Annotated in this window: 35 protein-coding genes, 7 tRNA genes and 1 other RNA gene (1 of these 43 running past the window's edge); 11 read left to right on the forward strand and 32 right to left on the reverse strand. The window is 47.1% G+C overall.

Features of this window, described 5'->3' with window-relative positions:
• Positions 1 to 846, forward strand: the 3' portion of a protein-coding gene (locus DXD04_RS09180; RefSeq protein WP_117672801.1) for an MFS transporter. Its footprint begins 438 nt before the window's first position; the window shows 846 of its 1,284 coding nt (coding positions 439-1,284); its start codon lies off the left edge, out of view; it ends in the stop codon at positions 844 to 846.
• An 85-nt stretch (positions 847 to 931) separates the two neighbouring features.
• Positions 932 to 2,086: a galactokinase gene (gene galK / locus DXD04_RS09185; protein WP_117672803.1), complete on the forward strand. Its 1,155-nt coding sequence runs from the start codon at positions 932 to 934 to the stop codon at positions 2,084 to 2,086.
• 72 nt (positions 2,087 to 2,158) lie between these two features.
• Here the strand turns inward: galK and DXD04_RS09190 are convergent, their stop codons facing one another.
• Positions 2,159 to 3,328 carry a DUF3843 family protein gene (locus DXD04_RS09190; protein WP_117672805.1) on the reverse strand — a complete coding sequence of 390 codons (1,170 nt, stop codon included), beginning with the start codon at positions 3,326 to 3,328 and terminating at the stop codon, positions 2,159 to 2,161.
• A gap of 22 nt (positions 3,329 to 3,350) precedes the next feature.
• Positions 3,351 to 4,526 (reverse strand): MFS transporter, encoded by a 1,176-nt coding sequence (locus DXD04_RS09195; protein ID WP_117672807.1) that lies wholly within the window; start codon positions 4,524 to 4,526, stop codon positions 3,351 to 3,353.
• A 418-nt stretch (positions 4,527 to 4,944) separates the two neighbouring features.
• Between DXD04_RS09195 and DXD04_RS09200 the strand changes: the two genes are divergently transcribed.
• The 3 genes from DXD04_RS09200 to DXD04_RS09210 all read left to right on the forward strand — a co-directional run bounded on the left by DXD04_RS09200 (position 4,945) and on the right by DXD04_RS09210 (position 10,207).
• Complete coding sequence (locus DXD04_RS09200; RefSeq protein WP_117672809.1) at positions 4,945 to 8,145, forward strand: TonB-dependent receptor; 3,201 nt, start codon at positions 4,945 to 4,947, stop codon at positions 8,143 to 8,145.
• Between the two features lie 93 nt (positions 8,146 to 8,238).
• Positions 8,239 to 9,426, forward strand: a complete 1,188-nt coding sequence (locus DXD04_RS09205) for an alkaline phosphatase family protein (RefSeq protein WP_117672811.1) — start codon at positions 8,239 to 8,241, stop codon at positions 9,424 to 9,426.
• Between the two features lie 220 nt (positions 9,427 to 9,646).
• Positions 9,647 to 10,207: a hypothetical protein gene (locus tag DXD04_RS09210; protein WP_147330758.1), complete on the forward strand. Its 561-nt coding sequence runs from the start codon at positions 9,647 to 9,649 to the stop codon at positions 10,205 to 10,207.
• A gap of 112 nt (positions 10,208 to 10,319) precedes the next feature.
• Here DXD04_RS09210 and DXD04_RS09215 read toward each other — a convergent pair whose 3' ends face one another.
• The 9 genes from DXD04_RS09215 to rlmN form a co-directional block, all read right to left on the reverse strand.
• The gene (locus DXD04_RS09215) at positions 10,320 to 11,525 is read right to left on the reverse strand and encodes a sugar MFS transporter (protein ID WP_117672861.1); all 1,206 of its coding nucleotides are present in this window, start codon (positions 11,523 to 11,525) and stop codon (positions 10,320 to 10,322) included.
• Positions 11,526 to 11,538: 13 nt separating this feature from the next.
• The gene (locus DXD04_RS09220; RefSeq protein WP_117672815.1) at positions 11,539 to 12,261 is read right to left on the reverse strand and encodes an HAD family hydrolase; all 723 of its coding nucleotides are present in this window, start codon (positions 12,259 to 12,261) and stop codon (positions 11,539 to 11,541) included.
• Positions 12,254 to 13,261, reverse strand: a complete 1,008-nt coding sequence (locus tag DXD04_RS09225) for a lysylphosphatidylglycerol synthase transmembrane domain-containing protein (protein ID WP_117672817.1) — start codon at positions 13,259 to 13,261, stop codon at positions 12,254 to 12,256. Before DXD04_RS09225 ends, DXD04_RS09220 begins: the two co-directional genes overlap by 8 nt.
• Complete coding sequence (locus tag DXD04_RS09230) at positions 13,261 to 14,208, reverse strand: CDP-alcohol phosphatidyltransferase family protein (RefSeq protein ID WP_117672819.1); 948 nt, start codon at positions 14,206 to 14,208, stop codon at positions 13,261 to 13,263. Before DXD04_RS09230 ends, DXD04_RS09225 begins: the two co-directional genes overlap by 1 nt.
• Positions 14,208 to 15,074: an ATP-grasp domain-containing protein gene (locus DXD04_RS09235; RefSeq protein ID WP_117672821.1), complete on the reverse strand. Its 867-nt coding sequence runs from the start codon at positions 15,072 to 15,074 to the stop codon at positions 14,208 to 14,210. Before DXD04_RS09235 ends, DXD04_RS09230 begins: the two co-directional genes overlap by 1 nt.
• Before the next feature lie 62 nt (positions 15,075 to 15,136).
• Positions 15,137 to 15,844, reverse strand: a complete 708-nt coding sequence (locus tag DXD04_RS09240) for a nucleotidyltransferase family protein (RefSeq protein WP_007561769.1) — start codon at positions 15,842 to 15,844, stop codon at positions 15,137 to 15,139.
• Position 15,845: 1 nt separating this feature from the next.
• Positions 15,846 to 16,940: a 4-hydroxythreonine-4-phosphate dehydrogenase PdxA gene (gene pdxA / locus DXD04_RS09245; RefSeq protein WP_117672823.1), complete on the reverse strand. Its 1,095-nt coding sequence runs from the start codon at positions 16,938 to 16,940 to the stop codon at positions 15,846 to 15,848.
• A gap of 2 nt (positions 16,941 to 16,942) precedes the next feature.
• On the reverse strand, positions 16,943 to 18,007 hold the full coding sequence (locus tag DXD04_RS09250; protein WP_117672825.1) for a DUF4837 family protein: 1,065 nt from the start codon (positions 18,005 to 18,007) through the stop codon (positions 16,943 to 16,945).
• A gap of 13 nt (positions 18,008 to 18,020) precedes the next feature.
• On the reverse strand, positions 18,021 to 19,076 hold the full coding sequence (gene rlmN, locus DXD04_RS09255) for a dual-specificity RNA methyltransferase RlmN (protein ID WP_117672827.1): 1,056 nt from the start codon (positions 19,074 to 19,076) through the stop codon (positions 18,021 to 18,023).
• Positions 19,077 to 19,322: 246 nt separating this feature from the next.
• Here rlmN and DXD04_RS09260 point away from each other — a divergent pair, with 246 nt between their 5' ends.
• The 3 genes from DXD04_RS09260 to DXD04_RS09270 are packed head-to-tail and all read left to right on the forward strand — an operon-like array spanning position 19,323 to position 24,352.
• Positions 19,323 to 21,755, forward strand: a complete 2,433-nt coding sequence (locus tag DXD04_RS09260; protein WP_117672829.1) for a DUF4922 domain-containing protein — start codon at positions 19,323 to 19,325, stop codon at positions 21,753 to 21,755.
• Positions 21,756 to 21,760: 5 nt separating this feature from the next.
• Positions 21,761 to 23,071, forward strand: coding sequence for a SpoIID/LytB domain-containing protein (locus tag DXD04_RS09265; RefSeq protein ID WP_117672831.1), 1,311 nt, complete (start codon positions 21,761 to 21,763; stop codon positions 23,069 to 23,071).
• Positions 23,072 to 23,083: 12 nt separating this feature from the next.
• Complete coding sequence (locus DXD04_RS09270; protein WP_117672833.1) at positions 23,084 to 24,352, forward strand: MFS transporter; 1,269 nt, start codon at positions 23,084 to 23,086, stop codon at positions 24,350 to 24,352.
• 22 nt (positions 24,353 to 24,374) lie between these two features.
• Here the strand turns inward: DXD04_RS09270 and DXD04_RS09275 are convergent, their stop codons facing one another.
• The 7 genes from DXD04_RS09275 to DXD04_RS09305 form a co-directional block, all read right to left on the reverse strand.
• A complete protein-coding gene (locus DXD04_RS09275) occupies positions 24,375 to 25,271 on the reverse strand; it encodes a LysR family transcriptional regulator (protein ID WP_117672835.1) in 897 nt (298 codons plus the stop codon).
• A 13-nt stretch (positions 25,272 to 25,284) separates the two neighbouring features.
• Entirely contained in the window at positions 25,285 to 25,866 is a 582-nt protein-coding gene (locus tag DXD04_RS09280) for a DUF6621 family protein (protein ID WP_117672837.1), read from the reverse strand.
• Between the two features lie 302 nt (positions 25,867 to 26,168).
• Positions 26,169 to 27,275, reverse strand: a complete 1,107-nt coding sequence (locus tag DXD04_RS09285) for a helix-turn-helix domain-containing protein (RefSeq protein ID WP_117672863.1) — start codon at positions 27,273 to 27,275, stop codon at positions 26,169 to 26,171.
• 134 nt (positions 27,276 to 27,409) lie between these two features.
• Positions 27,410 to 29,098: an energy-dependent translational throttle protein EttA gene (ettA, locus tag DXD04_RS09290; RefSeq protein WP_022053055.1), complete on the reverse strand. Its 1,689-nt coding sequence runs from the start codon at positions 29,096 to 29,098 to the stop codon at positions 27,410 to 27,412.
• 19 nt (positions 29,099 to 29,117) lie between these two features.
• Positions 29,118 to 30,239, reverse strand: coding sequence for an MFS transporter (locus tag DXD04_RS09295; protein WP_117672839.1), 1,122 nt, complete (start codon positions 30,237 to 30,239; stop codon positions 29,118 to 29,120).
• Between the two features lie 107 nt (positions 30,240 to 30,346).
• A complete protein-coding gene (gene panB / locus DXD04_RS09300; protein WP_022053053.1) occupies positions 30,347 to 31,168 on the reverse strand; it encodes a 3-methyl-2-oxobutanoate hydroxymethyltransferase in 822 nt (273 codons plus the stop codon).
• Between the two features lie 63 nt (positions 31,169 to 31,231).
• Positions 31,232 to 31,879: an HAD family hydrolase gene (locus DXD04_RS09305; RefSeq protein WP_117672841.1), complete on the reverse strand. Its 648-nt coding sequence runs from the start codon at positions 31,877 to 31,879 to the stop codon at positions 31,232 to 31,234.
• Between the two features lie 87 nt (positions 31,880 to 31,966).
• Here DXD04_RS09305 and DXD04_RS09310 point away from each other — a divergent pair, with 87 nt between their 5' ends.
• Positions 31,967 to 33,328: an MATE family efflux transporter gene (locus tag DXD04_RS09310; protein WP_022053051.1), complete on the forward strand. Its 1,362-nt coding sequence runs from the start codon at positions 31,967 to 31,969 to the stop codon at positions 33,326 to 33,328.
• Here DXD04_RS09310 and DXD04_RS09315 read toward each other — a convergent pair.
• The 5 genes from DXD04_RS09315 to DXD04_RS09335 form a co-directional block, all read right to left on the reverse strand.
• Positions 33,325 to 34,587: an Nramp family divalent metal transporter gene (locus DXD04_RS09315; protein WP_117672843.1), complete on the reverse strand. Its 1,263-nt coding sequence runs from the start codon at positions 34,585 to 34,587 to the stop codon at positions 33,325 to 33,327. The genes DXD04_RS09310 and DXD04_RS09315 overlap by 4 nt on opposite strands.
• 77 nt (positions 34,588 to 34,664) lie before the next feature.
• Positions 34,665 to 35,945 carry a clostripain-related cysteine peptidase gene (locus tag DXD04_RS09320; RefSeq protein WP_117672865.1) on the reverse strand — a complete coding sequence of 427 codons (1,281 nt, stop codon included), beginning with the start codon at positions 35,943 to 35,945 and terminating at the stop codon, positions 34,665 to 34,667.
• A gap of 5 nt (positions 35,946 to 35,950) precedes the next feature.
• A complete protein-coding gene (locus DXD04_RS09325) occupies positions 35,951 to 36,358 on the reverse strand; it encodes a hypothetical protein (RefSeq protein ID WP_022053048.1) in 408 nt (135 codons plus the stop codon).
• Between the two features lie 167 nt (positions 36,359 to 36,525).
• The gene (locus DXD04_RS09330) at positions 36,526 to 37,386 is read right to left on the reverse strand and encodes a sigma-70 family RNA polymerase sigma factor (RefSeq protein WP_007561648.1); all 861 of its coding nucleotides are present in this window, start codon (positions 37,384 to 37,386) and stop codon (positions 36,526 to 36,528) included.
• A 266-nt stretch (positions 37,387 to 37,652) separates the two neighbouring features.
• Positions 37,653 to 39,149, reverse strand: a complete 1,497-nt coding sequence (locus DXD04_RS09335) for a trypsin-like peptidase domain-containing protein (RefSeq protein ID WP_117672845.1) — start codon at positions 39,147 to 39,149, stop codon at positions 37,653 to 37,655.
• A 304-nt stretch (positions 39,150 to 39,453) separates the two neighbouring features.
• On the opposite strand from DXD04_RS09335, the gene rnpB reads away from it, so the two are divergent.
• Both rnpB and DXD04_RS09345 read left to right on the forward strand, forming a co-directional pair.
• An RNA gene (gene rnpB / locus DXD04_RS09340) (RNase P RNA component class A) lies at positions 39,454 to 39,816 on the forward strand.
• 23 nt (positions 39,817 to 39,839) lie between these two features.
• On the forward strand, positions 39,840 to 41,156 hold the full coding sequence (locus DXD04_RS09345) for a YihY/virulence factor BrkB family protein (protein WP_117672847.1): 1,317 nt from the start codon (positions 39,840 to 39,842) through the stop codon (positions 41,154 to 41,156).
• 69 nt (positions 41,157 to 41,225) lie between these two features.
• On the opposite strand, the gene DXD04_RS09350 is transcribed toward DXD04_RS09345, so the two are convergent.
• The 9 genes from DXD04_RS09350 to DXD04_RS09390 form a co-directional block, all read right to left on the reverse strand.
• Entirely contained in the window at positions 41,226 to 41,831 is a 606-nt protein-coding gene (locus DXD04_RS09350) for a riboflavin synthase (protein WP_007561645.1), read from the reverse strand.
• Positions 41,832 to 41,861: 30 nt separating this feature from the next.
• Complete coding sequence (locus tag DXD04_RS09355; RefSeq protein ID WP_007561644.1) at positions 41,862 to 42,077, reverse strand: hypothetical protein; 216 nt, start codon at positions 42,075 to 42,077, stop codon at positions 41,862 to 41,864.
• Between the two features lie 134 nt (positions 42,078 to 42,211).
• Positions 42,212 to 42,284: transfer RNA gene (locus DXD04_RS09360), tRNA-Gly, on the reverse strand.
• 21 nt (positions 42,285 to 42,305) lie between these two features.
• Positions 42,306 to 42,378, reverse strand: a tRNA-Gly gene (locus DXD04_RS09365).
• Between the two features lie 21 nt (positions 42,379 to 42,399).
• Positions 42,400 to 42,472 (reverse strand) — tRNA-Gly (locus tag DXD04_RS09370).
• 21 nt (positions 42,473 to 42,493) lie between these two features.
• A tRNA-Gly gene (locus tag DXD04_RS09375) sits at positions 42,494 to 42,566 on the reverse strand.
• Between the two features lie 8 nt (positions 42,567 to 42,574).
• Positions 42,575 to 42,658 (reverse strand) — tRNA-Leu (locus DXD04_RS09380).
• A 28-nt stretch (positions 42,659 to 42,686) separates the two neighbouring features.
• Positions 42,687 to 42,770, reverse strand: a tRNA-Leu gene (locus DXD04_RS09385).
• 31 nt (positions 42,771 to 42,801) lie between these two features.
• A tRNA-Gly gene (locus DXD04_RS09390) sits at positions 42,802 to 42,877 on the reverse strand.
• Positions 42,878 to 43,198: the final 321 nt, after the last annotated feature.

The raw sequence follows: 43,198 nt of genomic DNA on the forward strand, positions 1-43,198 counted from the left end.
TCTTTGTCAGCTACTATCGTTCCGGTATTGGTAGGTTACCTGATGGGTGCCAACGTAGAAGAACGTACTATCGCTAAGGCTTTGCCGGCACTTTACATTGCCATGGCTATCTTCGCCATCGCGTTTCTGGTACTTTTCTTCATGGCTATCCCTGAACCAAGTTTGTCTAAGGCAAACAAGAGCAAAGGCGAACACAGCCCGTTGTCTTTCCGTCACTTCAAGCTGGGAACCATCGCCATCTTCGTTTACGTAGGTATTGAAGTAGGTGTTCCTCACTTTGCAAACCTGTTTATGACTGCACAAGTAAATGAAGGCGGTCTGGGTATCGATCCGGCTATTGCAGGTTCTATCGTAGGTACTTACTGGTTCCTGATGCTTATCGGTCGTCTGATTGGTGCTTCACTCGGTGCTCAGTTCAGCAGTAAGGCCATGTTGACCGTAGCTTCTATTCTCGGATTGGTTTTGATCGGTATTGCCTTCGTAACTCCGTTGAGCAGCGTAGTCAACATGCCGGTATTCAAAAGCGGAGCTAGTCTGTCATTCGGATTGGAAGCAGTTCCTGTCAGCGTAATGTGTATGGCACTCTGCGGACTCTGTACTTCAATCATGTGGGGTGGTATCTTCAACCTGGCTGTAGAAGGACTGGGTAAATACACAGAAGCAGCTTCTGGAATCTTCATGGTAATGGTTTGCGGTGGTGGATTGCTTCCGCTGTTACAAGGTGGAGTAGCCGACTCAGCAGGTTACCTGAACAGCTTTATCGTAATTGCAGCCGCATTGGCATACTTGTTGTTCTATGCGTTGATCGGATGCAAGAATGTAAACAAAGACATTCCGACTGAATAATAAAACACAAGGATGAAGGATGGACTCATTCTTCATCCTTTCTTGTTTATATACCAGAATTTATTAACCTTTAATTTTTATCATTATGGACATAGAATTTGTAAGAAGCCGCTTTATCAAGCATTTCGACGGTACAACAGGCTCAGTATATACTTCTCCGGGACGAATCAACCTGATTGGTGAGCACACTGACTACAACGGAGGTTTTGTATTCCCAGGAGCTGTAGACAAAGGTATGGTGGCTGAAATCAAACCGAACGGAAAAGATAAAGTTTGCGCTTATTCTATCGACTTGAAAGACTATGTAGAATTCGGATTGAATGAAGAAGATGCTCCGAAAGCAAGCTGGGCACGTTATATCTTTGGTGTTTGCCGTGAAATGATCAAACGCGGAGTTGACGTAAAAGGCTTTAATACTGCATTTGCAGGTGATGTACCTCTGGGTGCAGGTATGTCTTCTTCTGCTGCATTGGAATCTACATACGCATACGCATTGAACGATTTGTTCGGCGACAACAAAATTGATAAATTCGAACTGGCTAAAGTAGGTCAGGCTACAGAACACAACTACTGCGGAGTTAATTGCGGTATCATGGACCAGTTTGCTTCTGTATTCGGTAAAGAAGGTCACCTGATTCGTCTGGACTGCCGTTCACTGGAATACCAGTACTTCCCGTTCAGACCGGACGGATACCGTTTGGTATTGGTTGACTCTGTAGTAAAACATGAACTGGCATCTTCTGCATACAACAAACGCCGTCAGAGCTGCGAAGCTGTTGTAGCTGCTATCAAAAAGAACCACCCGACTGTAGAATTCCTGAGAGACTGCACAATGGATATGCTGAACGAAGTAAAAGCTGAAGTTTCTGAAGAAGACTACATGCGTGCTGAATACGTAATCGAAGAAATCCAACGCGTGCTCGACGTATGCGACGCATTGGAAAAAGGCGACTACGAAACAGTGGGACAGAAAATGTATGAAACTCACCATGGTATGAGCAAACTGTATGAAGTAAGCTGCGAAGAGCTCGACTTCCTGAACGATATTGCTTTTGACTGTGGAGTTACTGGTTCACGCGTAATGGGTGGTGGATTCGGTGGATGTACCATCAACCTGGTTAAGAATGAATTGTACGAAACATTCATTTCTACTGCAAAAGAACGCTTCAAAGAAAAATTCGGTCGCAGCCCGAAAGTATACGATGTAGTTATCAGCGACGGTTCACACAAGGTTTGCTAATTCTATATCCATTAATATAAAAAAAGCACGAATTTCGGTTCGTGCTTTTTTTATGATATATACTCGACAAAATCAATCGCCGCGATAATAATACAGTAATGAATGCCGCGCAATAAAGTCCGCATTCAGTTTCACCAGCATCTTCTCTCCTACTTCAGGCAATTCTGCATCTGGCAGCAAGTTTTTCTCAATGCAATAATGCAACAAGTCCGGCGGACAAAGCATCTCTTCCGTCAACATCCGGAATGCATTTTGCGATGCCTCTTCCTGATCATAATAAGGATTTTCCGTGTCGGCGATGTATTCACACACATCCTTCGCCAGCAAAAGCCCTTTCTGCTCATCCACCATCAATACAAAGTTCCGGCAACTCTTCATCTGCGGCAAGGTATGATTCTCATCATCCGGCCACTGCAGAATCTCTACCAGGAAGCGCTTCAGTGAATCATAACCGTTGAGATAAATAATCTTCCGTCCGCCAGTCCACAAGGTAAAGAGACGATAAATCTCCGCATTCTTCTGCAAAACAGTTTCCGGCATTTCCTTTTCCTCCTGATACAGACGAGGAACCGATTTCCAGCACTTTGCCTGCTTACCAGCCAACAACTCAATCCATTCGTGAAGGAACAACGCCAAAGGACCCGTAGGGATAATAAAACGGTCATCCGGTGCCACCCGTTCAATGTAAGGCAACATAGAAGGCTCCGTAAGGTAAGTGTGCCCGAAAAGCCATGACAATTTCCGGTCAGCCTCTTTTTCATCTGCATAGCCGGCAAAATAATCCTTCAGCAACTCATTCTCCGGAGCCACCTCATAAGCTTCCTCCAGTAAAGGCAGAAAAGCCTGTGCCTGCTTTAAGATTGAGGTATCCAGCGGATTTACATACCCACGCGAGTAAGGAGCCTTTTGCCATGTATTCCAGATAATGAAACGTACGTCCTCCAGGTTTACCTCTCCCTTTATATAATCTTTTCCCGTGGGATAGAATGGAAGACACCTGCCATACAAACGGGAATGAGCAGTGGTAAATCCCTGCCACAATCCCAGGCCGGAAATGATGTCTTCCAGATAAGCTGCCACATACAAACTTAAATACTTGCGAAACGTCTCAGGCAATTCCTCCAAATGACAAGCCGCATAAAGTTTGTTGGCCAATTCCACAAAAAACGTATCTGAAGAACAAACTGTCGTATACGGATGAATAGCCAGCCAGTCGTTCAAATAAATCACATTCTTTTTCATATATATTCGTTCATTTGAATAATCAGTTTCGAGTAAAAAGCGTCACAAGCAGTGAAATCAGTGTCAGACCGATTCCTACACAGACCACTCCGGTCCAGCCCCAAGCGTGCCAGAAAGTACCGGCTAGAAAAGTTCCCAGTGAACCACCCACAAAATAAGTCGTCATAAAGATGGTATTCACGCGGTTGGTCGCCTTGGGAGCCTGCGACAACGCACAGGTTTGATTACCTATCTGCACACATTGCATACCGATATCTATCACGATAATTCCCACGATAAAGCCTAAATAAGAATTCTGGAATATAAACATGATTATCCAGGCTGCAATGATGAGCGAACAACCAACAAAAGTGAAAAACCGCACTCCAAACTTATGTACCAGACTCCCAACAAAAGAGGCCGTCAGTGCACCGGCCACCCCACACAATCCCAGCATACCGATGATATTGTTTCCTGCATAAAACGGTTCCCCACTCAACTTAAAGGCCAAACATGCCCATAACGCCAGGAAACTACCAAAACAAAGTCCGGCCCGTGCAGATACCAGACGGATGGTCGAATTGTCCCTGTACAACGTAAAAAGCGATTTCATCAGTCCTTTGTACGTACCCCTGAAATTTAGCGGCATATCCGGCAACACCCGAACTACCACAAAAATACAAAGCAACATGATGACGGCTACAATATAATACATCGTACGCCAGCCCCAGTATTCGCCTACAAAACCGCTGATTACCCGTGAACCCAAAATTCCGGTCAGCAGACCGCTGACCATCATCCCCACATTGCGTGCTTTATTCTGTGGCAGTGAGAACTGTGCAGCAATCGGAATGAAAATCTGTGGCATGACCGAACAAATCCCTGTCACCAGCGAAGCCAGCAAGATATAAAATACATTCACAGACATGGCTATACTGCAAGTCGCCACCGACAACAAGAGAAAATTAATAACAATGATATTCTTCCGCTTGTACAAATCCCCCAAAGGAATAATAAACAACAATCCCAGCGCATACCCAATCTGTGTGGTCATAGGTATCAGATTGGCTGTAAACTCCGAGATACCCAAATCCTCACTGATACGGTTCAGCAACGGCTGATTATAATACAGATTCGCCACTGAAAGTCCTGATATAATGGCCAGTATCCACAGTAACGAAGCCGGAATTCCTTTATTCTCTTCCAATTTTTGTTTCATATTGATAAACTCTTACTTTCATTTTGCAAAAATAGACAAAAAAACAAATGTCCATAATAAAGTCAACCACAAAGCAAAATGAAAATAAATTCAGGATTCATACAATAACCTTGTCAGATTCTTCTTTCATCAGTTCTCAAATTACAAACTTATTACATATTACCTGAATTATATAACTCACACAAAATCAAGAAAAAAGAAGTCTGTCGTTCTATATTCCCTATCCGACAGGAAAATAAAAAAGTTAATTATCGACTGCCTAATTTGTTAAATCGTCCACTCTCTAATTATTCGTTGAAAAGATTTTTTAACTTTGCAACAGAAAAAGCAAGTAATACAAAAAGATTCAACGAACTTAACTACAAAGTATTAAGCGAATTAAAACGCGAAAATAGATTTACAATTTAATTAAAATTTTATGGTACATCATTCCAAATTCCTGTTTTCCGCATTAGTCGTTTCAGCCATGGCTGTTGGCGCAAATGCTCAGGTAACAACTTCTGCTATCAGCGGAAAAGTTTTAGATGAAACCAAAGCCCCGGTTATCGGTGCTACAGTGGTAGCTATCCACGAACCGTCAGGAACTCTCTACGGTGCAGTAACAAACGTAGACGGACGTTACACCATCCAAGGTATGCGTACCGGTGGTCCCTACAAAATTGAAATCTCATACGTAGGTTACAACAAAACTGCATTTACAGGTATTTCACTCGAACTGGGTAACACACTCAGCCTGAATGCCGAAATGAAACCAAGTTCAGAACTGTTGGACGAAGTAGTAGTCGTAGCCGATGCAAAAGCGAATGCCGGAGCTGCACACAACTTCTCTACACAGAAAATCGAAAACACTCCGACAGTCGACCGTAACGTGTACGACATCGTGAAGAACATGCCGATGGCCATGACTTCAAAGAACGGAGGTATCACATTCGCCGGTTCAAACAACCGTTACAACAGCTTCCAGATTGACGGTACAGTAAGTAACGACGTATTTGGTTTGTCAGCATCCGGAACTAACGGTGGCCAGACAGGTGCCAACCCGATTTCTATGGATGCTATCCAGGAAATTCAGGTAGTCGTTGCTCCTTTCGATGTACGTCAGAGCGGATTTACTGGAGGTGGTATCAATGCCATCACCAAGCAGGGTACTAACACCACTCACGGTTCGGCTTACACTTACTTCAACAACCAGAACATGTATGGTAAATACAGTGCCGTACGCGGTTATGAGAAGTCTCCACTCACCCAGCAGTACACTCGTACTTACGGTGGAACATTGGGCGGTGCCATCGTAAAAGACAAATTGTTCTATTTTGTAAGTGCAGAAGCGAAGAAAGAATCTTATCCTTCAAGTATTTACCCGGGATATACTGACAGCTATATCACCAATGATGTAGCCAAACAGATTGCTGACCAATATGCTAAACTAACAGGTATTCAGGAAAACTATGGACAGCGCGATATTGAAAGTAAATCATTTGGGCTGTTAGCTCGTATTGACTGGAACATCAACCAGAACCACAAATTAGCTCTGCGTTACCAACACAACAACTCATACGATGACAACTACGGAGTGGGATCCACTTCATACACTTTCGTAAACAGTGGCTACCGTATGAACAATAAAACAAATTCTATCGTAGCAGAGTTGAACTCTCACTTGGGACAGAATTTGTACAATGAATTCCGTGCTTCAGCCAGCTTCATTCGTGACCACCGTGACGTAGCTTACCAAGGTCCTACAGTCCAGATTGAAGACATTTTAGGTGGTGACCAAAAAACAGCCATTACCGCTAACATCGGTACAGAGTATTCTTCTGGTGCCAACTACTTGGATCAAGACATTTATACATTCGAAGATAACCTTTCTTGGTATTTAGGTAACCATACACTGACATTCGGTACACACAACGAAATATACCGCATGAAGAATCTGTTTATCCAAGCTGTAAATGGTTCTTGGTATTATGCTGACTTACAACGATTCCTGGATGATCAGCCTTATAAATTCTCTTACAAATACACGGACCCAGAATTAACGGGAGGCGACACACAATGGGCTCCTGCCATGAAATCTGGCCAGTTTGGTTTCTATGCACAAGATAAATGGGATATCAGCAACAACTTCAACCTGACGTATGGTTTGCGTATTGATATTCCGGTAGTATTTAATAATCCGACTGAGAACCCTACATTTAATGAATATGCTGCACAAAAAGGTTTTGGCGTTCGTGTAGGAGAAAACCCAAGTGCAAAAGTCCTGTTCTCACCGCGCGTAGGATTCCGTTGGTATACCAATGACTCACATAAGACTTTATTGCGTGGTGGTATAGGTATCTTTACAGGTCGCGTACCATTTGTATGGTTGTCAAATGCATTCAACAATACAGGTATGGAAAGCAAAGGTACCACTATCGAACCCAAAGATGGTAAAAATCATACCCACACAGCTCCTTCTTTAGGACAGTATGCCAACAATCCTATGGCTGGAGCAAATTCTGGAAGCGGTTATTTCAGCCCGGATATCGTAACTGTATCTAAAGACTTCAAATATCCGCAAGTATTCCGCGCTAACCTTGCCTTGGAACAGAGACTGCCGGGTGATATCAAAATGACATTGGAAGGTATCTATTCAAAAACCATGAATAACGTATTCTTTGAGAACTTGGCACTGACAAATAACGGTGAAAAAGTATATGCAATCCCTGGAGTGGAGGCATCAGTCGCTCCATATTATACTAAAGGACAAAGCGATTATTATAGCATCATCAACCTGAGAAATACTAATAAAGGATATACATATGCTTTATCGGCATTGCTGGAAAAACATTTCAACTTTGGTTTGGACATGTCTGCATCTTACACCTTTGGACATGCAAAATCAGTAAACGATGGAACAAGTTCAGTAGCTTACTCTAACTGGAAATACAACTACTCTGTAGATACCAATTCTCAGAATGAGCTTGGCTTCTCTAAATTCGATATTCCTCATCGTGTAATGGTTCAGGCATCTTATAATAGTCCTAAATACTGGAATGGATGGACAAGCACCACAATTGCTGTTATTTATAATGGATTCTCAGGAAGCCGCTACAGCCTGACAATGAACGAAAAACAGGACTTTAACGGTGACGGCCAAAAGGGTAACTCTTTGCTTTACATACCAACTGATGAAGAGTTAAACAAAATGACCTTCATTGATAATATTGATGAAGAAACAGGCAAGGTTATCATGACTGCTGCACAGAGCCGTGAAGCTTTCAAGCAATGGATTGAAAACGACAGTTATGCAAAGAACCACAGAGGTCAGTATGCAGAACGTAATTCAAACCTGAGCAAATGGGAACATGAAATTGATTTACACTTGGCTCAGACTATCTACAATATTCAGGGTATGGGCAAACTGGAATTTACATTCGACATCATCAACTTTGCCAATATGCTGAACAAGAAATGGGGTGCAAGCTATGAATCTGCTTACAACCTTTCTCCACTGACTCTTAAGGAATTTGCTGCTGATAAAACGACTCCATTGTATTACTACAACAATGCCGAAATCAAGAAGAGCGACATCAGCTCACGCTGGCACTGCCAGGTGGGTGTAAGACTGACTTTCTAATGAAAGACTAACCCTTTACATAAAAGGTGTATTGCCCACAAAAGAACGGCAATACACCTTTCTTTTTATCATCCTCTAACAATAACCAGACTTATGAAAAAACTTATCTCGCTGTGTATGATGTGGTGCATCTGCCTCTCTATGTGGGCCGGAAAGCACTACACCGTCATTGTATCCCTCGACGGGTTTCGCTGGGACTACCCGCAGATGTACGACACGCCGTTCTTCGACCGAATGGCTCGTGAAGGTGTAAAGGCCACCATGATTCCCTCGTTCCCTTCGAAAACCTTCCCCAACCACTATACCATTGCTACGGGACTAGTGCCCGACCACCATGGTATCGTAGCCAATACCTTCTGGGACCCACAGCGCCAGGAACTTTACAAGATGAACAATCTGAAAACCCGCAACGATGCGTCTTATTATGGCGGAGAACCTATCTGGATTACCGCACAGAAGCAGGGCATCAAAACGGGAAACATCTACTGGGTAGGCTCTGACATTTCCGTAAAAGGACAGCACCCCACCTACTATCACGTGTACGACCAGAAACCCCGGCTCACCCAGACGGAGCGTGTGGCAGAAGCACTGAGAATGCTGAAGCTTCCGGAAGAAGAACGTCCCCAGTTGGTTATGATTTATTTCGAAGATTCTGATACCTACGGACACACTTATAGTCCGCACAGCAAGGAAACACACCGCTGCGTGGAAGAGCTGGATGCCCTCATGAAATACTTATGGGAAGGACTTCAAAGCTTACCTTTCGGAAAGGACATCAACCTGATTGTGACGTCCGACCACGGAATGGCGACTGTCAGCGCAGACCGCTTTGTACCCATCAAGCACCTGTTGAACGAAAAATGGTATTCCTTGATTGACGGGAATCTTCCGGCACAGATTTATACGAAACCGGAATACCGCGACTCCGTGTATCAGGCACTACAGGGACTGAATCACGTACGGGTATGGAAAAAAGAAGATATTCCTGCTTATTTGAACTATGGAAGCAATCCGCGTGTGGGCGACATCATCGTACTGCCTGATTTAGGCTGGCTAGTGGAGGAAGGCAACAAGACGCTGCCAGGTGCCCATGGATTTGACCCGACCTACGACGATATGCAGGTAATGTTCCGGGCATGCGGACCGGATTTCAAGAAAAGATACGAAGCTCCGAAGTTCCGAAATGTATCGATTTATTCCTTGCTGGCCCGTCTGCTCCACATTACTCCAGAAAAGACAGACGGATGCCTGGAAGAGGTTGAAAATATGCTGATTCAGTGATATTTTCCACATCTTTTGGAAAGAAAAAAGAATTGATTGCATTCATTTTACTAAGCTAGTTTACATTTTTCACAACTTTTATCAAAGGATTTCACACTTCAAAAATTAAATCTCCTAAAATGTTAAAAAAGCATTTTCCCAATAAACCACAAGAGGGATTCATTGTCTTAAAGTCGTAAGTGCACTGAAAATGATTATTCACTTTTAAATTTCGACTACAATGAAAACAACTCATTTATTATCTACATTGATTCTTACCGTATGTTTAGGTTTTGGAAGCGTGATGGCACAAAATGCTGCACCTCAGGTTTGTCCGGAAAAAGCCGAAAAGCCTTGCAAGGTAAAACTCACTCCGGAACAACGTATGGAAGCACAGGCTCAGCGTATGGGAAAACAACTGATGCTGGACGATGCCAAATTAGCCCAGTTTACTTCTCTCTACAAGGAATACCTGACTGCCTTGAAAGAATGCCGTCCGGCCGCAAAAGAAAATAAAGTAAAACCGTGCGAACGTACAGACGCACAGATTCAGCAGGACATCGAACAACGCTTTGAAGTTCGTCAGAAAGTGCTCGATACCCAGAAGAAGTACTATGCTTCATTCAAGAAGATTCTGAATGCCCGCCAGCTGGAAAAGGTATTCAGCATGGAGCGCCCGGGCAGATTTCACAAAGGCCATTTCCCGATGAGACACGCCGGAACAGTCCATCCGGGACACATGCCCGCCCCATGCTGCCCGAATGCATGTCCGGCACATCCACTGGCTCCTCAAGACAAATAACTTACTATAATTATCACTAAAAGCGAAGCGCGAAGCCCTCACGGTGTCGGGAGACACTGAAGGGTTTCGCGCTTCTTTATCATGAATGACATGACCGCCAAAGAAAGCGGCATCAGTTTTTCTGAATCATTATATGACGGGCATAGAACCACACCACCACGTAGCCGGCAAAAGGCACGATGAATGCCCAGTGCATGTCGGCACAATCTCCTACCAGTCCCATAAGCACGGGGCCTACGGCACCGCCCACCGGCGACATCATCAGGAAGGAAGAGGCGCGCTTCGTATGACTGCCAAGCCCTTTCAGCGAAAGGGCAAAAATAGTGGGGAACATGATGGCCTCGAAGGCATAGCCGCAAAGAAGGGCCACGAACGATACGGAGCCTAAATCCAGAATCACCAGCAGGGTGGTGATGACTGTTCCCGTAGCACACCAGAAAAGCATCTTCTCGGCACGGACACGGCGCATAATCCAGCTTCCCACGAAACGTCCTACCATGAACAGTCCCAATCCGCCGAACGAAAGTACCAGTGAAGCATCGCGGGCATTCATCCAGCCAACTTCCGTCACGTAGTTAATAAAGAAACTATTGATGGAAATCTCGGATACCTCGTAGGCAAACAGTGCAACCAGTCCGAACACAAAAAGCTTATGCGCCCACAGACCTACGCGATGGCCTTCACTATCCACTTCCTCCTCATGAGGAATTTCCGGCAGACGTACGCGCATAAAAGCCAGCGCAGCCAGCAGGACAATCACTCCCATCACGGCATACGGAAGAGCCACATTACCGCTTGCTCCTTTGTCTTCGTCGGAGAAAAGCAAGAGACCGGTCAGAATCGGTGCAAAGATACATCCCAGCCCGTTGAATGACTGAGCGAAATTCAGTCGGCTGGCAGCCGTTTCCCGTGCTCCCAACTCCGTCACATACGGATTGGCGGCCGTTTCCAGGAAGGTTAGTCCGCATCCGATGACGAATAACGAGAACAGGAACATATTGAACGAAGCTATATATTGTCCGGGAATGAACAACAACGAGCCTATTCCGTAGAGCAACAATCCAAGCACCACACCCTTACGGTATCCGTGACGGTTGATGAACAATCCGGCCGGAATGGCCATGATGAAATAACCCATGTACATCGTGGCCTGAATCATGGCCGAATGGGTACGGGTGATGGTGAGCAGTTCCTGAAAATGCTTGTTCAGCACGTCCAGAATGGCATGGGCAAATCCCCACAGGAAAAAGAGTGAGGTAATCAGTACAAAGGGGAACAGGTATTGGCGTTCCACCAGGGCAATTCCTTTTTTCTTCATCCTTGCCCCTCCTTTATACATACGACAAAAGTTCCGGCAAGTCGGTGATGATTACATCCGGAAGTGTTTCATCTATTTCTTCGTTGCCCCAGCCTTCACCTTTCAGCCAGGCCACCTTGCAGCCGACAGCCTTTGCGGGCACCACGTCCTTGGAGAAGGAATCGCCTACCACCAGCACATTTCCGGCAGGCAGCCCCATGGCTTCCACACCCAGCCGATAGATGGCAGGATCGGGCTTGCGTACTCCCACTACCGACGATTCTATGATGCCGGCAAAGAAATCAAACAAGCCGAAGTCTTTCAGGATGGTCTGGATATTTCCGTAGAAGTTGGATACCAGCACCAGCTTGTAGCGTTCGGAAAGTGACTTCACTACGGGACGGGTGTGTTCCAGCACGTCCAGCACATAGCGGTAGCAGCTGTCGGCCACTTTCCCGGCATAGTCTTCCCGGCGGGCTTCTTCTCCGTCCAGCTTGCCTTGTTCCACCAAGTACTTCATCTGAATGTCGGTCTTGATGCGCAGCACATCGTGGAAATTATGTTCCGGCTTGACCAGCGGCACACGGGCCAGCGTACGTTCCCCGTGCACGTATGCCTCACGGAAACTCGCCTTGTCCACCGGCACCTGAAATTCTTCATACTTGCTCCACAACACTTCCGCCCAGTGGCGGCTGTTCGTATCGATAGTTCCTCCGTAATCAAAGATTACGCCTTTTACATCTGTCAGTTTACTCATCTTTAGTCTTATTTGGGGTACCGTTGCCGACTTTCATCAGCAACACGCCAATTACAATCCATATCAATTCACGCACACGGGTAATCAGTCCCGTATAGATGCCAAACGCACTCGGAATGGCCAGCCCTCCTACCGCCAGTGCAAATCCTCCCTCGCGTGCCCCAAGCTGCATGGGCGAGAAAAAGAACAGGTTGGCAAACAAGGAAGTGAAGGCCATAATCAGGATGCAGGACAGGAAGCTCACATGGTCGGTCAGAATGTTCAGGATAAAGAACACTTCGGCACAATTCACAATACGCGCCATGAACTCCAGTCCCAATGCCACGTAGAACGTGCTTTTCCGCTGCTTGTGAAGTGCGGCAATCTGTGCGTCCACGCGTTCCAGCGTCTCTCTCTTTTCAGTCAGGAAACGGCTGGCCCAGCGTTTCACATAAGGCAGACGGCACAACAGCTTGAACGTGCGTACCGCCATTCCGTTGCGATAGCCTTTCATAAAGAAATAAATGGCCAGCAGGCAGAAGAAAGCCACCACCGAGAGCATGATCCCCATCCCCCAGTTCACCGGTTCAAAAATCACAAACAAGACGACCGATACCAGCCAGAACCAGAAATGAGAAAAGATGTGCATCATCACATAGAGAATAACCGACGAGGTGGCCTTGCTAGCACCTACGTAAGGCGTAAGCTCCATGATTCGGTACGGCTCACCGCCCATCAGTCCCACCGGAGTGGCATAGTTCAGGGCAAAACCGGATACGGTCAGCTTATAGACCTTCCAGAAGGGCACCTTGGCATGTTTCCCGTCGCGGATAATGACATACCATGACCAGGCATTCAGGTAATAGATGAACACCCACAGAAGAATCACGGCCGGAAACCACACCCCTGCCTTGCGCAAGTTCTGCCACAACTCCTGATAGTCCATATCGAACGTGCAGAGCATAACCACAATGGCAAAGATGCCGAAAAACCAGAATATATTCCGAAACTTTTCCTTCATCACTTGGCGTATTTATGGTAAAGATATGCACACAATGCCTCATGACGACGACGCATGTACACAAACAGACTGGTCATCACCACCATCTCGAAAATGAAATACAACCACGGTTCTCCTATCAGCAGGCTGATGTAAAGGGCTATCGCGCGGGTATTGAATGTCAGGATGTTGGTGTACTTCATCAACGGCAAGCTCAGGGCACGGAACTCATCGCGCAGCTCCTGAGGAATGTTGTCACCGTAACGTTCCTGCACAAAAGCGTAGAAACGCTGGAAGTTGGGAGTCATCTGTTCCTGCTTGCGGGTATAGTTGCCATAAAAATACAGGAAGGCCTTCCACCAGAAGTTGCCTTTCCACGGCAGACTATGGAAAATCTCACGTTGCTGTTTGAAGTTATCCAGCTCACTACCTGCCTTTCCCTTCAGGAAGAACAAGTGGATGTTACGGTAATAATCGGCCAGCGTGCATTGCTTGCTATGGCACACCGTACCTGAGAACCAGGCTATCAGCCATATATATATGCTCCAGGTCTGTCCGGAAGCCTCTCCCAGATGGAAAGGAAGCGGCTGGTTCATCAGACGCAGACAGATGGCGACATAGATGGTGATAAACCAAAGGTCACCGGCAAATCCGTCGAGCATACGTCCCCAGCGGGTTTTCTTGCCGGTCATACGTGCCAGCTGCCCGTCGCAACTATCATAATGGTTGGCCCACATCAAGAGGAAAATACCAATCAGCGTATGCGTCATGTCGGGATAATAAAACATCACTCCTGCCGCTACGCCTAAAATGATGGACAGGATGGTCACTACATTGGGATGTACCCCGAAACGCTGGAAAAACAACGCCCACACATAACCTATTGGGCGATTGAAATGGATGTCCAGAAACTCTTCTGTATCCATGGACTTGAAAGAAGCCTCTACTCCTTTTTTCTCCGTACTCATTATTTTTCTAATTTGTGGATAATACGATTATAGATACACTTGGCGATTTCCGGTCCGGCTTCTTCACGGCAACGGGCAAAGCTGGGCCAGTCGTTAAAGTCGATGATGCGGATTTCACCGGTAGCCGATACCACACAGTCGCCTCCGTATACAGGCACATTCAGCACCTCGGCTGCCTTGTTGGCGTATGCCTGAAGCTGCTTGACATCGAACGGGAAACCTCTCGTGGCTCCGTTGATGGCTTCCAGTCCGAACTTGCTGTGTGACTGTTCCGTTGGATAGAAGGTATAAAAGAAATTCGTTCCCTGTACCCCGTAGAACTTCACCAAATCTCCCACCAGGTGTTCGTTGACTACTGCCACCGGAATGTTCCGTTTCCGGAAATCGGCCATCACCACTTCTGCTTCTTCCCGACATTCCACGTACACCACGTCTTCTTTCACCATGGCATGCGAATTGCCTCGCTTAATCCAGCAAGGGAACACGGAAGGAGTAAACTTCTCATCAGTAGAAATAATAAAGCTCCGGGGATGTGGCACTTCATTTGCCACCAGCAGCTCCGTCATCTGCTGACGGACACAGTTGTCAATGCCATACGCAGAGTTCACCACCAGGGCACCCCCGTCTTCCAGTTTTTTCAACCGCTCAATGGTGGCGCGGTCGCGAGCCATGTCGAAAATAAATTCACCCTCTATGTTCTGAGCAACAAATTCCTTTTCCGGATAAATTGTCACCTCACACCCCATTCTCTCCAATGCTTCTGCCGCAAGCCGAAGGATTGCCGCATCATTGTCTACGTGATTCGGGGAATATTCATTACCACGGCTCACACCAACCACCCGAATCTTCTCTCCTCTTTTACACATTCTATCTTGTTATTCTTATTTCTAGATTTTACGCAAAAAATCAATATTGGTTTATTCTGTTTTTAATCTTGTCCGTTCAAAAAAGCCTCTGCTTTTACAATGTCCCCCGCATGGTCCACATCCAAAATCTTTGAGAAAGGATAAGCCTTGAGCCGAAGGCCGTCGGCTACCAGCTGACGCTGAAAATTACGCATGCGCGACATACCCTGCGCCATACATTTCTCCAATGTCACGATTGAGTTGGGCGACAGGCAATAGATTCCCCCTGAAATGTAACGCGTATCAGGCTGCAAAGTATCATAGAAACCGGTAATATTGCGGTCTTCGTCCGTACCGATATACAATGGTTTTTCGTCGTCGATGTAATCCGTAACGGCCATCATGCCATCCCCTTCAAAAGCCTTGAAAGCATCAATAAAGCGTGAAAACTCCTCTTCCCGGAAAATCGTGTCGACCGTAGTCAGACAGAAACGGTCGTCCTTCAGGTAACGGCTCAGTTCGTAAAAACTGTGCATGGAGCTGGGCGTTGTCTTGACAATAACCCGCAAAGGCACTTCCGATGTTTTTTCCAGCTTGCTCAGGTGTTCCTTTGTCAAAGCCACCTCATTGTTGATAATGACCACCACTTCTTCTGCTCCGTTCTTCGCAAAGATGTGAATCAGACGGTCAATCATGGCCATACCGTTCAGTTGCACCAGTGGTTTGGGCAACTGAACTCCTTCTTGTGCCAGCCGGGAACCTTCCCCTGCTGATATGATTGCAAACTTCATGTTATTCCTCTTCTATACTGTCTAATTTCAGTTTATCACTGTCATCTCGTTTCTCATAATACTGCTTGCGCAACGGACGGGCACTGATTTCTTTTTCCCAGGCACGGTTGCGGAACACATCCATGGCCACGTACACTGCCTGACGGAAAGAATCTTCCGAAGCAATGCCTTTTCCGGCAATATCGTATGCCGTACCGTGAGCAGGCGAAGTACGTACGATAGGCAGACCGGCAGTGAAGTTCACACCTTCATCCATGACCAGTGCCTTGAACGGAGCCAGTCCCTGGTCATGATACATGGCCAGAATACCGTCGAAATGCGTATAATTACCTGAACCCATGAAACCATCGGCAGGATACGGTCCGAAGCACTGCACACCGCGAGCTATCATCTCTTTCATGGCCGGAATAATCACTTCCTGCTCTTCCGTTCCTAACAGTCCATTGTCTCCCGCATGAGGATTCAGTGAGAACACGGCAATACGCGGATTGTCGATGCCGAAATCTTTCTTCAGCGAACGATGGAAAATCTCCATCTTTTCCATAATCAGTTCTTTGGTCAGTTCACCGGCAATGTCACGCACGGGTACATGGCCAGTCACCAGTGCCACACGGAAATCACCCTTCAGCAGAATCATCAAGGCCTTCTGTCCTTCACCTACACGCTCTTCAATGTATTCCGTATGTCCCGGGAAATGGAACGCATCCGACTGGATGGTATGCTTGTTGATAGGAGCTGTCACCAGCACATCGAACAGGCCTTCCCGGTAATCGGCCAACGCTCTTTCCAGTGCAGCCAGTGCCGCTTTTCCAGCTTCGGGAGTCGGCTTGGTCAGTTCCACCTTCAACTCCTCTTCTATGCAGTTCACCACGTTCACTCTTCCGTCCTGCACCTCTTCAGCAGAATTTACAATGCTGAAACTGGTCTGTATCTCCATGGTCTTGCGGTGATACGCAGCAACCTTGGGAGAACCGTACACCACCGGCGTACAAAGTTCCAGCATGGTGGGGTCAGAGAAAGTCTTCAATATCACTTCATAGCCTACCCCGTTTATATCTCCATGAGTGATTCCCACTCTAATTTTACGATTTTCCATATTTATTGCTTATTCTGTTCAGCTTCTTGTTTGATTTGTTCTTCCGAGATGGAATTATCTACCGGAATCTCCGACACTTCTTTTTCTGAAGGAAGCTTCAGTGTATACAACGCCGCATTCAGCTTGCGAATCTGGTCACGTTTCAGCTTGCCCGGGTTATAGACAAAACCTTCCACCACGATAACCCGTGCATTGTCACGGTCTACCCGCACATGCGATACGAACGGACCACCCATGGCATCGTTCTTCATTTCCCACAATCCGCGGGCCTCGAATGCATAGTCTCCCTTCACGGCAATGTTGCGCGTCTCAACAAACATAGAATCGGCTGTTTCCATGTACATGCCTTCACGCGCACCTGGCAGGTTGACTTTCATCACGGAGTCACGTTTATGAATGAAATACTCTTTGGTAAACGTATCGTGGTCGCGGAACGGATAGGCATACATCACAAAGTTCAAGTCATTCAGGTTGCTCGAAGCCCACAGGAAATTCTCACCTTGCTTGTACGATTCCATTTCCACCGGCATCCAGATGTCGCAATCAAACATGCTCTGTACCTTGGCCGAAAGTGTTTCATTGTGTTTTTTCTCCAGCAACTTCACCTGACGGTTCATTTCGGCACGGGTAAAGAAGTCAATAATCACCTGACCGTTTTTCGAAACATAGTCTGCAAACTCCTTCTGGTTAGGTGCCTGAATAGTCATAATCATCTGCGGAGACGAATAGGCATCACGCGTATACTTGAATTTGGGCTGCGTATAGATGTCCTGAATATCTACGATAATGATGTTACGGAACAGACGCACCGAACGGTCAAAAAAGTCAGGCCGCACACGCGAAATACGGAAAGAGCGTTCAGCCTGAGGCAATCCCGGCACATCCGTGTCCAGCACATGAAACAGTGCACTATCCGGACTCATCCAGCATTTGTCATCGGCCACCACCATCACTTCATACGGGCGTCCGCTTGACACCGGAGTAATGATACTCTTCCCTCCGTTGCGGCAGGAAGCAAGCGACAGCACCGCCAGGGCCATCCCAAGGTAAAATGTCATTCGTTTCATTATGTTTCTTGTATTAAAAGGTTTCACTTTCTTTCTCTTTTTTCTCTGCCTGCTGCTGGGCGGTAGAAAGCATGCCGCAAGCCGCAAAAATATCTTCTCCGCGTGAAGCGCGAATGGTGGCAAACAAGCCGTGCTGTGTCAGGTAATCACGGAAAGCAATCATCGACTCCATATCCGTTCCTTCCAAATCCACGTTCGGGATGGCATGAAAACGAATCAGGTTCATCCGGCAGTCCAGTCCACGGAGCAACTTCACCAGTTCCTTGGCATAAATCAGGCTGTCGTTCACCCCCTTGAACACAATGTATTCAAAAGACAGACGGCGCTGCTTGCTGAAATCATACCGACGAAGTATCTCTACCATCTCGGTAATGGAGAAAGCCTTCTCTGCCGGCATCAGTTCCCTGCGCTGGGAAGGGAAAGGAGAATGCAGACTGATGGCCAGGTGGCAGTCACTTTCTTCCAGGAAACGCTCCAGCCCTTTCCGCAGTCCTACGGTAGAAACCGTGATACGCTTCGGACTCCATTTGTAGCCATAATCGGCAGTCAGGATTTCCAAGGCACGCAGCACTTCGTCCAGGTTGTCGAACGGTTCGCCCATGCCCATAAACACCACGTTGGTCAGCGTATCCCGTTCCGGCACAGAATAAATCTGATTCAGAATCTGTGCAGCTGTCAGGCTGGTCGTGTATCCCTGCTTTCCGGTCATACAGAATTTACAGTTCATCTTGCATCCCACCTGTGACGACACGCACAAAGTAGCCCGGTCGTCATCGGGAATATATACGGATTCTATGTAATCACCTTCGGGCGTACAGAACAAGTATTTCACCGTTCCGTCTACCGAACGCATCTCATGCACCGGTGCACTGGCCCCCACCTCGTAGTTCTCCATCAGCCGCTCACGGTTTTTGAGCGAAAGGTTTGTCATCTCTTCAATGGAGCTTACTTTCTTGTCGTACAGCCACGATGCAATCTGCCCGGCAGTAAATTTAGGCATTCCCAAATCCTGCACAATGGCTTTCAGCTCGCCCAATGTTTTGCCTAATAAAGGAGTTTTTTTCGTCATAGCGCTCTTTACTTCTTTATGCCACAGGCTTTTACTCACTTCCAGTCCTCCCTTATCAGGACTGGAGTACTTCCCCTGAAGTACTGGAGTACTGCCAAGGAAGTACTAGAGTACTTTCGAGGAAGTACTGAGACATTCCCGGTTCCTTAAACGAAAGCACTGCGCATATTCCACATATTTAGCGTACAAAGTTAGGGAAAAAATAAGATATATTGCCTATCTTTGTACGTATAAATGTATTAAATTATGAATAACCAAGTAACTTGCTTCCTTTTATACGGAAGTGATAACCAGCAGAATAAAACCATCAAAGGCCTGACGGAGAGTTCCCGAACAGACCAGATATTCTTACTAACTGACCATCCGGAGGACAACGACATTCCTACGGAGAAATGCCATTTTCTTCCCTCTTTCTCCTTTCAGCATACCGAAGGCATCCGACAGATGCTTGCCCTCACCCGCACTCCCTACCTCCTTATTTATACCAAGCCCCACACATTAGATATGGGCTATATGGCACTGGAGCGCATGTGCGACTATTTAGCCTCACCGGAATCGGGCATGGTTTATGCCGACCATTATCAGGTGACAGAGGGAGTACGAAAGCCTCATCCGGTCATCGACTACCAGCCGGGAAGCGTGCGCGATGACTTTGACTTCGGCTCGGTGCTGCTCTTCAAGACGGCGGCCTTGCAGGAAGCGTTCGACACTATCACTCACCAGCCCGAATACCAGTATTCTGCCTTGTATGCCGTGCGGCTGGCACTTTCACAGAAATACGAACTGACACACATACGTGAGTTCCTTTATACCGAAATTGAAGAAGACACCCGCCTGTCGGGCGAAAAACAGTTTGATTACGTAGACCCGCGCAACCGGAGCGTACAACTGGAACGGGAAACGGCATTTACTTATTACCTGAAAAATATTCATGCCTTCCTGCCCCCGGTGGAGCGCGAAATCGATTTGTCGGAAGGCGAGTTTGCATACGAAGCTTCGGTCATCATCCCCGTGCGCAACCGTATCCGTACCATTGCCGACGCCATTGAATCGGTACTGAAGCAGGAAACAGACTTCCCGTTCAACCTGATTGTCATCGACAACCATTCTACCGACGGTACCACGGAGTGCATTGACCAATACGCCGGAAACGAAAAAGTGATTCATCTCATTCCCGAACGTGACGATTTGGGCATCGGCGGATGCTGGAACCTGGGTGTGCATCACCCTCTCTGCGGACGCTTTGCCGTACAGCTCGACAGCGACGACTTGTACAGCAGTCCGTCTACCCTCCAGACCATTGTCGACAAGTTCCGCCGGGAACGCTGCGCCATGGTCATCGGCTCTTACCGCATGACCAACTTCCAACTGGAAACATTACCGCCGGGCGTCATCGACCACAAGGAATGGACCGATACCAACGGACACAACAACGCCCTCCGCATCAACGGACTGGGTGCCCCACGGGCCTTCTTCACACCGCTGCTGCGGAAAATCCGTGTACCGAACACCAGCTACGGCGAAGATTATGCCTTAGGACTGGCTTTCTCCCGGGAATACCGTATCGGACGTATCTACGACGTACTTTATTTGTGCCGTCGCTGGGAAGGCAATTCCGACGCGGCCCTGAGCATCGAGAAGCAGAACCAAAACAACAGCTACAAAGATAGCCTGCGTACCCTGGAAATACGGAAACGCCAGGCCCTGCTCCGTCACCCTCTTTCATGGGAAGATGCAGCCCCTGCGGCTTCTGCCGAAACCTTCATCCGTCACCAGCTCGACACATGGCCACTGGCCCGCAAAAACTACGAAGCACTGGCGCACGTACAGACCCGCACACTTTCACTCGGAACGAACGACATCACCGTGCAGTTCAATCCGGCACGCGCCGTTTCCACCTGTGCCAAAGTAGACAAGGCTTCCATCGCTGCCCGTCCCTGCTTCCTCTGCCTGAGCCACAAGCCGGAAGAGCAAGAGTCTGTCCGCATCCAGCTGGACGAACCTTTCAGCCTGCGACTGAATCCTTACCCCATCCTGCCGGGACACCTCACCATCTCCACGGAAAGTCACCAGTGGCAGACATTGGCCGACAAGACTTCGCGCCGGTTGCCCGAACGCCTGGTCGACTGGCTGGAGAAGAACTTTGCCAGCGGCTACACCGTATTCTACAACGGAGCCAAATGCGGTGCTTCTGCCCCCGACCACTTCCATTTCCAGGCCGTACGCCAGGAAGATGTACCCCTCATCCGCCAATGGGAAAAACTGATGAGCACAGCGGTAGAAAAAGGTTTCGAACCCCTCTCCGACGGCAAATCCTGCATCGCCTACGACATCGAAGGATACTTCTGTCCGATACGGGCCTTCATTACCCAGGGAGGATTGGCCACTGGTGTACGGCTGATTGACAGCTACCTGCACAGCCTGCCCCTGCACGAAGGAGAAACCGAGCCACGCTACAACCTCTTTGCCTGGAACAACCCGCGCTACGGATTTGTCACCGTCTACATTCCGCGCACAGCCCATCGTCCGCAGTGCTACACTGCCGAAGGCGACGCACAGCTGATAGTCAGTCCCGGCGCCCTCGATATGGCCGGCATCCTTGTGACAGCCCGCGAAGAAGATTTTCAAAAACTGGACGCTGACACGCTCCGCCAAATCTACCACGAAGTAACACATTAAGCATCATGAAAGAACCTGAAATTAACGTGGGCATCGTCAATGCCCTTGAAATAGCCTTTACACTCAATGCCAAATTTCTGGCCAAAGGAGAAACCGTATCGGGCAAGCAACGTGTATCCTTCGACGAAGGAGGAATTTCCTGGAACGGCAACGTGTACCGGGAACTGACCTTCACCCCGTTGGAAGACGATGCCTCCTTCTCACTCGAAGACGTAACCATCGGTATCAATTTCCACTGGGAACGCCAGGAAACACAAACCTTCCTCGGCACCCTGCGTCTGGTGGTAGACGAAGGAAAGATTACCGCCATCAACCAGGTGCCGGCAGAAGACTACCTCACCAGCGTCATCTCGTCCGAGATGAACGCCACCTCTTCCCTGGAGTTCCTGAAAGCTCATGCCGTCATCTCACGAAGCTGGCTTTTAGCACAGATTGAAAAGCGGAAGGCCCTCAGCAAACAGGGCAGCAACTTCTTTCCCTTCCTCAAGACTGAAACAGAATACATCCGCTGGTACGACCGCGAAGACCATACCATCTTCGACGTATGCGCCGACGACCATTGCCAGCGCTATCAGGGCATTACCCGTGCCTCCAACCAGAGTGTGGTGGAAGCCGTAAAAGAAACACGCGGCCAGGTACTCATGCACAAGCATGCCATCTGCGACGCCCGTTTCTCGAAGTGCTGCGGCGGAGTGACCGAAGAGTTCAACTACTGCTGGGAAGACAAGCATTATCCTTACCTCAGTGCCGTGCGCGATTTGAACACGGATGCCCCCCTGCCCGACCTCACCCAAGAGGAAGAAGCCGAACGATGGATACGCCAGCGTCCGGAGTCTTTCTGCCACACCACCGATCCGAAAATCCTTTCACAGATACTCAACAACTACGACCAGGAGACACACGATTTCTACCGCTGGAAGGTGAGATACACGCAAACCGAACTGGCCGAACTGATTGCCACGCATACCAAGAGCGATTACGGAGAGATACTCGACCTTATCCCCGTAGAGCGTGGAAAATCTGGACGTATCAGCCGGCTGAAAATTGTAGGAACCCTGAAAACAATGACCATCGGAAAGGAACTGGAAATACGACGCACCCTCTCACCTACCCACCTGTTCAGCTCGGCATTTGTGGTCGACAAGGGACCGGAAGTGAACGGAGTGCCCGAATGGTTCGAACTGACCGGTGCCGGATGGGGACACGGTGTGGGACTCTGTCAGATCGGTGCTGCCGTGATGGGCGAAAAAGGATATTCCTACGACCAAATTCTGCTGCATTACTACCAGGGAGCTGAAATACGTAAGTTATACTAAAAACGACCGACTATGCGCACACGCTCTCCCTGGTACTGGGTACCCTCGCTCTACTTTGCCGAAGGACTTCCCTACGTAGCTGTGATGATTTTATCGCTGGTGATGTACAAACGAATGGGCATCTCGAACACGGAGGTGGCCCTCTACACCAGCTGGCTGAACCTGCCCTGGGTCATCAAGCCTCTGTGGAGCCCGTTTGTCGACCTGCTCCGCACCAAGCGGTGGTGGATTGTCACTACCCAGTTGCTGCTGGGTGCCGGACTGGCCGGCATTGCCTTCACCATCCCCACCAGCCATTTCTTCCAGACCACATTGGCGGTATTCTGGCTCGTAGCCTTCAGTTCTGCCACCCACGATATCGCCGCCGACGGCTTCTACATGTTAGGCCTTACCCCGCATCAGCAAGCCTTCTTCGTGGGCATCCGCAGCACGTTCTACCGCTTTGCCACCATCGCCGGACAAGGACTGCTCATTATGCTGGCCGGCTGGCTGGAAGAAATGACCGGACGCACATCGTACGCCTGGAGCATCACCTTCTTCACGTTAGCAGGCTGCCTGCTGGCTCTGTGGCTCTACCATTCCTTCGTACTGCCCTGTCCTGACCAGGACTGTCCGTCGGTCGCCCGACAAGGAGAAGCCCGGAGCATACTGACCGATTTCCTGCTCACCTTCCGTTCCTTCTTCCAGAAAGAACAGGCGCTTACCGCCATTCTGTTCATGCTGCTCTACCGCCTGCCCGAGGCACAGTTAGTCAAGATGGGCATTCCCTTCCTGCTCGACCCAGTGGAACAAGGAGGACTCGGCATGACCACGGCACAGATAGGCTTTGCCCAAGGAACGCTCGGCATTGTCGGTCTCACCTTGGGAGGTATCCTGGGAGGCATTGCCGTAGCACGCCACGGACTGCGCCGCTGGCTCTGGCCGATGGTATGGGCCATCTCCCTGCCCGATATTGTCTATGTGTACCTGAGTTACGCCCAGCCCGACAACTTAATCATCGTGAACAGCTGCATCTTTGTGGAACAGTTCGGCTACGGATTCGGATTCACGGCCTACATGCTCTACCTTATTTATTTTGCCAACGGCACACACAAGACCTCGCACTATGCCATCTGTACCGCCTTCATGGCCTTGGGCATGATGCTGCCGGGCATGATAGCCGGCTGGATGCAAGAAACCTTAGGCTACCAGCTGTTCTTCATTTGGATTATGGTGTGCACACTGGCCACCTTCGGCGTTACCGCCCTGCTGAAAATCGATCCTGAATTCGGAAAGAAATAAAAAGACACGTTTTGTCCGGCCTTTACTTTCCGGAAAGGAAGTGCCGGACAAAACGCATAAAATTCAATACCGTATCCGACTCCTGTCCCTGAGCCGATACAAAACAGAAATGCCGCTTGAATTGCAAGCCCTCAATGTCAATCACCTGAAAGTCTCCTTCCTTCAGTTCCCTCTCGAGAGCACAGATTGACACGATACCCATACAGTTGCTGCACCGCAAGAACGACTTGATACCTTCCGTACTGCCTAAGTGCATCCGCACGTTCAGCGAAGAAAGCTTCAGCCCCTGCTCTGCCAATACCATCTCAATGGCATCCAGCGTGCCGGAACCTCGCTCACGAAGCACCAATGGCACACGAACAAACTCTTCCAGCGTCAGTTCCTCCTTTCCGGCCCAATGGCCGCGCGGACAAACTACCGGCACCAGTTCATCGCACAAGAACGGGTCGTAGCGCAGGCTGGGCAGACGGAACACTCCCTCCACCATACCCACATCAATGGTATGCTCCTGCAAAGCCTTCTCCACATTGCGCGAATTGGTGTCCATCAATGACACACTCATCTTGGGATAACGCTCCGTGAAAGCAGCCAGCACAGGCGGAAGCACATACTGTGAGATTGTCGTACTGGCCCCTAACCGTAACTCTCCCGCATACTCATTGTTCAACTGGTGCATGTCGTACTCCAGCTTGCGGTAATCGTCCAAAATCCGTTCGCAGTGCTCCATCAGCAATTTTCCAGCCTCAGTGAGCGAAATGGAATTTCCCTTCCGGTCGAACAGACGCACACCATAGAGACTCTCCAGTTCCCTAACATGCTTGGTCACTGCCGGCTGACTCACAAACAACTCCTGCGAAGCCTTGGTAAAACTAAGGTTTCGTGCCACACTATAGAAAGCTTTCAAACGGAAATCCGACATGCCTCCACAAAGATTAAAGTTCCTCTGCCCGGATGCCCAACGACTGAAGAATGGCAAATCCTAACATTTCAAAGGAATATTCATAATCGTGTGCCGGAGGATTCATACCGAACACCGTCACACCATCTTTTCCCTTTATCTTTGCTGCCTGCTGCTCCACAGCAGTCCCATATCCCTCTTCATCGGGCACCAGCATGATTCGGCGTGCATCTTTCGATTCGGTCAGCAGTTGCAGTGATTCCGTAAACAAGTCCTCCCGACGGGCCATATCCGAAGGCTGGAAAGCATAAAGCGCAAACTCGCCCAGGCGGCTCTGGAATGCCATACCGTGAACCTCTTTTTCCAAATCGGAAGGAAGGCAGAAATTCATCCGGCTATGCTCCTCATCATACACAAAAATTACCTGTATCTCATTCTTGCCCGGCTCAATTCCGGCATCCAAAACCAGGCACTCCAGCAACACGGCCAAATCAGCCTTAGGTAGTTCACGCCCCACCAACGGTGCGAAATGTGCCGCCATATCCTTCCCCACACGGTCAAGGAAAGCTGCATCAATCAAAATTACATCAGAAGCAAAGGGTATTTTCTTTTCCATATTAGTTAATGTGTTTCTATTTATACTTGTTCCAATCGATGACATAACCGTCTTCCATGATGTAATCAAAATTCTGTATTCCGATTGGATATTTCATACTAGACAATTAATAATGAATAACGGGAAACGGCAAATACTTATTTGATTCAAGCCTTTATACAAAGATACGAAAAATATCCAAGAGCCAATATTTACCCCTGATTATTTAAAATTCATTGCAATTCCTGACAGGATATTCCATCTGTCTCATTCAAAGCATTCTCATTTCTTTATTCAATGCATTTTTGTGTACAGCTACCGATTTACTTCTTCCTCCAACGGGCTGGCGAACACTCTTCTTTTTCTTTGAACAGACGTATGAAATGGCTGGCCGACTGGAAACCTGACTTTTCTGCAATTTCAGCAATCGTCAATTCCGGACATTCCTTCAGCATAGTCTTTGCATATTCCAACCGAAGACTGGAAATCCATTCACGGAATGACAACTGATAAACCAGCTTAATATAACTGGAAAGATAAGTACGGTTAGTCTTCAGTATTTCTGAAAGCTCTTTCAGTGTCAGCCCTAATTTAAGATAGCCCTTCTCTTCTATCCAGACAGCCAGTCTTTCTGCAATGTCAGAGAAACTAGGAGGAAGAGCCTGCATTTCCCCTATCGCCATAGCTGAAACATCTCCTTCCGATGGCATTTCTGACTCGAAGACCTGCTCCACTTGCTCGTAGAACAACAGATAGTTCATATAGGAGCAATAAAGATAAATATAAAAAGGAACAGACGACAGAATCCAGATATACACATATTTGTCAGGAAGGAAGGTCAATAGGCCACACCCTACTCCAAAAATCACCGCCCAATAAGTAAAAATGGACAACCACTGTATATAAGCACCCACATTATCAGAATGGGTATCATCACACAGTCGTACTGCTCTACGATAGGCCAGAATAAGCCGGCGTGCCAGAACAAATCCATACGTTACCAGCCATACGCACATAACCAGAATACCCATTTTTTGAATCAAACCTTTTGGCAATCCTAATAGTACCACCCCCGACAAGGCTGTAAACAGCAACCACTGACACACATGTACCATAAAGCGCCGCCGCGTAATATAGAAACGATCAAGCAATGTAGTAAGCGCCGAACTGAAAAGCCAGTAACAAAGGAAATAGGTAGACAGATTCATCAAGATGGCTGCATCCACATTCTGGAAACGGATTTCTGCAAAGAAATGTACGGAATAATTGGCAGCCAACAATAGCACGGCAAATCCCATTACCCTACGCGAACGAAGATAATTGCTAAAGATTGCTTTGTCCGGCACCGGGGCAAAAATAAAATAAAAGCCGAAAAACAGCATCAACGGCAAGGCGATGCAAAGCGAATAACTATATATAGGATGTGTTATCATTTTTCAATGCCTCCAACCATTATAAGAACTCATAAACTATACCCCAAATGTACAAAAAATATCTGAAAAACTTAAAGCCTCCAGCAAGTTTCCTTGCCAGAGGCTTCTTTTTATTTATCGATTAAAGAAAATTAATCTTCCATCAACTTGCGATAACGCACGCGCTTCGGCTCGACATTGCCCATACGCTTCATCTTATTTTCTTCGTATTCCGTGTAAGAACCCTCGAAGTAGAACACCTGACTGTCTCCTTCAAAAGCTAAGATGTGGGTACAGATACGGTCAAGGAACCAACGGTCGTGGCTGATAACTACGGCACATCCGGCAAAGTCTTCCAAACCTTCTTCCAGCGCACGGAGAGTGTTTACGTCAATATCGTTGGTCGGCTCGTCGAGCAACAACACGTTACCTTCTTCCTTCAATGCCATGGCCAGGTGCAGACGGTTACGTTCACCACCAGAAAGCATACCACAGAGTTTTTCCTGGTCAGAACCAGAGAAATTAAAGCGACTCAGGTATGCACGGGCATTCACATCGCGGTTACCCATACGAATCAGGTCGTTACCGCCACTGATTACCTGGTATACGGTCTTGTTCGGGTCAATGTCCTTGTGCTGCTGGTCTACATAGGCCACTTTCACAGTCTCTCCTACTTCAAACTCGCCTTTATCCACACTTTCCAGTCCCATAATCAGGCGGAACAACGTTGTCTTTCCGGCACCGTTCGGACCGATAACTCCCACGATACCGTTAGGCGGCAGCATGAAGTTCAAGTCGTCGAAAAGCAGTTTGTCGCCATACGCCTTGGCCACATGCTTGGCTTCGATAACCTTGTTTCCCAGACGCGGACCGTTCGGGATAAAGATTTCCAGCTTTTCTTCCTTCTCCTTCACATCTTCGTTCAAGAGTTTGTCGTACGAATTCAAACGAGCCTTACCCTTGGCCTGACGAGCCTTAGGAGCCATGCGCACCCATTCCAACTCGCGTTCCAGCGTCTTACGACGCTTGCTGGCCGTCTTCTCTTCCATTTCCATACGCTTGGTCTTCTGCTCCAGCCAGCTTGAATAATTTCCCTTCCAAGGAATACCTTCACCACGGTCAAGTTCCAGAATCCATCCGGCCACATGATCCAAGAAGTAGCGGTCGTGTGTTACGGCAATTACCGTTCCTTCGTACTGCTGCAAGTGCTGTTCCAGCCAGTCAATGCTTTCTGCATCCAAGTGGTTGGTCGGCTCGTCGAGCAACAGGATGTCCGGTTTCTGCAACAACAGACGGCACAAAGCCACACGGCGGCGTTCACCTCCCGAAAGGTTCTTCACCAACTGGTCTTCGGGCGGACAGCGCAATGCATCCATCGCACGTTCCAGTTTGCTGTCAAGATTCCACGCATCGGTAGCGTCAATAATATCCTGCAGTTCGGCCTGACGCGCAAAGAGTGCGTCCATCTTTTCCGGATCTTCATAATATTCCGGCAAACCGAACTTCTGATTGATTTCTTCGTATTCGGCCAGCGTGTCTACCACCTGCTGCACTCCCTCCATCACGACTTCCTTCACGGTCTTCGTGTCGTCAAGCTGAGGTTCCTGGGCCAGATAACCTACAGAATAGCCCGGTGAAAATACCACTTCACCCTGGTAGTTCTTTTCGATTCCGGCAATGATTTTCATCAAAGTAGACTTACCGGAACCGTTCAAACCGATGATTCCGATTTTCGCGCCATAAAAAAAGGATAGGTAGATGTCTTTCAATACCTGTTTGTTGTTCTGGAATGATTTGCTCACTCCCACCATTGAAAAGATAATTTTCTTGTCGTCTGCCATATTCTTTATATTAGTTAAGTTATCTATTCTTCATTCGTTTCATGAAATAGCCGTGCACCACTGCCTGATAAATCAACAGACCAGCCAGCAAAATGAGCGATGCAGCCCGGAACTGTTGTCCGGAGCTGTCTTCTGTGTATTTTCCGAAGAACACGCCCAGCATGACGCCCGACTCCCAAAGCAACTGATAGGTGTGATAGCCCGTTCCGCGCTCACAGTGCAAAGGAAGACGTATCATCATCCGCAAGAACTGAAGCAGAGAAAATCCCATGCCCAATCCGGTCAGAAGACCGGCTCCCATTAGCATTTCTTTTTCGGTGGAACAGCCCAGCAGCCATACTGCCACGCACATCAATACCAGTCCGACACCATTCAGCAGGCGGCCGTTCACTTGCTTGCGAACCACGCGGTCCAGCAGCAGGAAGACGATAAATCCGGCTATGATACAAATGTAGAAAAAAGTATCGAAAATCGAGCTGAACAGCACCCCTAAAATGAAGGGAACCACCATCATGTTCAGCCCCGGAATCAAGGTACGGAAAAGCAGAAAACGGTCGAACGACAGCAACGGAAGGTCCAACGGAGCACGGAAACAGACTTCCACCATGGAAACCAGTACGACCGGAAGGGCACAAAGTCCCACAAAAAGATAAATCTGCTGCTGGAAAGAAAGATACCAGCCTGCATTATATCCCAACAGGATGCCGCACAGCATACCGAGTACCCCCGACCAGGTGAAAACCACACTGGCCTTGTTTCTGTACTGGCTGGGAGTTACATCGATGACCAGGGTACTGCCCATGGCCATCAGTACCACCCCAAACAAGGCTCCCTGAAGCACACGCAAAAGGAAAATCATCCCCCACTCTCCGGCGTATGGATACAACAATCCCAAAAGCGCCAGCAGCAGAAGGCTGCGCGTACACACATTCTTACGCTTAAACGTATCGACCAGGTAATTATTGAAAGCTCCCAAAAGAAAGAGAGAAGCTCCAAAGATGGCTATGGCCCCTCCGGCCTGAAATCCCGTATACCCTCCTTCTGACACCATCCAATGATGAAGTGCGGGAAACAGCATATACACTGCCGTATACAGGAAAAAATTAGCGATGAGCAAAAGATTAAAATTCTTGTTCCACATTTTTTCTACATCTAATAGAAAACACAGATGCACAGACTGCGACTTTTAAATTGTCCGGAAGAACCGGACTTTGCAGTCCATGCATCTGCGGCTTATAAGTGATAATCTTAGTATTGTTCTGACTCGTTAGGGAAGTCACAAGCTTTCACGTCGGCTACATAATGTCCGATGGCATCGGTCATTACGGTATTCAGGTCAGCATAGCGACGAAGGAAACGCGGGCTGAATCCTTTGGTCATACCCAGCATGTCAGTCACTACCAATACCTGTCCGTCTACTCCTCCACCGGCTCCGATTCCGATAACCGGAATAGTCAGCTCCTGAGCCACACGGGTTGCCAGTGCAGCCGGAATTTTCTCCAGTACCAGAGCAAAGCATCCGGCTTCTTCCAACAGACGCGCATCCTTGATCAGCTTTTCAGCTTCTGCGTCTTCTTTGGCGCGTACACCGTAAGTTCCGTATTTATTGATAGACTGAGGCATCAGTCCCAGGTGTCCCATCACGGGCATTCCGGCACCGATGATACGGCGAATCACGTCGATGACTTCTTCACCGCCTTCCAGCTTCAGGGCATCGGCATGTGTTTCTTTCATGATGCGGATAGCATTGCGTACCCCGTCAAACGGGTCTGCCTGATAAGAACCGAATGGCATATCCACCACTACCAATGCACGCTTCACACCGCGCATCACTGACTTTCCGTGATAAATCATCTGCTCCACGGTAATAGGCAAGGTCGTCACGTTACCCGCCATCACATTCGAAGCTGAATCACCTACCAGAATCACATCCACACCTGCGCCGTCTACAATCTGCGCCATTGTATAATCATAAGAGGTCAACATGGAAATCTTTTCACCTCTCTGTTTCATCTCAATCAAACGGTGAGTCGTTACCTTACGAGTATCACCAGAAAGATATCCTGCCATAGTTTTCTTCTGAATTAATAAAATTTCCGCAAAAATAGCCGATTTTTCCGAATCAGACAAGCCTTACAGCAAGTTCATCATCTCTTCATACGTAAAACAGGTGAAATCTGGAATCACCCGGTCGCACTGATTTTGAATGGCTTCCGCCGGATTGGTGGTGCTCAGTCCCACTACAGGCATGCCTGCTGCGTTTCCCGCCTGAATGCCATGGAACGAATCTTCAAACACAACGCAATTGGCCGGGAGAGTTTCAAAAACTTTTGCTCCAAGCAAAAAACAATCGGGGTCCGGCTTGGATTTCTGAAACATCTCGGCTGTGAGTATCCGGTCCACCATGTCCTTCAATTCAGGATGTGCCGCATACACATTGGCCATTTTCTTCTCGTTCGAGCTGGTCACTATGGCTATTTTCACTCCATGAGCACGAAGACTCTGCATGAACTCTGCCACTCCCGGCACATATTCATAGCGCATCTCTGTCTCGAAACGGTTCAAGCCTTCTGTAATTTCAGCCTGTTCATGCTCCATTCCCTGAAAATAACGGTCGTAAATCTGCCGCAGCGTCTGTCCCTTGATGATTTTTCCGAATTCCTCGTATTCCGGATGGTATTTCTTTCCCACCTCATTCCAGAAGATGCTGTACTGTGACTCAGTGTCCATCACGACTCCGTCAAAATCAAAAAGTGCTGCTACGCATTTAGTTTTGTCCATTGGTATGTTTAGTTTGATTTAACGGTACAAAGTTCTAAAATATTGCTTCATATTCCTAACTTTGGAAATTAAAATAAACAAACGTACATGAAAGAAAACAATCCGCATATATTGGGAGAAGCCCCTATCGGGAAACTACTGGTAGAATATTCCATTCCTGCCATTATCGGAATGACACTGACTTCCTTGTATAACATCATAGACAGTATTTTCATCGGTCATGGTGTGGGAGCCCTGGCCATCTCCGGTCTGGCCATTACCTTTCCGCTGATGAACCTGCTGGTAGCCTTCTGTACACTGGTGGGCGTAGGAGGTGCCACACTTTCTTCCATCCGACTGGGACAAAAGGATAAAAAGGGAGCAGAAGATATTCTCGGTAACGTAGCCATTCTTTGTGTCATTAATGCCATCTTCTACGGCGGATTGGCATTTATCTTTCTGGAACCGATTCTCTTTTTCTTCGGAGCCAGCGAAGCTACCCTGCCGTATGCCCGCGATTTTATGCAGGTAATTTTATTGGGCAGTCCGATTTCTTACGTCATGATCGGGCTTAACAACATCATGCGTGCCACCGGTTATCCGAAAAAAGCCATGCTTTCTTCCATGCTGACCGTAGGCTGCAACATTATTCTGGCTCCGATTTTCATTTTTGTACTGAACTGGGGAATCCGGGGAGCGGCACTTGCGACCATCTGCTCACAGTTCATCGGCATGCTGTGGGTATTGTATCACTTCTACAGCCCGAAGACTTATATCCGCTTCCAGCGTCACAGCATGCGGTTGAAACAGCACATCATAGCCAATATTTTTGCCATCGGTATGTCGCCCTTCGTCATGAATGTGTGTGCCTGCTGCATCGTGATTTTTATCAACAACCGTCTGCTCAACTATGGAGGTGATATGGCCATCGGTGCATTCGGCATCCTCAACCGTATCCAGATGCTCTTTGTCATGATTGTAATGGGTATCACTATGGGAATGCAGCCCATCACGGGATACAACTATGGTGCACAGCATTTCGACCGCGTAAAAAGGACCCTGAAACTGGGAATCACGGCAGGATGTATCATTACCACCTTAGGATTTATAATCGGTGAACTGTTTCCCGGCGTATTTGTCGGCATGTTCACCGACAACCACGAACTGACTGATGAAGCAACACTGGCCCTGAGAATTGGTATTCTATCCTTCCCGGTGGTAGGTGCACAGATTGTCATCACCCAGTTCTTTCAGTCCATAGGAAAGGCCCGGATTTCCATCTTCCTGTCTCTTTCCCGCCAACTGCTCTTCCTTCTTCCGGGACTGGCTTTTCTCCCACCCTTCTATGGCGTGGAAGGTGTATGGTTCAGCATGCCGTTATCCGATGCCTTGGCCTTCGCCGTGGCAGCTTTGATGCTGGCATACCACTACAAGAAAAAGATGTCAGGCACCGATTTACGGACAGCTTAAAAACTTTCTGAGAAAAGAAGAGCCAGATTCAGCACAGATACAACCACTGCCATGGTGTAAAGCACAAAACTGCTCCACCGGGAGTTGGCATATTGCCCCATGACCCGTTTTGAGGAGGTCAACCCTACCTGCAAGAAAATGGTAAACGGAAGCTGAATGCTCAGTATCATTTGTGAGATGATCAATCCTTGGAAAGGATTCTCGATGAACAGAATGACAACCAGTGCAATTCCCAATGAAAGTAGAATTCCTACACGAGAGTGCACATCCTTTACATGATAGGATTCACCAAACATGCCGGCAAAAATGGAACCGGCGGCCATCCCGCTTGTCACAGTGGAAGAGATACCTGCCATCAGCAAAGCAAGGGCAAAGATGGTAGCAGCCTGATTGCCCAGCAAAGGTTCCAACAAACTCTTGGCCTGCTGCAACTCTTCCACTCCGATATGATTGGCAAAAAAGGTAGCTGCAGCCAGTAGAATCATCGCACTGTTGATGGCCCATCCTACTCCCATAGAGAACAGGGTGTCATAGAATTCATATTTTAATAATTTACGGATAGAAGCATCGTCCTTCTTGTTGTATTCCCGGCTCTGTACCACTTCCGAGTGCAAGAACAAGTTATGAGGCATCACCACGGCCCCCAGCACACTCATTATCACCAACAGACTACCCTCGGGAATAGAAGGCGTCACCCACGAACGGGCAGCCAAAGGCCAGTCTATATCAACCAGGAAAAGTTCATAGAGAAATGATAGTCCTATCACCGACACAAATGCAATAATAGAGCGCTCAATCCGCTTGTAGGAATTGGTAAACAGCATGATTGTGACAAAGAATGCCGTGAGAAGGGAACCCCAGATAATAGGAATATCGAATAACATTTCCAAGGCAATGGCTCCTCCCAAAATCTCAGCCAGAGAAGTGGAGATAGATGCCAATACGGCTGTTCCCAAGATAGGACGTGACACCCATTTCGGCGTATATTTCGTGGCAGCCTCACTCAAGCAAAGTCCGGTAACAATTCCCAAATGAGCCACATTATGCTGCAACACAATGAGCATAATAGTAGACAAGGTAATCACCCACAACAAGGAGTACCCGAAGTCTGCTCCTGCCGCAAAATTAGAAGCCCAGTTTCCCGGATCTATAAAACCAACGGTCACAAGCAAACCGGGACCAATATATTTAAAGAAATCCAGTCCACCAAGATAACGCTGGTGGTCCTTACGTCGTAATTCTTTGATGAAATTCCACATACCTATAAAGCTGTTTTAATAAATAAAAACACACTTAGCCGATAGAATGTTCACACAAAGAGTAAAGAAATTTGTAATTAGTTCAAAATTAAATCGGCCCAACCTGCCGCATGATACCAAGAGATGGATTGCTCGTAGTAATCATTCCAAGCTGTTTTATTAGCAACATAAGGATTATATTCTTTTGGAATATACATACCGATTCCACAAAAACGGGCTTCATCAACTATGACTCCATCAAATTCATAGTCAGTGCCTGACAAGCAATCTTTAGCTATCACAGCCTGATTCAGGGCCGACTGCACAGTTGACACAGCTTCATTCAAATCTAAATTCTTCACTCCACTCTTCCGTCCTAGTTCACGGAAGAAATCAAGCAAATCATAAGAAAAGTACCGATAATCACGCCCCCATCCATAAGCTCCATACTGCTGTACATTCTGCATGGACACAGAAGAAAGCGCATCCTGCCACTCTGAGAGTTTTGCTTTTACCGCACTGGCCAGATTTTCCATTTGGCTACAATCCATCACTGCACATGTCCCCCAAACATCCTTTGTTTTATTGAAAGAAATAAACTCATGACAAACAGCAGAATAGTCTATATTTTCAGTATACAAATAAGGAAGAATCTGATCATACGGGAATCCATACACCGGGGTCTCCATTACGGAAGCAATACAATGTGAAGTTACGTCTTTCAATTCATAGCCCACCTCTGCATTACCCATCATACAGGCATCAAACAGCACGAAATCCAATTTTTCCGAGAAACTTTTCTTCAACACATTGGCCAAATCAGGAATATCTATATTGTAACCACCGTCATCACCAAAGGCTTTTGATTGCACAGAATTACCCTTCATCCATCCCGTGGCATGCGAACCTAAAATAAGACCATAACTATCAGAAGGAGCGATCTTCTGCATATCAGTAAACACCTCCTCCATCACGGCCGGATCGGTTGCAATCTGACTGTTCATGGTATACTCTTTTTTCTGAGCTACATGGCAGACCGCATCAAAAGTCAGCTCTGCACCTGTCAAAGCTGCTACATTATTAATATTGCCGCGTCCGTCGGCATAGAAACTCATTAAAGTAGGCTTACCCAAGGGAGCATCATCTGCATAAGGACGATAAAATACCAGCAATGTGCATGATTCTTTCATATTGCCCAATGCGGCATACATATCGATTACGTTATTTCGCAAATCGTTATCTAAAGAAGTTCCTGCATTATTTGAAATCAAATAAGCCAATACCGTACGCCCGGAGCGTTTCGCAGGCTGTTGTTCCGGAATTTCATTGGAACAGGCGGCCAGTACGATCACCAACAGGGTGTAAAGCCATTTCTTCATCTGCATTATTCAAAATCAGGCTTTTCAAACTTAAATTCCGCATTCACATCCTGAAGGAACAATGAACCACCCTTGGTATATTTTTCCTTCAATTTCTTCAGTTCCTTCTGCACGTTTTTCTTTTTACGGCTAAAAAACATGAAGCAAGTACGGTTCTTTCCATTCTGTTTCTGTTCCAGATAGTCCTTCAACTGGATGCTGTACAATGCACGGCCCACTAACATTCCTTTATCATCTACAGCAGCACTGTCCAGATACTGCACGTCTGTGAAATACACTAATGAGTCAGTAAATGAAGCAGACACACCAGCCAGATACACTCCATATTTATTCTTATCTTTCGGCTGCTTACTGAATGCGGAAGCAGCAAATACCATCATTAACAGAAAACAAAAAAACTTTGTATAACGCATAATTCATCAATTTATTGGGGGCAAAAGTACACAATTATGCGTAAAAACCGAAAGAAGACATATAAATTAACAAAGAAAAAGCCTTTCTACATACAAAAAGAGATGTATCAAGGTCTGAGCTAACCTTCATACATCTCTTCTGTTTTTTTTGGAAATCAATCTCTACCTTATCCCAAATAAGATTTGAGCAGCTTACTACGAGAATTTTGTCTTAATCTTCTAATTGCCTTTTCCTTAATCTGACGAACACGCTCACGTGTGAGCCCAAACTTGTCGCCGATTTCTTCCAACGTCATTTCCTGCGTGTTAATACCGAAAAACATCTGGATAATATCCTTTTCTCTTTCGGTTAGCGTAGAAAGTGCTCTGTCAATTTCCCTCGAAAGTGATTCATTTACCAAGGAGCGATCGGCCATAGGAGAATCATCGTTCACCAGCACGTCCAGCAGACTGTTGTCCTCTCCTTCCACAAAAGGAGCATCCACTGAAATGTGACGACCGGAAACCTTCAGCGTATCCGAAATCTTGTCTACCGGGATTTCCAGCTCATCGGCCAGCTCTTCCGGTGAAGGACGACGCTCGTTTTCCTGCTCAAACTTAGAAAACGCCTTGCTGATTTTATTCAGTGAGCCTACCTGGTTCAACGGCAAACGTACAATACGCGACTGTTCAGCCAGTGCCTGAAGAATAGACTGACGAATCCACCAAACGGCGTAACTGATAAACTTGAATCCACGAGTTTCATCAAATTTCTCAGCAGCTTTAATCAAGCCCAGGTTACCTTCGTTAATCAAGTCAGGCAAGCTCAATCCCTGGTTCTGATACTGTTTGGCCACAGACACCACAAATCGCAAATTAGCACGCGTAAGCTTCTCCAAAGCAATACGGTCACCCTTACGGATACGTTGAGCGAGTTCTACCTCCTCTTCTACAGTAATCAAATCTTCACGACCGATTTCCTGCAAATACTTATCCAAAGAAGCACTCTCTCGGTTAGTGATACTTTTAGTAATCTTTAACTGTCTCATTCTATATAAAATGATTTGGGTACAAAAGTACAAAATTAATTTTATTTAGGTGGCAGATTTGCAAAGAAAGAATCTATAATTTTCTTAAACAGACGGACCTGCTCTCTTTTTGTCAACCGCCATTCTTAAAATGACAACAGACAAAACAAGTCAATTGTTCATCTCCCACCCATATTATCGGAAAAAGAAAAAAACATCAAAAAGGCGTTTCCGAAAAATCGGAACGCCTTTTCTTTCCAAATCTTTTTACCTTACAGTAATATCTTTTATTCAGCTTGCGACAAGTCTACCGCATAGTTGGCACGTCTTCCTGAAGGATATACTCCCGTCATGAACAGTACCTGATCGGGTGACTGAGAAGCTGCTTTCATTACATTTTCCAAATCTTGCACGGTACGCAACTGCTTGCCGTTGGCTTTCAGAATAATGAAACCTTTGCGGATGCCGCTGTCTTTCATTCTTCCGTTATCAATACCGGTCACTTCAACTCCATAACCCAAGTTCAACTGTTTTTTCAGTTCATTAGGTACGGCACGGAAGGCTGCTCCCAGAAGTTCCATATCTGCCTGTTTTACCACTTTAGTAGTTCCCTGAGAGTTTTTCAACGTGATGGTAAAGGTCTTTTCTTTCTTGTCACGCAATACGGTGATCTTCACTTTATCCCCCGGACGATACTTAGCCAATGTTCCCTGAAGGTCAGCCATGGTCTTCACGGTCTTGTCATTCAACTTCAGGATGACATCGTTCTTCTGCAAGAATCCATCGGCAGAACCACCTTCGGTTACTTCGACTACCTGTACACCTTCAGTAGCTCCCAGTTCTTTCTGCTCTTTTCTGATTTCATCCGGATACCTTTCATCACCCATGTCACGACCGCCGATACCCAGCAAAGCACGCTGTACGGTACCATATTGTTTCAAGTCGGTTACTACCTTCGTCATGATACTTACCGGAATAGCGAAACCGTATCCTGAATAAGCACCAGTCGGAGAATACAGCATGGCATTGATACCTACCAGTTCACCTTTTGCATTAACCAATGCACCACCACTGTTACCCTGATTGATAGCCGCATCGGTCTGGATGAAAGATTCTACCTGATTAGCTCCCAGTCCACGAGACTTCGCACTTACCACACCGGCAGTCACTGTAGAACCCAAATTGAACGGGTTACCTACTGCCAATACCCACTCACCTACTTTCAGGTTGTCAGAGTTACCTACCACGATAGCCGGGAAGTCATCTCCTTCAATCTTTACAAGTGCCAGGTCAGTAGTCGGGTCAGTACCGATAACACGACCTTTCATTTCGCGTCCGTCGTGCAACTTCACGTTGATTTCATCCGCTCCGTCAATCACGTGGTTGTTCGTTACGATGTAACCATCCTTTGAGATGATGACACCCGAACCGAAACCTCTCTGTTCCGGAGTCTGTACTTGCTGCTGACGTCCTCTACCGTCACCGAAGAAGAAGTCAAAAATATCCGGTTGTCCCTGAATAGTCTGTATCTTGCTGCGCTGGATAGACATGATATGTACGACGGAATTCAACGTACTCTCTGCCGCTTTAGTCAAGTCTACCGGCTGCATGCTGGAAGCATCGAACGCTGCGGTACGTAAAGGAGATGCCGTTTCAAAACTTTCATAAAAAGAAGTATTATCCTGATTTTTCTCCATCATGGCATACGCTGTAACCCCTGCCACTCCGGCACTCAAAGCAACGACTGCCACAGAACCAATCGCAAACTTAGTTGTTGTTTTCATATCTTCTATTGTTTTAAATGTTAATTTCGACGTTGTTTTAACTTTTCATTTGCTAAAGTAGAACAAAATCCATACGATTGTACTCTTACCCTATTCTTTTTTCCGTCTTTTAACAATGAAAACAAGGGCATTAACCGCAGTTAACTGGCATATCTGACAAATTTACATTCATTACCAGTGAAATAGTGACAACGCTGACAATTCGTCCGGCCCGTTCTGACAGCTCCCCGAAACACCCGAATCAAAAGAATCCTGACAATTATAGCACAAATTCCGTTTATTTGCGTACCTTTGCATGAAGAAAGCAGTCGGTCGGTCTGTCGCTGGTACATTATTATATAGTAAAAGAGGAAAGTCCGGGCAACGCAGAGCATCCTACTTCCTAACAGAAAGCTGTCCGTAAGGGTAGAGTAATGCAGAAGAAAATAACCGCCTCCACCCGGAGGTAAGGGTGAGAAGGTAGGGTAAGAGCCTACCAGCCGTATAGCGATATGCGGGCTGTGCATCTTAGGAGTTGTAAGGTCATGTAAACCGGCATTAACGAGGGTTGCTCGCCCCACGTCGGAGGGTGGACCGCTAGAGCCTGCCGGTGACGGCAGGAGTAGATAAATGACAGACTCCCCTGCTTGCAGGGTGACAGAACCCGGCTTATAGACCGGCTGCTTTCTTTTTCATTAAAACCAATCCACCATGAACGCACGACTCAAATCACTGATTCACTTTCTGGACGACGGTATCTGGCGCATCCGGGAAGAGGAAGTTTCTCACCTCCAATGGAAAGGATACACCTGTCTCAAGATTATTTACTTATCCATCAACCAGTTTATCAATGACCGTATTGTGGTGCGTGCATCAGCACTGACCTACAGCACCCTGCTTTCCATCATCCCCATCTTAGCTCTTCTTTTTGCTATTGCCAGAGGATTCGGTTTTGATACCCTGATTGAATCACAGTTCCGCAGTGGGGTAACAGGCGCACAGGCTGAACTTGTCATCAGCTGGATTAATTCCTATCTGGAACATGCACAAAGCGGCATCTTTATCGGTGTAGGCCTCATCATGCTGTTGGGTACTGTCCTGCTGCTGATTGACAACATCGAACGCAGCTTTAATGCCATCTGGCAAGTAAAAAAACCCCGAAGTCTGTTCCGACAGATTACTGACTATTCTTCTTTGATTCTACTACTGCCGGTACTACTCGTAATCTCCAGCGGTCTGTCCATCTTCATGAGCACCTACGTCAAGGAATTGCAGAACTTCATGGTATTGGCTCCGGTACTGAAATTTTTCGTCCGCCTTATCCCCTATGCCCTTATCTGGGGTATGTTTATCGGACTTTACACCTTCATGCCCAACACGAAAGTCAAGTTAGCACATGCCTGGCTACCGGGTATTCTGGCCGGAAGCGCTTTTCAGGCCTTTCAGTATTTCTACATCAACAGCCAGATATGGGTTTCTAATTACAATGCCATTTACGGAAGCTTTGCTGCCATTCCTCTGTTCCTTTTGTGGACACAAATATCCTGGAGCATCTGCCTGTTCGGAGCCGAAATGAGCTACATCAGCCAGAACATATCCACCTTCAACTTCGGAAAGGAAACAGCCAACATCAGCCGACGCTTCCACGACTTTTTCTGTACCATCATTCTGAGCTCTATCTGCAAACGATTCGCCACCGGCGGCCGACCTTATACGGCAGAAGCACTAAGCAAAGAACACAAGATTCCAATCCGTCTGACAAAAAGTATTCTGTATGAGTTGCAGGACATGCGACTGATTTATGAAGCCGGTGCCGGCGGAGAAGAAAAATCCCGCGACCCTCAATACCTCCCTGGAATCGACATCCACCAGTTAAGTGTAGGCACCCTCCTCAGCCAGCTGGATGCCAACGGAGCGGAGGATTTCAAAATTGACCCAGGACATTATTCTACAGCCTGGCAAACCCTGATACAGGCCCGCAAAGAATTTACAGAAAAGAGCAGCGAGGTACTGCTCAAAGACCTATAAAAAACGCAAGGCGCAGCTTTCGGAAATCGTTCCAGAAAGCTGCGCCTTGAAGTTATATAACTGAAAGTATCACTCTGTAAGCTGCATCATGCGGCTCAGGTACTTACCGATAATATCGAATTCGATATTTACCACACTGCCCACCTTAATTGTATGGAAATTGGTATGTTCGTAAGTATAAGGAATAATCGCTACCTGAAACGTATCCGACGTAGGATTGCAGACTGTCAGGCTGACACCGTTCACCGTGACAGAACCTTTATCTACCGTGAAATATCCGCGTTTTGCCATCTCCTTGTCGAAATTATACTTAAAGGTGAAATACCAGCTTCCCTGCGCATCATCAACCGCCGTACAGACTGCAGTCTGGTCCACATGTCCCTGCACGATATGGCCGTCCAGGCGTCCGTTCATCATCATGCTGCGTTCCACATTCACCTTGTCGCCTACAGCCAGCAGGCCGATATTGGAACGTTCAATGGTTTCCTTCATGGCCGTTACCGTATAAGTACCGTCCTGAATGCTGACTACCGTCAGACACACTCCGTTATGTGATACACTCTGGTCAATCTTCAGCTCATCCACAAACGAACATTTCAATGTCAGGTGCAGGTTTTCCTGATCCTTTACCACCTTCACGACTTCTGCATATTCCTCTACTATTCCAGAAAACATAATCTTATGGTTTTAAAAATATAAACTGTGTCATTTCTTTTTCGACTCGGGAATCGGGCTGCTCCATACGGTCTCTCCGCCGGAAGATACGACCGAAATCACTCCGCCTGCGTAATCTTCAATGTAGCTGTTGCCTTTCACCAACATGTCTTCCGCCATGTGAATGGCCTTTTCAGGAGTCTTGATAGAAAACCCCTTATTGTCGCTCGAACTGCCGTCCGAGAAATAAATATCATACGTTGTCATGTTTCTTCATTTTCTTAATTGCAGGCGCAAATATATCAAATTCCTCATAATACCCGCAACAGATATACAAAAAATTTCCTGCAAGAAAAATGCATAAAAAAAAGAGAAAACAACCTGCGTTGCTTTCTCCTGCGAGCGGAAAACGAGACTCGAACTCGCGACCCTAACCTTGGCAAGGTTATGCTCTACCAACTGAGCTATTTCCGCAAAAATTTCAAAACTAAAGGGAGCGGAAAACGAGACTCGAACTCGCGACCCTAACCTTGGCAAGGTTATGCTCTACCAACTGAGCTATTTCCGCAAAAATTTCAAAGCTAAAGGGAGCGGAAAACGAGACTCGAACTCGCGACCCTAACCTTGGCAAGGTTATGCTCTACCAACTGAGCTATTTCCGCAAAAATTTCAAAGCTAAAGGGAGCGGAAAACGAGACTCGAACTCGCGACCCTAACCTTGGCAAGGTTATGCTCTACCAACTGAGCTATTTCCGCATTTTCGGTGAAGGAAATGAGACTCGAACTCACACGACATAACTGTCACCACCCCCTCAAAGTGGCGCGTCTACCAATTCCGCCATTCCTCCAAAAAGAAAAAGAAAAGAATTGTTTTCGTGGTGCCCAGAACAGGACTCGAACCTGCATGCCTCTCGACACACGCACCTGAAACGTGCGCGTCTACCATTCCGCCGCCTGGGCATTGTTTTTTCGCGCAACTCTTTTCTTTTGCTGGAGCGGAAAACGAGACTCGAACTCGCGACCCTAACCTTGGCAAGGTTATGCTCTACCAACTGAGCTATTTCCGCATTACTTCTACAACCGTTCATCATTTTCCCGATTGCGAGTGCAAAGGTAGTCTTTTTTTCGAAACTACCAAAATTATCGACTATCTTTTTTTGAAAAAAGTGACAAACTTCTTTGGCCTCACAGCCCCCATTAAGGTATCTGCCTACCCTTTTTCCAGTTAAAACTCCTTGTAAATGAACGTTTCGAAAGGCTTTTAGAACTGTTTTAAAGAACATATTTCAACGACCTAAAAAAACACAAGGACGTTTGACTGAAAACGTCCTTGCGTTTGTAGTGTACTAAATAAGTTGACACAATTTATTTAGTAACATGCGTAAAAA

The sequence above is a fragment of the Phocaeicola plebeius genome (assembly GCF_003437535.1).
Taxonomy (GTDB): Bacteria; Bacteroidota; Bacteroidia; order Bacteroidales; family Bacteroidaceae; genus Phocaeicola; species Phocaeicola plebeius_A.

Coding starts and splice junctions, on each gene's coding strand:
- DXD04_RS09195 (WP_117672807.1), bottom strand. CDS start 4,526: ATGAAACAAAAATTGGAAGAGAATAAAGGAATTCCGGCTTCGTTACTG.
- ettA (WP_022053055.1), bottom strand. CDS start 29,098: ATGGCAGACGACAAGAAAATTATCTTTTCAATGGTGGGAGTGAGCAAA.
- DXD04_RS09260 (WP_117672829.1), top strand. CDS start 19,323: ATGAATAACCAAGTAACTTGCTTCCTTTTATACGGAAGTGATAACCAG.
- DXD04_RS09295 (WP_117672839.1), bottom strand. CDS start 30,239: ATGTGGAACAAGAATTTTAATCTTTTGCTCATCGCTAATTTTTTCCTG.
- DXD04_RS09240 (WP_007561769.1), bottom strand. CDS start 15,844: ATGAAGTTTGCAATCATATCAGCAGGGGAAGGTTCCCGGCTGGCACAA.
- galK (WP_117672803.1), top strand. CDS start 932: ATGGACATAGAATTTGTAAGAAGCCGCTTTATCAAGCATTTCGACGGT.
- DXD04_RS09205 (WP_117672811.1), top strand. CDS start 8,239: ATGAAAAAACTTATCTCGCTGTGTATGATGTGGTGCATCTGCCTCTCT.
- DXD04_RS09305 (WP_117672841.1), bottom strand. CDS start 31,879: ATGGACAAAACTAAATGCGTAGCAGCACTTTTTGATTTTGACGGAGTC.
- DXD04_RS09235 (WP_117672821.1), bottom strand. CDS start 15,074: ATGTGTAAAAGAGGAGAGAAGATTCGGGTGGTTGGTGTGAGCCGTGGT.
- DXD04_RS09265 (WP_117672831.1), top strand. CDS start 21,761: ATGAAAGAACCTGAAATTAACGTGGGCATCGTCAATGCCCTTGAAATA.
- DXD04_RS09325 (WP_022053048.1), bottom strand. CDS start 36,358: ATGCGTTATACAAAGTTTTTTTGTTTTCTGTTAATGATGGTATTTGCT.
- DXD04_RS09230 (WP_117672819.1), bottom strand. CDS start 14,208: ATGAGTACGGAGAAAAAAGGAGTAGAGGCTTCTTTCAAGTCCATGGAT.
- DXD04_RS09280 (WP_117672837.1), bottom strand. CDS start 25,866: ATGGAAAAGAAAATACCCTTTGCTTCTGATGTAATTTTGATTGATGCA.
- DXD04_RS09310 (WP_022053051.1), top strand. CDS start 31,967: ATGAAAGAAAACAATCCGCATATATTGGGAGAAGCCCCTATCGGGAAA.
- DXD04_RS09320 (WP_117672865.1), bottom strand. CDS start 35,945: ATGAAGAAATGGCTTTACACCCTGTTGGTGATCGTACTGGCCGCCTGT.
- rlmN (WP_117672827.1), bottom strand. CDS start 19,076: ATGACGAAAAAAACTCCTTTATTAGGCAAAACATTGGGCGAGCTGAAA.
- DXD04_RS09270 (WP_117672833.1), top strand. CDS start 23,084: ATGCGCACACGCTCTCCCTGGTACTGGGTACCCTCGCTCTACTTTGCC.
- DXD04_RS09190 (WP_117672805.1), bottom strand. CDS start 3,328: ATGAAAAAGAATGTGATTTATTTGAACGACTGGCTGGCTATTCATCCG.
- panB (WP_022053053.1), bottom strand. CDS start 31,168: ATGGCAGGATATCTTTCTGGTGATACTCGTAAGGTAACGACTCACCGT.
- DXD04_RS09355 (WP_007561644.1), bottom strand. CDS start 42,077: ATGACAACGTATGATATTTATTTCTCGGACGGCAGTTCGAGCGACAAT.
- DXD04_RS09250 (WP_117672825.1), bottom strand. CDS start 18,007: ATGAAACGAATGACATTTTACCTTGGGATGGCCCTGGCGGTGCTGTCG.
- DXD04_RS09345 (WP_117672847.1), top strand. CDS start 39,840: ATGAACGCACGACTCAAATCACTGATTCACTTTCTGGACGACGGTATC.
- DXD04_RS09215 (WP_117672861.1), bottom strand. CDS start 11,525: ATGAAGAAAAAAGGAATTGCCCTGGTGGAACGCCAATACCTGTTCCCC.
- DXD04_RS09200 (WP_117672809.1), top strand. CDS start 4,945: ATGGTACATCATTCCAAATTCCTGTTTTCCGCATTAGTCGTTTCAGCC.
- DXD04_RS09350 (WP_007561645.1), bottom strand. CDS start 41,831: ATGTTTTCTGGAATAGTAGAGGAATATGCAGAAGTCGTGAAGGTGGTA.
- DXD04_RS09335 (WP_117672845.1), bottom strand. CDS start 39,149: ATGAAAACAACAACTAAGTTTGCGATTGGTTCTGTGGCAGTCGTTGCT.
- DXD04_RS09220 (WP_117672815.1), bottom strand. CDS start 12,261: ATGAGTAAACTGACAGATGTAAAAGGCGTAATCTTTGATTACGGAGGA.
- DXD04_RS09315 (WP_117672843.1), bottom strand. CDS start 34,587: ATGTGGAATTTCATCAAAGAATTACGACGTAAGGACCACCAGCGTTAT.
- DXD04_RS09330 (WP_007561648.1), bottom strand. CDS start 37,386: ATGAGACAGTTAAAGATTACTAAAAGTATCACTAACCGAGAGAGTGCT.
- pdxA (WP_117672823.1), bottom strand. CDS start 16,940: ATGGAAAATCGTAAAATTAGAGTGGGAATCACTCATGGAGATATAAAC.
- DXD04_RS09225 (WP_117672817.1), bottom strand. CDS start 13,261: ATGAAGGAAAAGTTTCGGAATATATTCTGGTTTTTCGGCATCTTTGCC.
- DXD04_RS09210 (WP_147330758.1), top strand. CDS start 9,647: ATGAAAACAACTCATTTATTATCTACATTGATTCTTACCGTATGTTTA.
- DXD04_RS09275 (WP_117672835.1), bottom strand. CDS start 25,271: ATGTCGGATTTCCGTTTGAAAGCTTTCTATAGTGTGGCACGAAACCTT.